This window comes from Pseudomonas sp. P4_C1 (assembly GCF_056402155.1).
This window is the reverse complement of record NZ_JBFUHY010000018.1, coordinates 1-56207: the sequence shown is the minus strand read 5'-3', so window position 1 is coordinate 56207 and position 56207 is coordinate 1. Positions and strand designations below refer to the sequence as shown.

Annotated in this window: 56 protein-coding genes (1 of these 56 running past the window's edge); 49 read left to right on the top strand and 7 right to left on the bottom strand. The window is 60.2% G+C overall.

The genetic code is table 11. The annotated features are described in order from the left end of the window. From kdsB to AC1DU9_RS13775, 7 genes are all read left to right on the top strand, one after another. Positions 1 to 98: the 3' end of a 3-deoxy-manno-octulosonate cytidylyltransferase gene (kdsB, locus tag AC1DU9_RS13805; RefSeq protein ID WP_477810319.1), read on the top strand. It extends 667 nt beyond the left edge of the window; 98 of the gene's 765 nt are visible here — the last part of the coding sequence; its start codon lies beyond the left edge, outside the window; it ends in the stop codon at positions 96 to 98. Beyond that, positions 98 to 562, top strand: a complete 465-nt coding sequence (locus AC1DU9_RS13800) for a low molecular weight protein-tyrosine-phosphatase (RefSeq protein ID WP_223459618.1) — start codon at positions 98 to 100, stop codon at positions 560 to 562. The genes kdsB and AC1DU9_RS13800 overlap by 1 nt, the downstream gene beginning before the upstream one ends. Next, the gene (murB, locus tag AC1DU9_RS13795; protein WP_223459616.1) at positions 559 to 1578 is read left to right on the top strand and encodes a UDP-N-acetylmuramate dehydrogenase; all 1020 of its coding nucleotides are present in this window, start codon (positions 559 to 561) and stop codon (positions 1576 to 1578) included. The genes AC1DU9_RS13800 and murB overlap by 4 nt, the downstream gene beginning before the upstream one ends. A 235-nt stretch (positions 1579 to 1813) precedes the next feature. Then, positions 1814 to 2284: a (2Fe-2S)-binding protein gene (locus tag AC1DU9_RS13790; protein WP_008046998.1), complete on the top strand. Its 471-nt coding sequence runs from the start codon at positions 1814 to 1816 to the stop codon at positions 2282 to 2284. Continuing rightward, positions 2281 to 4602: a xanthine dehydrogenase family protein molybdopterin-binding subunit gene (locus tag AC1DU9_RS13785; RefSeq protein WP_477810318.1), complete on the top strand. Its 2322-nt coding sequence runs from the start codon at positions 2281 to 2283 to the stop codon at positions 4600 to 4602. The genes AC1DU9_RS13790 and AC1DU9_RS13785 overlap by 4 nt, the downstream gene beginning before the upstream one ends. Beyond that, positions 4602 to 5585, top strand: a complete 984-nt coding sequence (locus AC1DU9_RS13780) for an XdhC family protein (RefSeq protein WP_477810317.1) — start codon at positions 4602 to 4604, stop codon at positions 5583 to 5585. The genes AC1DU9_RS13785 and AC1DU9_RS13780 overlap by 1 nt, the downstream gene beginning before the upstream one ends. Beyond that, positions 5582 to 6178, top strand: coding sequence for a nucleotidyltransferase family protein (locus AC1DU9_RS13775; RefSeq protein WP_477810316.1), 597 nt, complete (start codon positions 5582 to 5584; stop codon positions 6176 to 6178). Before AC1DU9_RS13780 ends, AC1DU9_RS13775 begins: the two co-directional genes overlap by 4 nt. 171 nt (positions 6179 to 6349) lie before the next feature. Here the strand turns inward: AC1DU9_RS13775 and rne are convergent, their stop codons facing one another. Next, a complete protein-coding gene (gene rne, locus AC1DU9_RS13770) occupies positions 6350 to 9574 on the bottom strand; it encodes a ribonuclease E (RefSeq protein ID WP_477810315.1) in 3225 nt (1074 codons plus the stop codon). Positions 9575 to 10276: 702 nt separating this feature from the next. Here rne and rluC point away from each other — a divergent pair. The 3 genes from rluC to AC1DU9_RS13755 are packed head-to-tail and all read left to right on the top strand — an operon-like array spanning position 10277 to position 12902. Beyond that, a complete protein-coding gene (gene rluC / locus AC1DU9_RS13765; protein ID WP_223459606.1) occupies positions 10277 to 11239 on the top strand; it encodes a 23S rRNA pseudouridine(955/2504/2580) synthase RluC in 963 nt (320 codons plus the stop codon). Further along, positions 11226 to 11888 (top strand): HAD-IA family hydrolase, encoded by a 663-nt coding sequence (locus tag AC1DU9_RS13760; RefSeq protein ID WP_223459604.1) that lies wholly within the window; start codon positions 11226 to 11228, stop codon positions 11886 to 11888. Before rluC ends, AC1DU9_RS13760 begins: the two co-directional genes overlap by 14 nt. Positions 11889 to 11912: 24 nt before the next feature. Further along, positions 11913 to 12902 carry a S49 family peptidase gene (locus AC1DU9_RS13755; protein WP_223459602.1) on the top strand — a complete coding sequence of 330 codons (990 nt, stop codon included), beginning with the start codon at positions 11913 to 11915 and terminating at the stop codon, positions 12900 to 12902. Between the two features lie 217 nt (positions 12903 to 13119). Here AC1DU9_RS13755 and AC1DU9_RS13750 read toward each other — a convergent pair whose 3' ends face one another. Beyond that, positions 13120 to 13698 (bottom strand): Maf family protein, encoded by a 579-nt coding sequence (locus tag AC1DU9_RS13750; RefSeq protein WP_223459599.1) that lies wholly within the window; start codon positions 13696 to 13698, stop codon positions 13120 to 13122. Positions 13699 to 13803: 105 nt separating this feature from the next. Here AC1DU9_RS13750 and AC1DU9_RS13745 point away from each other — a divergent pair, with 105 nt between their 5' ends. From AC1DU9_RS13745 to araH, 22 genes are all read left to right on the top strand, one after another. Further along, a complete protein-coding gene (locus AC1DU9_RS13745) occupies positions 13804 to 14331 on the top strand; it encodes a YceD family protein (protein WP_007942001.1) in 528 nt (175 codons plus the stop codon). 13 nt (positions 14332 to 14344) lie between these two features. Further along, a complete protein-coding gene (gene rpmF, locus AC1DU9_RS13740; protein ID WP_003179396.1) occupies positions 14345 to 14527 on the top strand; it encodes a 50S ribosomal protein L32 in 183 nt (60 codons plus the stop codon). Between the two features lie 4 nt (positions 14528 to 14531). Beyond that, positions 14532 to 15542, top strand: a complete 1011-nt coding sequence (gene plsX / locus AC1DU9_RS13735) for a phosphate acyltransferase PlsX (protein ID WP_223459597.1) — start codon at positions 14532 to 14534, stop codon at positions 15540 to 15542. A 124-nt stretch (positions 15543 to 15666) separates the two neighbouring features. Continuing rightward, a complete protein-coding gene (fabD, locus tag AC1DU9_RS13730) occupies positions 15667 to 16605 on the top strand; it encodes an ACP S-malonyltransferase (protein ID WP_046037471.1) in 939 nt (312 codons plus the stop codon). 16 nt (positions 16606 to 16621) lie between these two features. Beyond that, complete coding sequence (gene fabG / locus AC1DU9_RS13725; protein WP_007997043.1) at positions 16622 to 17362, top strand: 3-oxoacyl-ACP reductase FabG; 741 nt, start codon at positions 16622 to 16624, stop codon at positions 17360 to 17362. A gap of 197 nt (positions 17363 to 17559) precedes the next feature. Beyond that, on the top strand, positions 17560 to 17796 hold the full coding sequence (gene acpP, locus AC1DU9_RS13720; protein WP_003175607.1) for an acyl carrier protein: 237 nt from the start codon (positions 17560 to 17562) through the stop codon (positions 17794 to 17796). A gap of 108 nt (positions 17797 to 17904) precedes the next feature. After that, positions 17905 to 19149 (top strand): beta-ketoacyl-ACP synthase II, encoded by a 1245-nt coding sequence (gene fabF / locus AC1DU9_RS13715; RefSeq protein ID WP_223459595.1) that lies wholly within the window; start codon positions 17905 to 17907, stop codon positions 19147 to 19149. Continuing rightward, entirely contained in the window at positions 19149 to 19964 is an 816-nt protein-coding gene (gene pabC / locus AC1DU9_RS13710) for an aminodeoxychorismate lyase (RefSeq protein ID WP_223459593.1), read from the top strand. Before fabF ends, pabC begins: the two co-directional genes overlap by 1 nt. A gap of 3 nt (positions 19965 to 19967) precedes the next feature. After that, a complete protein-coding gene (gene mltG / locus AC1DU9_RS13705) occupies positions 19968 to 21200 on the top strand; it encodes an endolytic transglycosylase MltG (RefSeq protein WP_223459590.1) in 1233 nt (410 codons plus the stop codon). A 19-nt stretch (positions 21201 to 21219) separates the two neighbouring features. Then, complete coding sequence (gene tmk, locus AC1DU9_RS13700; protein WP_477810314.1) at positions 21220 to 21852, top strand: dTMP kinase; 633 nt, start codon at positions 21220 to 21222, stop codon at positions 21850 to 21852. Then, a complete protein-coding gene (locus AC1DU9_RS13695; protein ID WP_223459586.1) occupies positions 21845 to 22831 on the top strand; it encodes a DNA polymerase III subunit delta' in 987 nt (328 codons plus the stop codon). Before tmk ends, AC1DU9_RS13695 begins: the two co-directional genes overlap by 8 nt. Before the next feature lie 72 nt (positions 22832 to 22903). Next, entirely contained in the window at positions 22904 to 23692 is a 789-nt protein-coding gene (locus AC1DU9_RS13690) for a TatD family hydrolase (protein WP_477810313.1), read from the top strand. Positions 23693 to 24080: 388 nt separating this feature from the next. Next, positions 24081 to 24719: a TetR/AcrR family transcriptional regulator gene (locus AC1DU9_RS13685; protein ID WP_223459582.1), complete on the top strand. Its 639-nt coding sequence runs from the start codon at positions 24081 to 24083 to the stop codon at positions 24717 to 24719. Positions 24720 to 24856: 137 nt separating this feature from the next. After that, a complete protein-coding gene (locus AC1DU9_RS13680; protein ID WP_223459581.1) occupies positions 24857 to 25825 on the top strand; it encodes a GTP 3',8-cyclase MoaA in 969 nt (322 codons plus the stop codon). A 171-nt stretch (positions 25826 to 25996) separates the two neighbouring features. Beyond that, entirely contained in the window at positions 25997 to 26605 is a 609-nt protein-coding gene (locus AC1DU9_RS13675; protein WP_223459578.1) for a DUF4823 domain-containing protein, read from the top strand. Positions 26606 to 26621: 16 nt separating this feature from the next. Further along, positions 26622 to 27182, top strand: a complete 561-nt coding sequence (locus tag AC1DU9_RS13670) for a DUF1285 domain-containing protein (RefSeq protein WP_223459576.1) — start codon at positions 26622 to 26624, stop codon at positions 27180 to 27182. A 192-nt stretch (positions 27183 to 27374) separates the two neighbouring features. Then, positions 27375 to 28091, top strand: a complete 717-nt coding sequence (locus AC1DU9_RS13665) for a FadR/GntR family transcriptional regulator (protein ID WP_046037461.1) — start codon at positions 27375 to 27377, stop codon at positions 28089 to 28091. A 45-nt stretch (positions 28092 to 28136) separates the two neighbouring features. Beyond that, positions 28137 to 29012: an SMP-30/gluconolactonase/LRE family protein gene (locus AC1DU9_RS13660; protein WP_477810312.1), complete on the top strand. Its 876-nt coding sequence runs from the start codon at positions 28137 to 28139 to the stop codon at positions 29010 to 29012. Positions 29013 to 29285: 273 nt separating this feature from the next. After that, complete coding sequence (locus AC1DU9_RS13655; protein ID WP_223459572.1) at positions 29286 to 30104, top strand: SDR family oxidoreductase; 819 nt, start codon at positions 29286 to 29288, stop codon at positions 30102 to 30104. A gap of 142 nt (positions 30105 to 30246) precedes the next feature. Continuing rightward, positions 30247 to 31251, top strand: coding sequence for a substrate-binding domain-containing protein (locus AC1DU9_RS13650; RefSeq protein WP_477810311.1), 1005 nt, complete (start codon positions 30247 to 30249; stop codon positions 31249 to 31251). Positions 31252 to 31316: 65 nt separating this feature from the next. After that, positions 31317 to 32855, top strand: a complete 1539-nt coding sequence (araG, locus tag AC1DU9_RS13645) for an L-arabinose ABC transporter ATP-binding protein AraG (protein ID WP_477810310.1) — start codon at positions 31317 to 31319, stop codon at positions 32853 to 32855. A 12-nt stretch (positions 32856 to 32867) separates the two neighbouring features. Further along, positions 32868 to 33836, top strand: coding sequence for an L-arabinose ABC transporter permease AraH (gene araH / locus AC1DU9_RS13640; RefSeq protein ID WP_223459566.1), 969 nt, complete (start codon positions 32868 to 32870; stop codon positions 33834 to 33836). Positions 33837 to 34050: 214 nt separating this feature from the next. On the opposite strand, the gene AC1DU9_RS13635 is transcribed toward araH, so the two are convergent. Both AC1DU9_RS13635 and AC1DU9_RS13630 read right to left on the bottom strand, forming a co-directional pair. Then, a complete protein-coding gene (locus AC1DU9_RS13635; RefSeq protein WP_477810309.1) occupies positions 34051 to 34380 on the bottom strand; it encodes a hypothetical protein in 330 nt (109 codons plus the stop codon). Positions 34381 to 34461: 81 nt separating this feature from the next. Then, positions 34462 to 35667 (bottom strand): MFS transporter, encoded by a 1206-nt coding sequence (locus tag AC1DU9_RS13630; protein WP_223459562.1) that lies wholly within the window; start codon positions 35665 to 35667, stop codon positions 34462 to 34464. A 240-nt stretch (positions 35668 to 35907) separates the two neighbouring features. Between AC1DU9_RS13630 and AC1DU9_RS13625 the strand changes: the two genes are divergently transcribed. The 6 genes from AC1DU9_RS13625 (at position 35908) to AC1DU9_RS13600 (ending at position 41713) form a co-directional block, all read left to right on the top strand. Continuing rightward, on the top strand, positions 35908 to 36390 hold the full coding sequence (locus tag AC1DU9_RS13625; RefSeq protein ID WP_057400335.1) for a GNAT family N-acetyltransferase: 483 nt from the start codon (positions 35908 to 35910) through the stop codon (positions 36388 to 36390). Between the two features lie 147 nt (positions 36391 to 36537). Then, positions 36538 to 37530 (top strand): 2-dehydro-3-deoxygalactonokinase, encoded by a 993-nt coding sequence (locus AC1DU9_RS13620; protein WP_477810308.1) that lies wholly within the window; start codon positions 36538 to 36540, stop codon positions 37528 to 37530. A 19-nt stretch (positions 37531 to 37549) separates the two neighbouring features. Further along, positions 37550 to 38170: a 2-dehydro-3-deoxy-6-phosphogalactonate aldolase gene (locus tag AC1DU9_RS13615; protein ID WP_477810307.1), complete on the top strand. Its 621-nt coding sequence runs from the start codon at positions 37550 to 37552 to the stop codon at positions 38168 to 38170. A gap of 48 nt (positions 38171 to 38218) precedes the next feature. Then, a complete protein-coding gene (dgoD, locus tag AC1DU9_RS13610) occupies positions 38219 to 39367 on the top strand; it encodes a galactonate dehydratase (RefSeq protein ID WP_223459556.1) in 1149 nt (382 codons plus the stop codon). 171 nt (positions 39368 to 39538) lie between these two features. Continuing rightward, positions 39539 to 40849: an MFS transporter gene (locus AC1DU9_RS13605; protein WP_477810306.1), complete on the top strand. Its 1311-nt coding sequence runs from the start codon at positions 39539 to 39541 to the stop codon at positions 40847 to 40849. A 60-nt stretch (positions 40850 to 40909) separates the two neighbouring features. Next, positions 40910 to 41713 (top strand): IclR family transcriptional regulator, encoded by an 804-nt coding sequence (locus tag AC1DU9_RS13600; protein ID WP_223459552.1) that lies wholly within the window; start codon positions 40910 to 40912, stop codon positions 41711 to 41713. A gap of 11 nt (positions 41714 to 41724) precedes the next feature. On the opposite strand, the gene AC1DU9_RS13595 is transcribed toward AC1DU9_RS13600, so the two are convergent. Then, positions 41725 to 42777, bottom strand: a complete 1053-nt coding sequence (locus AC1DU9_RS13595) for an NAD(P)-dependent alcohol dehydrogenase (protein ID WP_457266336.1) — start codon at positions 42775 to 42777, stop codon at positions 41725 to 41727. Between the two features lie 203 nt (positions 42778 to 42980). Here AC1DU9_RS13595 and AC1DU9_RS13590 point away from each other — a divergent pair, with 203 nt between their 5' ends. Continuing rightward, positions 42981 to 43871 carry an AraC family transcriptional regulator gene (locus AC1DU9_RS13590; RefSeq protein ID WP_457266335.1) on the top strand — a complete coding sequence of 297 codons (891 nt, stop codon included), beginning with the start codon at positions 42981 to 42983 and terminating at the stop codon, positions 43869 to 43871. A gap of 182 nt (positions 43872 to 44053) precedes the next feature. On the opposite strand, the gene AC1DU9_RS13585 is transcribed toward AC1DU9_RS13590, so the two are convergent. Further along, positions 44054 to 45718, bottom strand: a complete 1665-nt coding sequence (locus AC1DU9_RS13585) for an electron transfer flavoprotein-ubiquinone oxidoreductase (RefSeq protein ID WP_223459546.1) — start codon at positions 45716 to 45718, stop codon at positions 44054 to 44056. A 547-nt stretch (positions 45719 to 46265) separates the two neighbouring features. Between AC1DU9_RS13585 and AC1DU9_RS13580 the strand changes: the two genes are divergently transcribed. The 10 genes from AC1DU9_RS13580 to AC1DU9_RS13535 all read left to right on the top strand — a co-directional run bounded on the left by AC1DU9_RS13580 (position 46266) and on the right by AC1DU9_RS13535 (position 55920). Continuing rightward, entirely contained in the window at positions 46266 to 47015 is a 750-nt protein-coding gene (locus AC1DU9_RS13580) for an electron transfer flavoprotein subunit beta/FixA family protein (protein ID WP_223459544.1), read from the top strand. Then, the gene (locus AC1DU9_RS13575; RefSeq protein WP_056727194.1) at positions 47016 to 47945 is read left to right on the top strand and encodes an electron transfer flavoprotein subunit alpha/FixB family protein; all 930 of its coding nucleotides are present in this window, start codon (positions 47016 to 47018) and stop codon (positions 47943 to 47945) included. Between the two features lie 197 nt (positions 47946 to 48142). Next, positions 48143 to 48991, top strand: a complete 849-nt coding sequence (locus tag AC1DU9_RS13570) for a substrate-binding periplasmic protein (RefSeq protein ID WP_223459542.1) — start codon at positions 48143 to 48145, stop codon at positions 48989 to 48991. Between the two features lie 9 nt (positions 48992 to 49000). Further along, positions 49001 to 49357, top strand: a complete 357-nt coding sequence (locus AC1DU9_RS13565; RefSeq protein ID WP_223459540.1) for a DUF4398 domain-containing protein — start codon at positions 49001 to 49003, stop codon at positions 49355 to 49357. Next, positions 49354 to 50166, top strand: a complete 813-nt coding sequence (locus AC1DU9_RS13560; protein WP_223459538.1) for an OmpA family protein — start codon at positions 49354 to 49356, stop codon at positions 50164 to 50166. The genes AC1DU9_RS13565 and AC1DU9_RS13560 overlap by 4 nt, the downstream gene beginning before the upstream one ends. 201 nt (positions 50167 to 50367) lie before the next feature. Further along, the gene (locus AC1DU9_RS13555) at positions 50368 to 51807 is read left to right on the top strand and encodes an aminotransferase-like domain-containing protein (RefSeq protein ID WP_008050371.1); all 1440 of its coding nucleotides are present in this window, start codon (positions 50368 to 50370) and stop codon (positions 51805 to 51807) included. A gap of 80 nt (positions 51808 to 51887) precedes the next feature. After that, the gene (locus tag AC1DU9_RS13550; protein WP_223459797.1) at positions 51888 to 52367 is read left to right on the top strand and encodes a translation initiation factor 2; all 480 of its coding nucleotides are present in this window, start codon (positions 51888 to 51890) and stop codon (positions 52365 to 52367) included. A gap of 166 nt (positions 52368 to 52533) precedes the next feature. Beyond that, a complete protein-coding gene (locus AC1DU9_RS13545; RefSeq protein ID WP_108215386.1) occupies positions 52534 to 52788 on the top strand; it encodes a YkgJ family cysteine cluster protein in 255 nt (84 codons plus the stop codon). Positions 52789 to 52884: 96 nt separating this feature from the next. After that, complete coding sequence (locus AC1DU9_RS13540; protein ID WP_223459536.1) at positions 52885 to 53490, top strand: START domain-containing protein; 606 nt, start codon at positions 52885 to 52887, stop codon at positions 53488 to 53490. 336 nt (positions 53491 to 53826) lie between these two features. After that, the gene (locus AC1DU9_RS13535; RefSeq protein ID WP_477810305.1) at positions 53827 to 55920 is read left to right on the top strand and encodes an LTA synthase family protein; all 2094 of its coding nucleotides are present in this window, start codon (positions 53827 to 53829) and stop codon (positions 55918 to 55920) included. Here AC1DU9_RS13535 and AC1DU9_RS13530 read toward each other — a convergent pair. Then, on the bottom strand, positions 55902 to 56207 hold a 306-nt coding region (locus AC1DU9_RS13530; RefSeq protein WP_477810304.1), incomplete at its 5' end, for a hypothetical protein. The two genes, AC1DU9_RS13535 and AC1DU9_RS13530, sit on opposite strands and share 19 nt — an antisense overlap.

The following is a 56207-nucleotide window of genomic DNA, read 5'->3' as shown; positions in this document are numbered from 1 at the left end:
GCGCGCGGATCCATGTGGCCGACGCACTGATCGCACCGCCAGCCGGTGTCGATACCGTTGAAGACCTCGAGCGCGTTCGTCGCCTGCTGGAGGCGTGATGCGGGTTCTGTTTGTCTGCCTGGGCAACATCTGCCGCTCTCCCACGGCCGAAGGCGTGCTGCGGCACAAATTGCGTGAAGCGGGTCTGGCTGATCGGGTCGAAGTCGCTTCCGCGGGCACCGGTGACTGGCATGTCGGCAAGGCGCCGGACCAGCGCAGTCAGGCCGCGGCGAAGCTGCGTGGATATGACTTGTCCACCCAGCGCGCCCGGCAAGTCAGCCGCGCCGATTTCGCCACCTACGACCTGATCCTGGCGATGGACAACAGCAACCTGCGCAATCTCGAGGCCTTGCAACCGGCCAAGGGCAAGGCCGAGCTGGACCTGTTCCTGCGCCGTTACCAGTCGCCAGTCGATGAAGTGCCGGACCCGTACTACGACGGTGAGCAAGGCTTCGAGCAGGTGCTTGACCTGATCGAGCACGCCAGTGATTTACTGGTGATCGAATTGAAGGGACGGTTATGAGTTTGCAGGTTCAATCGCAGGTTTCGCTCAAGCCGTTCAACAGCTTTGGCGTGGACGTTGAGGCTCGGCTGTTTGCCGAGGCCCATAGCGACGCCGATGTGCGTGAAGCCTTGGCCTATGGGCTGGAACACGAGGTTCCGGTGCTGGTGATCGGCGGTGGCAGCAACCTGTTGCTGACGGCGGATATCGACTCGCTGGTACTGCGCATGGCCACGCGCGGGATTCGCGTGCTGAGCGATGAGGGCGGCAAAGTGGTGATTGAGGCCGAGGCGGGCGAGCCCTGGCATCCCTTTGTGCAACACACACTGTCCCTGGGGTTGTCCGGCCTGGAAAACCTCAGCCTGATTCCCGGCACCGTCGGTGCGGCACCCATGCAAAACATTGGCGCTTATGGCGTCGAGATCAAGGACGTGTTCGCCGGCCTGACCGCCCTCGATCGCCAGACCGGCGAACTGCGCGACTTCACACTGCAAGAGTGCAACTTCGCTTACCGCGACAGCCTGTTCAAGCAGGAGCCGGGGCGTTGGTTGATCCTGCGTGTGCGTTTCACCCTCGACCGCGCGGCGCATCTGCACCTGGAATACGGACCGGTGCGTCAGCGCCTGACCGAACAAGGCATCGAGCATCCGACCGCCAGCGATGTCAGCCAGGCCATTTGCAGCATCCGCAATGAAAAACTCCCGGACCCGGCCGTGCTCGGCAATGCCGGCAGCTTCTTCAAGAACCCCTTGGTGTCGGCGGCGCTGGCTGCGCGGCTCAAGGGTGAGTACCCGGACCTGGTGGCCTATGCGCAACCCGACGGTCGAATGAAACTGGCCGCCGGCTGGTTGATCGAGCGGGCGGGGTGGAAGGGGTTCCGTGAGGCTGACGCTGGCGTGCATAAATTGCAGGCGCTGGTGCTGGTCAACTATGGCGGCGCGACGGGCCTGCAATTGCTGAACCTGGCGCAGCGCATCCAGAAAGACATTTTCGAGCGTTTCCATGTCGATCTGGAAATGGAGCCGAACCGGTATTAAGCTTCCAAGACGAATCAAAAGGCCCTGCACAATGTTTATTGTGCAGGGTTTTTTTGTTAATGCTCGGTTAACTTAGTCAGCTAACGATGCACACTCTTGCTCCACCAAAGGCCCGGTGCAGACGTCTGCGTCCGCATAAGAGAGCCCATTAGCCTGAGTTGATCTGCGTGCGACCCATCGAAATCCAGCGGCAGATTGCTCGACCCCATAACTCAAGAACTATGCGGGCGTGCCCATGATTACCCTGAAACTCAATGGTCAAGACCATCAACTCGACGTCACCGAGGACATGCCGCTGCTCTGGGCGATCCGCGACGTGGCCGGTTACAACGGCACCAAATTCGGCTGCGGCATGGGCCTGTGCGGGGCCTGCACCATTCATATCGAAGGGGCTCCGGCACGCAGTTGCATCACGCCCATCGGTTCAGTCGTCGGGCAGAATGTCAGCACCATCGACAACCTGCACGCCGACCCGATCGGCAAAGTCGTGCAGCAAGCCTGGCTCGACACGGCAGTCGCCCAATGTGGCTTCTGCCAGGGCGGGCAAATCATGTCGGCGACGGCGCTGCTCAAGACCAATCCGAACCCGAGCGACGAGCAGATCGAAGAAGCCATGGTGGGCAACATCTGCCGTTGCGGCACCTACAACCGTATCAAGACCGCGATCCGCCAGGCTTCCACTCACCTGAAGGAGGCCAAGGCATGAGCCGGTTACCGAATGATATTGCCCTGAGCAACCTCAGTCGCCGTGGTTTTCTCAAAGGCGTGGGGGTGACCGGTGCGTTGGTGGTCGCCGCGAGTTGGGGTTGGCAGGACGCGTTTGCCGAAGAGAAAGAGAAGAAGTTCGGCGCCGACGGCATGCCCCACGGCTGGGTCGACGATCCGAAAGTTTATGTGAGCATCGCCGCCGATGGCACGGTGACCGTGATCTGCAACCGCTCGGAGATGGGCCAGGGTGTGCGCACCAGCTTGACCATGGTGGTGGCCGATGAGCTGGAAGCCGACTGGGCGATGGTCAAGGTGCAGCAGGCCCCCGGCGATGAAGTGCGTTTCGGCAACCAGGACACCGACGGCTCGCGCAGCATGCGTCACTGGTACGAGCCGATGCGTCGCTGCGGTGCCGCTGCGCGGACCATGCTCGAACAGGCTGCGGCTGCACAATGGAAAGTGCCGGTTGGTGAATGCCATGCGCAATTGCACAAGGTTGTCCATGAGCCTTCTGGCCGCGAAATCGGATTTGGCGCCCTGGCCTCCGCCGCAGGCGCCTTGCCGGTTCCGGCCCGCGACAGCCTGAAACTCAAGCAACCCGAGCAATTCCGTTACATCGGCAAGGAAGGCACCAAGGCCATCGACGGTGAAGACATCGTCAACGGTCGTGCGGTGTACGGCGCCGACGTGCATTTCGACGGCATGCTGTACGCGACCATTGCGCGGCCCACGGTGTATGGCGGCAAAATCAAAAGCTTTGATGGCAGCGCGGCGATGAAGGTCCCCGGCGTGGTCAAGGTGGTGCAGATCGAAAGCCGTCCGTTGCCTTCGGAATTTCAACCGCTCGGCGGGATCGCCGTGGTGGCGAGCAATACCTGGGCGGCGATCAAGGGCCGCGAGGCGCTGATAATCGAGTGGGACGACGGCCCCAATGCCAGCTACGACTCGATCGCCTATCGCAAGGAACTTGAAGCTGCCTCGCTCAAGCCCGGCAAGGTGGTGCGCAATACCGGCAACATCGACAAGGCCATGGCCAGCGCCGACAGCACCCTGGAAGCCTCCTACTATTTGCCGCATCTGTCACAGTCGCCGATGGAACCGATGGTCGCCATTGCGCGGTTCACGGACGGTGCCTGTGAAGCCTGGGGGCCAAGCCAGGCGCCGCAGGTCACCCGGGAGCGGATCGGTGAACGCCTGGGCCTGCCGTTCGACAAGGTCACGTTCAATGTGACCTTGCTGGGTGGCGGGTTCGGGCGCAAGTCCAAGCCTGACTTCATCATCGAAGCCGCCATCCTCGCCAAGGAATTCCCCGGCAAAGCGGTGCGGGTGCAATGGACCCGCGAAGACGACATCCATTGTTCCTACTTCCACACCGTTTCGGCCGAATACCTCAAGGCCAGCCTGAACAAGGATGGCCTGCCGTCCGGCTGGTTGCACCGTACGGTGGCGCCAAGCATCACTGCGTTGTTTGCACCGGGCATGAACCATGAGGCGGCGTTCGAACTGGGCATGGGATTCACCAACATGGCGTATGCGATCCCCAACATTCGCCTGGAGAACCCCGAAGCAACGGTGCACACCCGCGTCGGCTGGTATCGCTCGGTATCGAACATTCCCCATGGCTTCGCGATCCAGAGTTTTATCGATGAGCTGGCGCACAAGGCCGGGCAGGATCCGCTGAAGTACCAGATCAGATTGCTCGGTCCGGACCGTCAGATCGATCCGCGCACCTTGAGTGAAGAGTGGAACTACGGCGAATCCCCCGAGCGTTATCCGATCGACACCGCGCGCCTGCGCACGGTACTGGAGACCGCCGCCAAGGCCGCCGGTTGGGGGCGCGAGTTGCCCAAGGGTCGCGGTCTGGGACTGGCGGTGCATTACAGCTTCGTGACGTATGTGGCGGCGGTGATCGAAGTGGAGGTGAAAGACGACGGTACGCTGGTGGTGCACAAGGCCGACATCGCCGTCGATTGTGGGCCACAGATCAATCCCGAGCGCATTCGCGCGCAGTTCGAAGGCGCCTGCGTCATGGGCCTGGGTAATGCGGTGCTGGGGGAAATCAGCTTCAAGGATGGCAAGGTCCAGCAGGATAACTTCCATATGTACGAAGTGGCACGCATGTCCCTGGCGCCAAAAGAAGTGGCGGTGCATCTGGTGACGCCGCCGGGCGACGTGCCATTGGGCGGTGTCGGTGAGCCAGGCGTGCCACCGATTGCGCCGGCACTGTGCAATGCGATCTTTGCTGCCACCGGCAAACGCATCCGCAACCTGCCGGTTCGTTATCAGCTGTCGGGCTGGCAGAAGGCTGGCGCCTGATGGACAGCGCCGATCTGAACGTCCTGCGCAGCGTGTTGCAATGGCACCGTGCCGGTCAGCGGGTGGTGTTGTACAGCGTGGTCGAAACCTGGGGCACCGCGCCCCGGGCACCTGGTGCCATGTTGGCCTTGCGTGAAGACGGCATGGTGATCGGTTCGGTCTCGGGCGGGTGTGTCGAAGATGACTTGATCGCCAGGCTGCACGACGGGCGCCTTGCGCTCGACGGGCCGCCGGTGCAATTGATCACCTACGGCGTGACCCGCGAGGAAGCCGCACGTTTTGGCTTGCCCTGCGGTGGCACCTTGCGCTTGACCGAGGAGCGTATCGACGATGGGGCTTGGGTCGAGCAATTGCTCGCCCGTTGCGAGGCCCATGACATCGTTGCCCGTGAACTGAACCTGGCCACCGGCAAAGTGCTTTTGCAGCCGGCCAGTAAAGCTGACGTGTTGACGTTCGACGGACAGACCTTGCGGGCGATCTATGGCCCGCGCTGGCGCTTGCTGCTGATCGGCGCGGGGCAACTGTCACGCTATGTCGCTGAAATGGCCAGGCTGCTGGATTTCGAGGTGCTGATTTGCGATCCGCGTAGCGAGTTCGTCTACGGCTGGGAGGAGCAGCACGGACGATTCGTTTCGGGCATGCCGGATGAGGCGGTATTGAACATCCAGACCGATGAACGCACGGCCATCGTGGCCTTGACCCATGATCCGCGTCTGGACGACATGGCGCTGCTCACGGCCCTGGATTCCATGGCATTTTACGTCGGGGCGCTAGGGTCGCGGGTCAACAGTCAGAAGCGCCGGGAAAACCTGGCTCAACTGGGTTTGTCGCAACCGGCGATTGACCGCTTGCATGGTCCGATCGGTTTGCACATTGGCAGTCATAATCCAGCGGAAATTGCCTTGTCGCTCATGGCGGAAATCGTGGCGGTCAAAAACGGCGTCGAACTGAAGCAGAAGAAAGTCTTGCAGGAGAGGGTATGAGCGAGTCCATTGGCGTCATCGTGCTGGCGGCGGGGCAGGGCAGCCGGTTTCGTCAGGCGGCGGGCGCCGAAAAGGATAAATTGCTGGCCGATTGCACCGGTCGTGATGGTGCGGTTCGATCAGTCATCGAGCACACCTTGGTCAACCTGCCGGTCGCTCTGGACAAGCGCGTACTGGTGACCACTGCTGACCGCCCGCAAGTGATTCGCATGGCTCAGGCCTATGGTTGTGCGATTGTGCTCATCGAATCGACGGGAATGGGCGACAGCATTGCCGCCGGGGTCGCTGCCTGCAAGCAACTCGATGGCTGGTTGATGGTGCTGGGGGATATGCCGTTCATCCTGCCGTCCAGTATCGAGCAAGTGGTGGCAGGTATTGGCGGCGACAGTATCAGCGTGCCTGTGCAGAGCGGTGAGTACGGGCATCCGGTCGGGTTCGGACGGGACTTCGCAGCGGGGTTGATGGAGTTATCGGGGGATCGTGGCGCCAAACCGCTGTTTGCCCAGGGGCGGGTGGTTGAAGTGACCGTGGATGATCCTGGTGTGTTGTGGGATGTGGATGTGCCTGAAACACTAACCTTCAGACCAACATAGATCCTTGTGGGAGCGAGCTTGCTCGCGATAGCGGTAGATCAGCTAGCACCAATGTGAATGTCATACCGCTATCGCGAGCACGCTCGCTCCCACAGTGGATTGGGGGATGATCAGAGATAAAAAAAGCCCCGCCTGGGATCACCAGGCGGGGCTTTTCAGTGGCCGATGGAATCAGACGAGAGGTTTAGGCTCGTGCTCTTTTTCCTGGGCTTGCTCGTGTTGCTCTACCGCTTCCTGAACGGAGCGCGGCGCTTCGTGGATCACCGACTCAACCGGCTCGGCAGCCACTTCAGCGGCCGGGGCAGGCGATGCCTCAACCACTTCAGCTGCAACCGGAGCCGCAGCGCCAGCCACTTCAGCTTCCTTCTGCAGACGCTCGGCTTCACGCTTGCGACGACGCACTTCACGCGGGTCGTTAGGCGCACGGCCACTTGGCGTCAGGGCGCTGACAGGCGCGGCCTCGACTACCGGAGCTGTTGCTTCGGCAACGACCGGCGCTTCAACGACTGGCGCTTCAACCACCGGCGCTGGAGCAGGTTCCGCAGTGGCAACCACCGGCTCGGAAACCATGGCTTCAACCGCTTGGGTTTCAACGGCAGGTGCAACGGTTTCAGCGACGGCTGGCTCGGCAACCCAGTTGAACGCCGTTTGCTCTTCACGCACTTCGCGAACGGTTTCAGTCACGGTTTCGACGACAGCTTCTGCAACCACGGCAGGTGCTTCAATCACTGGGGTTGGCTCGGCAGCCGCTTCAACGGCAGGCTGTGCCTCAGGCGCTGATGCCACTTCGATTTCCGGTGACGCAGTGAATTCGACCGGGGTGGTCGCTTCAACGACTGGTGCTTCAACCGGAGCTGCTTCCAGGGTCGCGGCAGTGGCGCGTTCGGCTTGCACATTGGCTTGCGCTTCAGCCGGAGCGCTGATCACGCTGCTGGCGACGGCTGCGGTAACAGCCAGGCCGGCGGCCAGATCGGCAACGCTTGGTGCTTCGGCGTTTTCGCCGGACTCGGACTCGTCCGAACCTTCGATCACGTTGCCGTTGGCGTCACGCTGACGCTCGCGACGGTTGCTGCGACGACGCTGGCCACGGGAGCGGCGACGTGGACGATCGCCCTCGGCGCTTTCCTGACCATCTTCCTGCAGTTGCTCTTCGTTGGTGGTCAGTTCTTCTTCGGCTTCGGCTGCGGCAGCTTGTTCAGCACGTGGCTGACGCTCTTCACGCGGTGGGCGTGGCGCGCGTTCTTCACGTGGCTGGCGAGCTGGACGCTCTTCTGCGGTAGCAGCGGCGGCCGGAGCAGCCGGAGCGGCCGGAGCGGCATCCAGAGGCTCGCGCAGTTCACGAACGCGTTCTTCGCGCTCGCCACGTGGCTTGCGATCTTCACGGGGAGCGCGCGGTGCGCGTTCTTCACGAGGCGCGCGTGGTGCGCGTTCTTCGCGGGCAACTGCCGGAGTTTCTTCACGGGACTCGCGAGGCTCGCGAACTTCCCGTGGCTGACGTTCTTCACGCGGCTCACGTGGTGCGCGTTCTTCACGCGGTGCACGTTCTTCGCGGGGCTTGCGGTCTTCATCGCGGCGAACGTTGCGGTTGCGACTTTGCTGGCGACCGTTGCGACGCTCTTCGTTGCGGGCCGGACGCTCGGCGGCAGGCTTTTCAACCACAACCGGCGCGACAGGCTCTTCCTTGGTGGCGAACAGGCTGACCAACGACTTCACCAGGCCTTTGAACAGGCTTGGCTCTGGCACGGCGACCGGCGCAGGGGCCGGCGCGGCCACTTCGGTCGGAACCGGAGCGTTGGCGCGGGCCGGGGCCGTCTTGACCGCTGCTTCCTGGCGAACCAGGGTGCGGGTCGCAGCGGCTGGCTGGACTTCTTCCACTTCGGCAGCGGCAGCGGCGATTTCGTAGCTGGACTGGTTGGTGGCCGCTTCCGGGCTGTCATCACGCAGGCGCTGCACTTCGAAGTGCGGCGTCTCGAGGTGATCGTTCGGCAGGATGACGATGCGGGCGCGGGTGCGCAGTTCGATCTTGGTGATCGAGTTGCGTTTTTCGTTGAGCAGGAACGCAGCCACCGGGATCGGCACTTGTGCACGAACTTCGGCGGTACGGTCTTTCAGGGCTTCTTCTTCGATCAGGCGCAGAATCGCCAGGGACAGCGATTCAACGTCACGGATGATGCCGGTGCCGTTGCAACGCGGGCAGACGATGCCGCTGCTTTCGCCCAGGGACGGACGCAGGCGCTGACGGGACATTTCCAGCAGGCCGAAGCGCGAGATACGACCGACTTGCACGCGGGCACGGTCGGCTTCCAGGCATTCGCGGACTTTCTCTTCCACGGCGCGCTGGTTCTTGGCAGGGGTCATGTCGATGAAGTCGATGACGATCAGGCCGCCGATGTCGCGCAGGCGCAACTGACGGGCGATTTCTTCGGCCGCTTCAAGGTTGGTTTGCAGGGCGGTTTCTTCGATGTCGCTGCCTTTGGTGGCGCGCGCCGAGTTGATGTCGATGGACACCAGGGCTTCGGTCGGGTCGATGACGATGGAACCGCCGGAAGGCAGTTCGACGACGCGCTGGAAAGCGGTTTCGATCTGGCTTTCGATCTGGAAGCGGTTGAACAGCGGAACGCTGTCTTCATACAGCTTGATCTTGCTGGCGTACTGCGGCATCACCTGGCGGATGAAGGTCAGGGCTTCGTCCTGGGCTTCGACGCTGTCGATCAGCACTTCGCCGATGTCCTGGCGCAGGTAGTCGCGGATCGCGCGGATGATCACGTTGCTTTCCTGGTAGATCAGGAACGGCGCGGCGCGGTCCAGCGAAGCTTCCTTGATGGCGGTCCAGAGTTGCAGCAGGTAGTCGAGGTCCCACTGCATTTCTTCGCTGCTGCGGCCCAGGCCGGCAGTGCGCACGATCAGGCCCATGTCGGCCGGGGCAACCAGGCCATTCAGGGCTTCACGCAGTTCGTTGCGCTCTTCGCCTTCGATGCGACGGGAAATACCGCCGGCACGCGGGTTGTTCGGCATCAGTACCAGGTAACGACCGGCCAGGCTGATGAAGGTGGTCAGGGCGGCGCCCTTGTTGCCACGTTCTTCTTTTTCGACCTGAACGATGACTTCCTGGCCTTCGCTCAGGACGTCCTTGATGTTGACGCGACCTTCGGGGGCTTTCTTGAAGTATTCGCGGGAGATTTCTTTGAGGGGCAGGAAGCCGTGGCGCTCAGAGCCGAAATCGACAAAGGCAGCCTCGAGGCTTGGTTCGATGCGAGTAATCCGGCCTTTATAGATGTTGGCCTTCTTCTGCTCGCGTGCACCGGATTCGATGTCCAGGTCATAGAGGCGCTGGCCATCTACCAGTGCAACACGCAACTCTTCGGGTTGAGTTGCGTTAATCAGCATTCTTTTCATGTAGTACCGTCGGTTTCCGGGCTGCCGGAAACGGCGTTCGGCACACACGACTTCTCACGGTCGGTGTCAGGTGCGTCGGGAGTGGTTGGCCATTTCCCGTGTCCAGCGAAGTCCGGCCAATGTGGGCCTTCATCGCGACGTACGCGTCCTGCTTGCTGTGGCTACTTAAGCACTCAGTCAGGAGGAGGAATCAACCAGCGGCTGTGGACGAGATGAAGCGTCTTGAGAAAGCCTGTTGCTACACAGTCCGGCGGTTGTGCATCTCCACCCTACACGTATCCCTGATAATTCGGGTGCTGCCGCGCGCAGAATCCGCAGCGGGTTGGCATTTACCGTGAGCTCCGAAAGGGGAGGTCACGCATCATGGCTAATTTAGGCGTTGTTTCCGATGCCTTCGCTCGGGGTCATTCGCAGCTGACTGCACTTTGTGAACTGGCCGTGAATATGGCTCGCAAAACGAGTGGAATACTCTGCTTTGTGGCGTGATTCAGGCCTCATGTCACCTGCGCTCGTTACACCTGCAAACTCCACCGTTACGTAGCGAAAGCCCCGTAGGACGGCCTCGCGTCCTGGTGAATTGCGTTGGTCAGGGCCGGTTTTTGACCGTTGGTCCGCTGTCCAGGCCGCTTTTGGCGACGTTCGCGACTATAGCAGCAATGATTAAGTGCTTCAATTCCATAAAAAATTGTTATCATCCGCGGCATGACGACGACTACCCTCCCGACTCCAGGCGTACAACTGCTTGAGGTCTCGCCGGAATATGCCGGCCAACGCATTGATAATTTCCTTCTCGCCCGACTCAAAGGCGTGCCCAAGACCTTGATTTACCGCATTTTGCGTAAGGGCGAAGTGCGCGTGAACAAAGGTCGGATCAAGCCCGAGTACAAGCTGCAGGCGGGCGATATCGTGCGCGTGCCGCCGGTTCGCGTGCCTGAGCGCGACGAGCCGGTGCCGCTGGCACAAGGCCTGCTGCAGCGACTCGAAGCCTCGATTGTCTTCGAAGACAAGGCGCTGATCGTGATCAACAAGCCTTGCGGCATCGCCGTTCATGGCGGCAGCGGCTTGAATTACGGAGTAATCGAAGCCTTTCGTCAGTTGCGTCCCGATTGCAAGGAACTCGAACTGGTTCATCGTCTCGACCGTGACACCTCCGGCCTGCTGATGATCGCCAAGAAGCGCAGCATGCTGCGTCACTTGCACACGGCCTTGCGCGGTGATGGCGTCGATAAGCGCTATATGGCGCTGGTTCGCGGTAACTGGGCGTCCTCGATCAAGCAGGTTCGAGCGTCGCTCGGCAAGAGCAATCTGCGCTCCGGTGAGCGCATGGTCGAGGTCGACGAGGAGGAGGGCAAGGAGTCTGTGACCGTGTTCAAGGTCCTGCGTCGCTTTGGCGACTTTGCCACTCTGATTGAAGCCAAGCCGATCACCGGTCGCACTCACCAGATCCGCGTCCACACGTTGCACGCCGGGCACTGCATTGCCGGCGACACCAAGTACGGCGATGACGATTTCAGTAAGGAAATTCGTGATCTGGGCGGCAAGCGTCTGTTCCTGCACGCCTACATGCTGACCGTACCACTTCCCGATGGCGGTGAGCTGAAGCTGCAAGCGCCGGTCGACGAGATGTGGGCCAAAACCGTGGAGCGATTGAGTGCGCCCATCTGATTACAAGCTGCTGATCTTCGATTGGGACGGCACGCTGGCCGATTCCATTGGGCGGATTGTCGAGGCGATGCACGTTGCCTCGCAGCGTTCCGGGTTTGAGTTGCGCGATGATTTTGCCGTCAAGGGCATTATCGGTCTGGGCTTGCCGGAAGCGATCCGCACGCTGTATCCCGAGATTGGTGACGGCGAGTTGATCGCGTTCCGTGAGCACTATGCTGAACATTACATTGCGTCGGAAGCTGTGCCTTCGCCGCTGTTCGAGGGCGTGGTCGAGTCGCTCGAGGCATTTCGTGTCGAGGGTTATCATCTGGCTGTGGCGACCGGCAAGGCCCGTCGCGGGCTGGATCGGGTGTTGAAGTCCCATGGTTGGGAGAATTATTTCGATATCACCCGCGCTGCCGACGAGACCGCCAGCAAGCCCCATCCGCTTATGCTCGAGCAGATTCTCGCTCATTGCGAGGTTCGCCCGGAGCAGGCGTTGATGGTTGGTGATTCATCCTTTGACTTGCAGATGGCGCGCAACGCCGGCATGGGTTCGGTGGCTGTCAGCTATGGCGCTCAATCGATCGATGCGTTGAAGTTGTATGAGCCGCGGCTGGCCATCGATCGTTTTTCAGAATTGCATGCCTGGCTGAGTCAGCGGGCTTAACCGGTTGTTTTTGGGGTGGATGGCATGGCCGACGAATGGAAGGCGCCCGCCAAGGCGAGCGCAGAGAGCGGTGACGAGAAAAGCTGGAAGTTGCTGGAGAAGACGCTGCTGGCCGGCGTGCAGGAGCAGCGCCGGTCCCGTCGCTGGGGAATATTCTTCAAGCTGCTGACTTTTGTGTATCTGATTGGCGCAATGATTCTGTTTTCGCCGCTGATGGATATGGAAAAAGCCGCCACCCGCAGTGCTCATTACACGGCGCTGATCGATGTGACGGGCATGATTGCCGACAAGGAGCCGGCCAGCGCAGACAATATCGTTGGCAGCCTGCGTGCGGCTTTCGAGGACGAGAAGGTCAAGGGCGTCATCCTGCGCATCAACAGCCCGGGTGGCAGTCCGGTGCAGTCGGGCTATGTCTATGACGAGATCCGTCGTCTGCGCGGCCTGCATCCGGACACCAGGCTGTATGCGGTCATTTCCGATCTCGGGGCTTCCGGTGCTTACTACATCGCCAGCGCGGCAGATCAGATCTACGCCGACAAGGCCAGCCTGGTCGGCTCCATCGGTGTGACGGCGGCCGGTTATGGTTTTGTCGGCACCATGGAGAAGCTGGGCGTCGAGCGGCGCACCTACACCGCTGGCGCACACAAGTCGTTCCTCGATCCGTTCCTGCCGCAAAAGCCGGAAGAAACCGCCTTCTGGCAAGGCGTGCTCGATACGACCCACAAACAGTTCATCAGCAGCGTCAAGCAGGGGCGCGGCGATCGCCTGAAGGACAAGGATCATCCGGAGCTGTTCTCCGGTCTGGTCTGGTCCGGCGAGCAGGCGCTGCCGCTGGGGTTGATCGATGGGCTGGGTAATGCCAGTTCGGTTGCGCGGGATGTGATCGGCGAGAAAGAGCTGGTGGACTTCACTGTGCAGGAGTCGCCGTTCGATCGCTTCTCGAAAAAGCTCGGTGCCAGCGTGGCTGAGCATTTGGCGATGTGGATGGGCTTTAACGGTCCGTCGTTGCGCTGATACTGCGGTGACATGAAAAACCGGCCTGCGAGGCTAATGCCAGTCAGTTGAGTGTTTGAGCGCCGCAAACCTTGTGGGAGCGAGCTTGCTCGCGATGACGGTTGGACAGTCACACAAGGGGTGCCTGGCAGTCCGCCATCGCGAGCAAGCTCGCTCCCACAGGTTTCGTGTGTTAGCTGATCGGCATTAGCTTGCGAGGCCGATTTTTTATTGGGGGTCAGGGGATTTGCACGCCTTCGGCCAGCAACATGTCGATCAGGCGAATCAGTGGCAGGCCGATCAGGCTGGTGGCGTCAGGCCCCTCGGTGCTGCGAAACAGGCTGACCCCCAGGCCTTCGGCCTTGAAGCTGCCTGCGCAGTCGTAGGGTTGCTCGGCGTGCAGGTAGCGTTCGATGCGGGTCGTATCGAGTGTGCGCATGTGTACGGTGAACGGCACGCAATCGACCTGGCAGTGTCCGGTCTGGCTGTTGAGCAGGGCCAGGCCGGTCAGGAACGTCACGCGGGCACCGCTGGCGGCCAGTAGTTGCTCGCGGGCTTTTTCGAACGTGTGGGGCTTGCCGATAATCCGCTCTCCCAGTACGGCGACCTGGTCGGATCCGATTATCAGATGAGCGGTATGGCTGTCGGCCAGGGCGCGCGCTTTCTCTTCGGCGAGGCGCTTGACCAGTTCGATGGCGGATTCGCCAGGGCGATGGCTTTCGTCGATATCCGGCGAGCTGCACGTGAAAGGCAACTGCAAACGGGCCAGCAATTCCCGGCGATAGACCGAGCCAGAAGCGAGTAATAAAGGCAGCATGCGCATCTCCAGAAGGCAGGTGCGGATTCTAGCGAGGCTTCCAAGTGACGGACAGGGCTGAATTTCCTTTGACATGGGCGGGTGCATCCCTATAATGCTGCGCCTATGTTGAATGACCCGATTCCACCTCACGTTGACCCGCGCAAATTGGCTGATCGTGGCACCACCCTTCAAGGTGAAATGCTGCTGGCCGATTTGGAGAGACTCTGCGACCCGCTTTCCGACAATGTCGGTACGGTGCAGGCTAAATTCGTTTTTGAACGAGATGAACGTAAATCTGTGGTTATCCACAGCTTTATCGACACTGAAGTCAAAATGGTTTGCCAGCGTTGTCTTGAGCTGGTCACCCTGCCGATCCATAGCGAATGCAGTTACGCCGTGGTGAAGGAGGGTGCGAATACCCAGTCGTTGCCGAAAGGTTATGACGTGCTGGAACTGGGCGAAGATCCTTTGGATCTGCAGTCACTGATCGAGGAGGAGCTTCTGCTCGCCTTGCCCATTGTGCCTGCTCATCATCCGGAAGAATGCCAGCAGCCGGCGGGAGCAGATGAGCCCGAACCGAGCGAGGACGAGGTAACGCGGTCCAACCCGTTCAGTGTATTGGCGCAGTTAAAGCGTGACCCAAACGTTTAGGAGTTAATCAATTATGGCTGTTCAGCAGAACAAAAAATCCCGCTCTGCCCGTGACATGCGCCGTTCGCACGACGCTCTCGAGGCTAGCACCCTGTCTGTAGAAAAAACCACCGGTGAAGTTCACCTGCGTCACCACGTATCGCCAGAAGGCGTATACCGTGGTCGTAAAGTGATCGACAAGGGCGCTGACGAGTAATCACTTGTCCGCTCAAGTCATCGCGATTGACGCAATGGGCGGGGACTTCGGTCCCCGCAGCATTGTTCAGGCCAGCCTTGCTTGCCTGTCTGCTACACCCTCGCTGCACCTGACCCTCGTCGGTCAACCCTCCCTACTTGAAGAATTGATCGCTGGCCATTCGGCTGTGGATCGCGCGCGCCTGTCGATTGCCCCTGCGAGCGAAGTCATTACCATGGACGAAAAACCCACCCAGGCCTTGCGTGGCAAACCTGACTCGTCGATGCGTGTAGCCCTGGAATTGTTGCGCGACGGCAAAGTCCAGGCCTGTGTCAGTGCCGGCAATACCGGGGCGTTGATGGCGTTGTCGCGGTTCGTGCTCAAGACCTTGCCGGGTATTGATCGTCCGGCCATGGTGGCGGCGATTCCGACACAGAAGGGTTACTGCCAATTACTCGACCTGGGTGCCAACGTCGATTGCAGTGCCGAGCATCTGCTGCAGTTTGCGGTGATGGGCTCGGTTGCTGCGCAAACGCTGGGCATAGCGCGTCCACGGGTGGCGTTGCTGAATATCGGCACCGAAGACATCAAGGGCAACCAGCAGGTCAAGCTGGCCGCCACTTTGTTACAGGCCGCTCGCGGCATCAATTACATCGGTTTCGTCGAAGGTGATGGTTTGTACCGCGGCGAAGCGGATGTGGTGGTGTGTGACGGTTTTGTCGGCAACATCCTGCTCAAATCCAGCGAAGGCCTGGCGACCATGATTGCCGGGCGCATCGAGGCGTTGTTCAGGAAGAACGTGGCCTCTCGCGTGGTCGGCGCGCTGGCGCTGCCCTTGATGAAACGTCTGCAGGCCGATCTGGCACCTGCCCGGCATAACGGCGCGAGCTTTCTCGGATTGCAGGGGATCGTGGTGAAGAGCCACGGTTCTGCCGGAGTGCAGGGTTTTCAAAGCGCCATTCAGCGCGCACTGATCGAAATTCAGGAAAACCTGCCTGAACGCATTCACGGTCGTCTGGAGAATTTATTGCTTTAGGCGTTTTCGTCGGACAATGCTTAAATGTGACCGGTTGGTTCGATGGGCCATCCAACTGTCAGTTTCTTGCGCCCCCAAGCGGGACGCCAATTCTCCGACGACAAGATCATTAGGGGCTTGTTACATGTCTGCTTCCCTCGCATTCGTCTTTCCAGGACAGGGTTCGCAGTCCCTCGGCATGCTGGCCGAGCTGGGCGCGCAACATCCGGTTGTTCTCGAAACATTCAAAGAAGCTTCCGATGCACTGGGTTACGACCTGTGGGCACTGACCCAGCAAGGGCCGGAAGAGCAACTCAATCAAACTGATAAAACCCAACCGGCCATTCTGACCGCCTCGATCGCCCTGTGGCGTCTATGGCTGGCGGAAGGTGGTGCGCGTCCGGCTTATGTCGCCGGTCACAGCCTGGGTGAATACAGCGCGCTGGTCGCGGCAGGCAGTCTGAGCCTGGGCGATGCAGTGAAGCTCGTCGAGCGTCGTGGCCAGCTGATGCAGGAAGCCGTGCCGGCCGGACAAGGCGGTATGGCTGCCATCCTGGGCCTGGACGATGCCGACGTACTGGCGGCCTGTGCCGAAGCGGCGCAAGGCGAGGTGGTCAGCGCGGTGAATTTCAACTCGCCGGGCCAGGTGGTCATCGCCGGTGCCAAGGCTGCCGTCGAGCGCGCCATCGAAGGCTGCAAGGCGCGTGGCGCCAAGCGCGCCATGCCGTTGCCGGTCAGCGTGCCGTCCCATTGCGAGCTGATGCGTCCGGCTGCCGAGCGTTTCGCCGAATCGATCGCCGCGATCGACTGGCAGGCACCACAGATCCCTGTGGTGCAGAACGTCAGTGCCCAGGTGTCGGCCGATCTGGAAACCCTCAAGCGCGATCTGCTCGAACAGCTGTACAAGCCAGTACGCTGGGTCGAATCCGTACAGGCGCTGGCAGCCAAGGGCGCGACCAATCTGGTCGAGTGCGGCCCGGGCAAAGTGCTGGCGGGTCTGAACAAGCGTTGCGCCGAAGGCGTGTCGACATCCAACCTCAATACCCCAGACGCTTTCGCTGCCGCCCGTGCAGCGTTGGCCTGAATCAGGAGAAGCTTGCATGAGTCTGCAAGGTAAAGTTGCACTGGTCACCGGTGCGAGCCGTGGCATCGGCCAGGCTATCGCCCTGGAACTGGGTCGTCAGGGCGCCATCGTTGTGGGTACCGCGACCTCCGCGTCGGGTGCCGAGCGCATTGCCGCGACCCTGAAGGAAAACGGTATTCAGGGCACTGGCCTGGAACTCAACGTCACCAGCGACGAGTCCGTGGCGGCTGTTCTGGCGAGCATCCAGGAGCAGTTCGGTGCGCCGGCGATCCTGGTCAACAATGCCGGTATCACCCGCGATAACCTGATGATGCGCATGAAAGACGACGAGTGGCACGACGTTGTCGATACCAATCTGAACAGTCTGTTCCGCCTGTCCAAGGGCGTTTTGCGCGGCATGACCAAAGCCCGTTGGGGCCGAATTATCAGTATTGGTTCGGTTGTGGGTGCCATGGGCAACGCAGGCCAAGTAAACTACGCTGCCGCCAAGGCTGGTCTGGAAGGTTTCAGCCGTGCTCTGGCGCGTGAAGTCGGTTCGCGTTCGATTACGGTAAACTCGGTGGCCCCAGGGTTCATCGATACCGATATGACCCGTGAATTGCCCGAAGCGCAGCGTGAAGCCTTGCAGACGCAGATTCCGCTGGGTCGTCTGGGGCAAGCTCAAGAGATCGCGTCCGTGGTCGCTTTTCTTGCGTCGGACGGTGCGGCTTACGTTACCGGAGCTACAATCCCGGTGAACGGCGGGATGTACATGTAATTCAAATGTGACGGATTGCTTCAAAAAAATGTCATACGAGCTGTCTAAAATCCGTTATAAAGCTGCAATCAATTTTATCGGCATAGGGTCACCGGGTTTGAGGAGTGAAGCTTTCAGTTGAAAAGCTGAAAAGTCTTTCTATACACTTACCCACTGGCCAGCTGCCTGAATTTGTCCATTAGGAGTGAAAACAAGGTATGAGCACCATCGAAGAGCGCGTCAAGAAAATCGTTGCTGAGCAACTGGGCGTTAAAGAAGAAGAAGTGGTCAACACTGCTTCCTTCGTAGAAGACCTGGGTGCCGACTCCCTTGACACCGTTGAGCTGGTGATGGCTCTGGAAGAGGAATTCGAGACCGAAATCCCTGACGAAGAAGCCGAGAAGATCACTACCGTACAAGCTGCAATCGACTACGTTACTAGCCACCAGGCGTAATAGTTTGTAATCGTTGCTCGCTGTCATGGAAAAACCGCACTGCTATCACGGCGTGCGGTTTTTTCTTTAGGCCTGATGCAAAGTCGTCATTTGAAAAAGGAGAGTGCTGTGTCGCGTAGACGCGTCGTAGTCACCGGTATGGGTATGTTGTCGCCACTGGGCACGGATGTGCCGAGCAGCTGGCAGGGCATTCTGGCTGGCCGCAGTGGCATTGGTCTGATCGAACACGCCGACCTTTCTGCCTATTCCACCCGTTTTGGCGGCTCGGTAAAGGGCTTCAATGTCGAGGAATACCTGTCGGTCAAGGAAGCCCGCAAGCTCGACCTGTTCATTCAATACGGTCTGGCCGCAGGTTTTCAGGCGGTACGCAACGCCGGCCTGGAAGTCACCGACGCCAACCGTGAGCGCATCGGCGTGGCCATGGGTTCGGGTATTGGCGGTCTGACCAATATCGAAGAAACTGCCCGTACGCTGCACGAGACTGGCCCACGACGGATCTCTCCGTTCTTCGTACCAGGCTCGATCATCAATATGATTTCCGGTTTCCTGTCGATCCATCTGGGGGCACAGGGACCTAACTACGCCATCGCCACGGCCTGTACCACTGGTACCCACTGCATTGGCATGGCCGCCCGCAACATCATGTACGACGAAGCCGACGTGATGATTGCCGGTGGTGCCGAGATGGCGGCCTGCGGTCTGGGCATGGGCGGCTTCGGTGCCTCCCGCGCGCTGTCGACCCGCAATGACGAGCCGACCCGCGCCAGCCGTCCATGGGACAAGGGGCGTGATGGCTTTGTATTGTCCAACGGTGCCGGTGCGCTGGTTCTGGAAGAGCTGGAACACGCCAAGGCCCGTGGCGCGACCATCTACGCCGAGCTGATCGGTTTCGGCACCAGCGGCGATGCTTACCACATGACTTCGCCGCCCGCCGATGGTGCCGGTGCTGCTCGTTGCATCACCAATGCGCTGCGCGATGCCAAAATCAATGGCGATCAAGTGCAGTACATCAACGCCCACGGCACTTCGACTCCCGCAGGCGACCTGGCCGAAGTCAATGCGATCAAGTCGGTGTTCGGCGATCACGCCTACAAGCTGGCCGTCAGTTCCACCAAGTCCATGACCGGCCACCTGCTGGGTGCGGCGGGCGCGGTCGAGGCGATTTTCAGCGTGCTGGCGATCAACAGCCAGGTAGCGCCGCCGACCATCAACCTCGATGAGCCGGACGAAGGTTGCGACCTCGATTTCGTGCCGCACACGGCGCGTAATATGGATATCGATGTGGTCGTTTCCAACTCCTTCGGTTTTGGCGGCACCAACGGCTCGCTGGTGTTCCGCCGGTTCGCAGGCTGATGGACAGCTGGGTCGACGGTCAGCCGGCTGACGCTTTGTCGCTGAAGGATCGCGGCCTGGCTTATGGCGACGGTCTGTTCGAGACCATCGCCGTGCGTAACGGGCAGCCCGTATTGCTGGACCGGCATCTGTCGCGTCTGGCGGACGGCTGTTCGCGTCTGGCGCTTGCCGCCGATCAGGCGTTGATCCGCAGCGAACTGCTGGCCTACGCCGGGGCACTGGGTGACGGGGTGCTCAAGCTCATCCTCACTCGTGGCGATGGTCTGCGCGGTTATGCCCCGGATCCTTCGGCTCAGGCCCGACGCATTCTGCAAGGCAATCCACCCGCGGCTTACCCTGCCGTGCATGGCGAGCAGGGTGTTCGTCTGTTTCCTTGCACCACGCGATTGTCCAGACAGCCATTACTGGCTGGCCTCAAGCACCTGAACCGTCTTGAACAAGTCCTCGCCCGTGCCGAATGGCAGGACACCGAGCATGCCGAAGGCTTGATGCTCGATCAGGCCGGGCGCGTGATTGAAGGCGTGTTCAGCAATTTGTTCCTGGTGCGTGATGGTGTACTCGTCACCGCCGACCTCAAGCGCTGCGGCGTGGCCGGCGTGATGCGTGGCGAAATATTGTTTCAGGCCAGGTCGCTGGGAATCCCCACGCAAATCACCGACATTCCCCTCGAACAACTGCAATGGGCTGACGAAGTATTTATCTGCAACAGCGTGTATGGCGTTTGGCCGGTGCGCGCCTGTGCTGCTCTTCACTGGCCGGTTGGGCCGCTCACACGTAAACTCCAAACCATTGCCCGTGCGCTACTGGATGCTTGATACGTGAGACGTAAATTCTTGCTGCTGCTGGAAACCGGACTGGTTCTGGCGGGGCTGCTGTTGGGTGCTTCAGCCTGGAAAATTCATTCGGCGCTGGTACAGCCGCTGAACGTTGCCCAGGAACAATTGCTGGATGTGCCCAAGGGCACGACGCCGACCCGCACCTTCTACCGACTCGAAGCCAATGGCGTCATCAAGGACGCATTCTGGCTGCGGGTATATTGGCGCTTCAACCTCGCCAGGCAACCCCTGCACAGCGGTGAATACCGCATGAAGCCGGGCATGACCGTCGAAGGCCTGATCGACCTGTGGAAACGCGGGGAAATGGTTCAGTACAGCCTGACCCTGGTCGAAGGCTGGAATTTCCGTCAGGTCCGCGCAGCGCTGGCCAAAGAAGAGAAGCTCGACCATAGCCTCGACGGTTTGAGCGACAGCCAGGTCATGGACAAGCTCGGTCATAGCGGGATTTTCCCGGAAGGGCGCTTCTTCCCTGACACTTATCGCTACGTGCGCGGCATGACCGATATCGAACTGCTGAAAACCGCTTACGAGCGCCTCGACGAAGTGCTCTCCAAGGAGTGGGAACAGCGCTCTTCCGACGTGCCGTACACCGAACCCTACCAGGCGCTGATCATGGCCTCGCTGGTGGAGAAGGAAACCGGGGTACCGCAGGAGCGCGGGCAAATTGCCGGCGTGTTCGTACGACGCATGGCGATGGGCATGCTGCTGCAGACCGATCCGACGGTGATCTACGGCCTTGGCGACCGCTACAGCGGCAAGCTGACCCGGGCTCATCTCAAGGAAGCGACGCCCTATAACACCTACATGAATGCGGGCCTGCCGCCTACGCCTATTTCGATGGTCGGTCGCGAAGCCATCCATGCGGCACTCAATCCGGTGGAGGGCAACAGCCTATACTTCGTGGCGCGTGGTGATGGCACTCACGTGTTCTCCGACGACCTGGACGCTCACAACAATGCTGTGAAGGAGTTCCAGCTCAAGCGTCGCGCCGATTACCGCTCCAGCCCGGCGCCTGCCTCCACGCCCGAGACGCCGCCCACCGAGGCTGAGCAAACCGGTACGCAGGAGGCCAGGTCTTCGCAAGAGTTGACTCCGATCCCGGCCGCTTCACCGAACACGGCTCCCGAGGCGTTGCCGCAGGTGCCGGCGCAAGATCCTGCGCCAGCCCCTGAAGTGCCGGAACTCGATGCCAACGCACCGAAAAGCCCGCAATGACTCTGACTAAGGACTGCCTGTGACTGGCTTGTTTATTACGCTGGAAGGCCCGGAAGGCGCCGGCAAGAGCACCAACCGTGAATACCTGGCCGAGCGCCTGCGCGCCGCCGGCATCGAGGTGGTGCTGACCCGCGAGCCGGGTGGCACGCCGCTGGCCGAGCGCATCCGTGAAGTGCTGCTGGCCCCGGTCGACGAAGTCATGAACCCGGATACCGAGTTGCTGTTGGTGTTCGCGGCGCGTGCCCAGCACCTGGCCGAAGTGATTCGCCCGGCGCTGGCCCGTGGTGCCGTGGTCTTGTGTGATCGTTTCACCGATTCGACATACGCCTACCAGGGCGGCGGCCGAGGCTTGTCGCTGGAGCGCATCGCGACCCTTGAAACCTTCGTCCAGGGCGATCTGCGTCCGCACCTGACGCTGATTTTCGATCTGCCTGTCGAGGTGGGTCTGGCCCGCGCCAGTGCTCGCGGTCGTCTGGATCGCTTCGAACGCGAAGGCCAGGCCTTTTTCGATGCCGTACGCAAAGCCTTCCTCAAGCGGGCCGAGGCAGATCCGGCGCGTTATGTGCTGGTCGATGCTGCCCAGCCGCTGGCACAGGTTCAGCAATCACTGGATGCCTTGCTGCCGCGCCTGTTGGAGTTGAGCCGTGGCTGAGGCCTATCCGTGGCAGGAAACCCTCTGGCAGCACCTGGCCGGTCGCGCCCAGCATGCGCATGCTTACCTGCTGCATGGCCCCGTCGGGATCGGCAAGCGGGCACTGGCCGAGCGCCTGATGGCCAGCTTGCTGTGCCAGCGCCCGAACGCGCTGCAAGCCTGCGGTGAATGCAAATCCTGTCTGCTGCTCAAGGCTGGCAGCCACCCGGATAACTACATCCTGGAACCGGAAGAGGCCGACAAGGCGATCAAGGTCGATCAGGTTCGCGATCTGGTCGGTTTCGTGGTGCAGACTGCGCAGTTGGGCGGGCGCAAGGTGGTGTTGATCGAGCCGGCCGAGTCGATGAACATCAATGCCGCCAACGCCTTGCTCAAAAGCCTTGAAGAACCGTCCGGCGATACTGTTTTGTTGCTGGTCAGCCATCAGCCGAGCCGTTTGTTGCCAACCATCAAGAGTCGCTGCGTGCAGCAGGCCTGTCCGCTGCCGGGCGAGGCCATGAGCTTGAAGTGGCTGGCCCAGGCGTTGCCGGAGTGCTCCGAAGAAGAGCGCGTCGAACTGCTGACCCTGGCCGCCGGTTCGCCGCTGGCGGCAGTCAATCTCCAGGCCCAGGGCGTGCGTGAGCAACGCATGCAAGTGGTGGAAGGGGTAAAAAAACTCCTCAAGCAACAGCAGTCGCCGACGCAACTGGCCGAAGAGTGGAAAAACATTCCGATGTTGCGCCTGTTCGATTGGTTCTGCGATTGGTCGAGCCTGATCCTGCGCTATCAGTTGACCCAGGACGAAGCCGGCCTGGGCCTGACCGACATGCGCAAGGTCGTGCAGTACCTGGCGCAGAAAAGCGCCCAGGGCAAAGTCCTCGATATCCAGGACTGGATCCTCGCCCAAAGGCAGAAAGTCTTGAGCAAGGCCAACCTCAATCCGGCCTTGCTGCTGGAGGCATTGCTGGTGCAATGGGCGTCGTTGCCTGGCCAAAGATGACTGTTCGCGCCTAGACTCCGAATATCAGAACATCCGCCCGTCCCACCCATTCGATACAAGTTGCAGCCCTTTATGCTCGTAGATTCCCATTGTCACCTTGATCGCCTCGACCTGGCCACCCACGACGGCTCCCTGGATGCCGCCCTTGATGCGGCCCGACAGCGCGGGGTAGGGCACTTTCTGTGTATCGGTGTCAGCGCGGACAACGCGGCCGACGTCAAGGCCCTGGCCGAACGTTATGACGACGTCGACTGCTCGGTGGGCGTGCACCCTCTGGATGTGCAGCCGGATGCCGCGCCGGCGCTGGACTGGCTGTTGCAGGAGCTCAATCACCCGCGGGTGGTCGCCATTGGCGAAACCGGCCTGGACTATCACTACGAGCCGGAAGCTGCAGAGTTGCAGCAGGAATCGTTCCGCCTGCACCTGCAGGCCGCGCAGCAGACCGGCAAACCGGTGATCATCCATACCCGTGGGGCCCGTACCGATACCCTGGACTTGTTGCGTGAAGCGGCGCTGCCCCAGGCGGGCGTATTGCATTGCTTTACCGAAGACTGGGAGATGGCGAAGGCTGCGCTGGACATGGGCTACTACATTTCCCTGTCCGGGATTGTCACTTTCCGCAATGCTGACGCATTGCGCGATGTGGCCAGCAAGGTGCCGGCCGACCGATTGCTGGTGGAAACCGACTCGCCGTACCTGGCGCCGATACCCTATCGCGGCAAGCCAAACCTGCCGCAGTACGTGCGTGAAGTCGCGGAATTTCTGGCAATGTTGCGTGGTGAGCCCTACGAGCGGTTTGCCGAGCAGACCACTGAGAACTTCAAGCGGTTGTTTCCGTTGGCGCATGTGAAATCAGTTTAGGGTTCGAAGCCGCTTTCGCGAGCAGGCTCGCTCCCACAAGGTTAAATCGCAGGCAAAAAAAAACCCGGGTTCTGGGGGGTGAATCCGGGTTAAGACCATTAGGAGTAAAACAATGGCACGCGGTCCGTTGGTACCAATATCGGCGTGACACTTGGGGGAGATGCCCCGCCGACAGTTCAAGTATTGATCAGGATTGCGCCTAGTCCAGTTTGGTGGCCCGGGTTTTTAAACAAATTTGGAATACGTGCGCTTCGGAAGAGTTCTCATCAACCCGCAAACGTACGCGGAATGACCAGAAAGCGCAGATATGGTCGGATGATCCGTGCATTTTTACGTAAGTTAGGCATAATACGCGGCTTCGAATTTTGACCCCGACAGACCTTTTCTTATGCATAAAGAACCTCGTAAGGTCCGTGAATTTCGTCGCCGCGAGCAGGAAATTCTCGATACCGCGCTCAAGCTGTTCCTCGAACAAGGTGAAGACAGTGTCACCGTCGAGATGATTGCTGATGCCGTCGGTATCGGCAAAGGCACGATCTACAAGCACTTCAAGTCCAAGGCGGAAATCTATCTGCGCCTGATGCTCGACTACGAGCGCGATTTGAACACACTGCTGCATTCGGCCGATGTCGACAAGGACAAGGAAGCCCTGTCCCGGGCGTACTTCGAATTCCGCATGCGCGATCCACAACGCTATCGCCTGTTCGACCGCCTCGAAGAGAAAGTAGTCAAGGGCAACCAGGTGCCGGAGATGATCGAGGAACTGCACAAGATCCGTGCCTCGAATTTCGAACGCCTGACCCTGCTGATCAAAGGCCGGATCAGCGAAGGCAAGCTGGAAGACGTGCCGCCTTACTTCCATTACTGCGCGTCCTGGGCGCTGGTGCACGGTGCCGTCGCGCTGTATCACTCGCCGTTCTGGAGCAATGTGCTGGAAGATCAGGAAGGTTTCTTCCAGTTCCTGATGGACATCGGCGTGCGCATGGGTAACAAGCGCAAGCGCGACACCGACACTTCCGGCAGCTGAGCCATTCAGTTGCCTTATTGCGCCATGATTTCGCTACTTGGCGCAGTGCCGCAGGAATATACTCAGGTAGAGGACTTGCTAAAACTTAATTTCTAAGTCAAGTTTTGGCGGCCCGATATTCTTCCGCCGGAGTGACCATGATCGTTGACCGTCAAGGCAGGCGTTTTCGCAACTTGCGAATCAGTCTGACCTCAGCCTGCAATTACGCTTGTACCTACTGTGTGCCCAATGGCAAGCGGCTGGTGGCTGCGCAGGATGAGTTGTCGGCCGAAGCCATGGCGCGCGGTGTGGCTTATCTGATTGAAGCTGCGGGGATCGAGCGTCTGCGCATTACCGGCGGCGAGCCGCTGGTCAGCCCGAAACTCGAGGCGTTCATGACGGCGGTCGGGAAGATGGGCCTGGAAGACATCAGCCTGACCACCAATGGCCAGTTGCTGGCGAAGAAACTGCCGCTGCTGGTGAACGCCGGCATTCGGCGCCTCAACGTTTCCCTCGATACCCTCGACGCCAGCGCGTTCCGTGCCATTGCCCGGGGCGGCGACCTGGCTACCGTGCTCAACGGCATGAACGAGGCCAGTGCGGCCGGCATGAAGATCAAGGTCAACATGGTGCCGCTGCGCGGGCAGAACCTCGATCAAGTGATGCCGCTGCTCGACTACTGTCTGGAGCGTGGTTATGAACTGCGCTTCATCGAGCTGATGCGCATGGGCCATCTGGCCAGCGATTCCAATGCTTTTCTGCAACAGTTCGTCAGCCTCAAGCAGTTGCTGAGCCTGATCGGCGAGCGCTATGAATACCTGCAGGCCGATGCCCCGGTCGATGCGACGGCCGTTCGCTATGAAATTCCGGGGCAAGGCTATTTCGGCGTGATCGCCAACGAGAGCGTGCCTTTCTGCCGGACCTGTTCACGCTTGCGTTTATCCTCCACCGGGTGGCTGCATGGCTGCCTGTCGTCGAGCAATCGCCATTACATCGGCGACCTGCTGGACAAGCCGCGCCATCAAGCACTGCCGGCCTTGCAGCGACTCCTGGTGAAAGCCTTGGGCGACAAGCAGGAAGTGGCGTTCTCTGGTGGTGCGACTGTCATGAAGATTATCGGCGGCTGAACCGGCCTCATCGCGGGCAAGCCACGCTCCCACAAGGTTTTGCGTAAACCCTGTGGGAGCGTGGCTTGCCCGCGATTGCGATTGATCAGGCGACGATCAACTTGAGCTGGCGCAAAAGCTGCATCCTACGGCCATTCGCCGGTTTTCCGACACCGGCCTCTGGAGGATAGGATGCGTAGCCTGGTTTTGCTGCTGGCCGTTTTGGCACTTGGTGGCTGCATGAACGTCAGCGATATGGCCGAAGGGACTCGTTACCATATGAGCGATGCGGGGTTACTCGATCACAGCGACAGCCGTCGCGTAAACAATCTGCGCATTCAACCGGACTCGTTCGTCTATATCGCCCAAGGCGCTTTCATGCCCCCAAGCAGCGACGTTTACCCACGGCCCAACGTGATTGCCGAAGTCGCGTTCGATGGCTTCGTCGAATACTTCCCGATGGTCCGCCGTGCCCGTACGCCCGAAGGCCTCGACCAGGCCATGGGCGAAGCCCGTGCCGCCGGCGCGCACTATTTGCTCTACACCCGGTTTGCCCGGTCTGACGACCGTATCGGCAACTCGGACGAGTGGCTGGATCAGGAAGCCCTGGATCGTCTCGGCATCGACAGCGGTATGATTCAGATCATGTTGATCGAGACCAGCACCCAGTATTTGATTGATACTGCAACCATCAAGAGTCGTGGCGGTTTACTGACGTTCCACGATAAAAAACCCGAAGACCTGATGGGCCCGCCGCTGGAACAATACGCGCGCAGCCTGCTGGGGCTCAGCGACCAGTAATTTCAAGGAGAACGCCATGAGTGGCCCGCAAAAAGCCAACGACCTGCTGGGGCAAATCCCCAAGACCAAAGGCTTGCCGCCGGTGCACCTGTGGAACCCCGATTTCTGCGGCGACATCGACATGCGCATCGCCCGGGACGGCATCTGGTATTACCTGGGCACGCCGATCGGGCGCAAGCCGATGGTCAAGCTGTTCTCCACCATCATTCGCCGCGACGGCGATGATTATTTCCTGATCACGCCGGTGGAAAAGGTCGGCATCAAGGTCGACGATGCACCGTTCGTGGCGATTGCGGTGGACGTGGAAGGCGAGGGCGAGGCGCAGGTGTTGCGCTTTACCACCAACGTCGATGAAACCACCGAGGCCGGTGCCGGGCATCCGATGCGCGTGGTCATCGACCCGGTAACGCAAGAGCCAGCCCCTTACGTGCATGTGCGCAGCAATCTTGAAGCCTTGATCCATCGCAACGTGTTCTATCAATTGGTGGAACTGGCGGTGAGCCGCGAGATCGACGGCCAGCGCTGGCTCGGTGTATGGAGTGGCGGCGAGTTCTTCCCCATCGGTCTCGAACCCTGACACATAACAACACTGTGGGAGCGAGCTTGCTCGCGATGAGGGCATAACATTCAACATCCATGTTGCCTGTTACTCCGTCATCGCGAGCAAGCTCGCTCCCACAGTGGTTCTGTGGATTCAGTAAATTCAAATTGACATCCAATCGTATGATGATTAGCGTGAGCTCCCATCACGTACGGCTTTGAGGTGTCCATGTCCAGCAGCTTTCATGCTTCGACCGTTGACTGGCTGGGATGCTGGCTCGCCACGGGGCAGGTCAAGCCCGGTGAGTCACTCAAGGTCGAAGCCGACCTCGGCGAACAACTCGGCGTGAGCCGCACGGTCATCCGCGAAGCGATCAAAACCCTGGTTGCCAAAGGCATGCTCGAAGTCGGCCCGAAAGTCGGCACGCGGGTGTTGCCGGTGCGGCGCTGGAACCTCTTCGATCCACAAGTCGTCGGCTGGTTGTCGCGCAGCGGCTTGCCGGAAAACTTTGTCGACGATCTGCTCGACCTGCGCCGTACCATCGAACCGATGGCCGTGCGCTGGGCCTGCGAGCGCGCAACCGGCGAACAGGTGAACGCGATCCTGCTGGCCTGCAACGCGCTGGAACGGGCGGTGGACAGCGGCATCGATTACAACCGTGCCGACCAGCTCTTCCACGAGTGCATCCTCGCTGCCAGCCACAATCAATTCATCGAACAAATGGTTCCCGCCCTCGGCGCGTTGCTTGCGGTGGCCTTTGAAGTGTCCGCCGCCGACCCGGATGAACTGCGTCGCACCTTGCCGATTCACCGGGACCTGGCTGAGGCAATCGCGGCCCGAGATACCGCCCGGGGTGTCTGGGCCTGCATGACCCTGATCGATAACGCGGACCTGGCGATCAAGCGTTACTACCCGCAAGTCATGGCCGATAAAAAGGCCAGCTGACAACGAAAGTCCCCACATAAAAACAAGAACAAAGCAGGAGGTTTCATGACGTTGACGGCGGTTACCGGGCATCGGGCGAAACTGGGCGAAGGCCCGTTCTGGGATGCGCCGACCCAGGCGCTGTATTGGGTGGATATCGCGGGCAAACAGGCACTGCGGTTGATCGGCGCCAATGTGCAGATCTGGCAGATGCCGGAGCATGTGTCGGCCTTCATCCCCTGTGAAAGCGGCGATGCGCTGGTGACATTGAGTAGCGGTGTGTATCGCCTTGATCTCGACTCACCCGGCCTGGAACCGCGCCTGACGTTGCTCTGTGTGGCCGATCCGCAACCGGGCAATCGCCCCAACGAAGCCCGTTGCGACGCTCAAGGCCGACTCTGGCTCGGAACCATGCAAAACAATATCGGAGAACACGGCGAAGACCTGCCCATCGTCCGTCGTTCCGGTGGACTGTTCCGCATCGATCGCGCCGGGCGGGTCGTGCCGCTGCTGCGTAACCTGGGCATTCCCAATACGCTGTTGTGGAGCGATGACGCCACCAGCGTGTATTTCGGCGACAGCCTCGACGGCACCTTGTATCGACATTTCATCCGTACCGACGGCGCCCTCGATGCGCCGCAGGTCTGGTTTGGTCCGCATAGGCGTGGCGGCCCGGACGGTTCGGCGATGGATGCCGAAGGTTTTATCTGGAATGCCCGTTGGGATGGCAGCTGCCTGCTCAGGTTGAGCCCCGACGGCAAAGTCGATCGGATCATCGAGCTGCCGGTCAGTCGTCCCACCAGCTGCGTGTTCGGCGGTACAGACCTGAAAACCCTGTACATCACCAGCGCGGCAAGTCCACTAGGCCATCCTTTGGACGGGGCTGTGTTGTCGATCCCGGTAGATGTGCCCGGGAAGTATTGCACGCGTTTTTCTGGATAAATCCCAAAATATGGGATGTAAATATATATATTGAGATTTTCCATTGGCCGGGTTTATAGTCGGCCTCACGAGTTACATGCACTCACACTTAAAAAAACAAAACAGGTGAAGTGATGCAGCGAAGTTTCCCCGTGCTCCCTTGCGGAGCCAGTGTCTCAGAGCGTTTCCGAGCTGAAACGTTTTCGCGTTCTACTGTTTCCTACTCAACGCCTTTTGACCGGACATCGACAGATGCCCGGTTTTCGTCGTGTTCTCGAACAGGAGTCTTGATCCATGGCTGAACCACTGTCATTGCCACCAGTACCCGAACCGCCCAAGGGCGAACGCCTGAAAAACAAGGTCGTATTGCTGACCGGTGCCGCCCAGGGCATTGGCGAAGCGATTGTGGCGACCTTCGCATCCCAGCAGGCCAGGTTGATCATCAGCGACATTCAGGCCGAGAAAGTCGAGAAAGTTGCGGCGCACTGGCGGGACAAAGGCGCCGATGTGGTGGCGATCAAGGCTGACGTTTCTCATCAACAGGACCTGCATGCGATGGCCAGGTTGGCAGTCGAACGACACGGCCGGATTGACGTGCTGGTCAACTGCGCCGGGGTCAACGTATTCCGTGACCCGCTGGAAATGACCGAGGAAGACTGGCGTCGCTGCTTTGCCATCGACCTCGATGGCGCCTGGTACGGTTGCAAGGCGGTGCTGCCGCAGATGATCGAGCAGGGCATCGGCAGCATCATCAACATTGCCTCCACCCATTCCTCCCACATCATTCCGGGCTGCTTTCCGTACCCGGTGGCCAAGCATGGCCTGCTCGGCCTGACCCGCGCACTGGGCATCGAATATGCGGCCAAGGGCATCCGCGTCAATGCCATCGCGCCGGGTTACATCGAAACCCAGATCAATATCGATTACTGGAACGGTTTCGCCGACCCCCACGCCGAACGCCAGCGCGCGTTTGACCTGCACCCGCCGCGTCGCATCGGTCAGCCGATCGAAGTGGCAATGACCGCCGTGTTCCTGGCCAGCGATGAAGCGCCGTTCATCAATGCTTCGTGCATCACTATCGATGGCGGGCGCTCGGTGATGTACCACGACTGAGTCATCGGGCTTTCAGGCGACTTGCTACGCCTGAAATCCAATCATCATACGATATGACTATTGGTAGTGCGGTTTTACCGCCCATTGGTTTACAAATAACGCTTTCAAAGAACGCTCAAGAACAATAACAAGGAGTCAGCTTATGAATCGTCGTCATGCTATCCGTTCCCTGTGCTGTGCCGCGTTGGCGGTCTCGGCGGTCAGCCTGAGCAGCACGCTGCTGGCGGCCGAGCAAGTGAAGATCGGTTTCCTGGTCAAGCAAGCGGAAGAACCCTGGTTCCAGACTGAATGGGCCTTTGCCGAAAAGGCCGGGAAAGAGAAGGGCTTCACCCTGATCAAGATCGCCGTGCCGGACGGTGAGAAAACCCTTTCCGCCATCGACAGCCTCGCGGCCAACGGCGCCAAAGGCTTTGTGATCTGCCCGCCTGACGTGTCCCTGGGACCTGCGATCATGGCCAAGGCCAAACTCAACGGGCTGAAAGTGATTGCCGTCGATGACCGTTTCGTCGATGCCAGCGGCAAGTTCATGGAGGATGTGCCGTACCTCGGCATGGCCGCGTTCGAAGTCGGCCAGAAGCAGGGCAACGCCATGGCCACCGAGGCGAAGAAGCGCGGCTGGGACTGGAAAGACACCTATGCGGTGATCAACACCTACAACGAACTCGACACCGGCAGGAAGCGCACCGACGGCTCGGTCAAGGCACTCGAAGACGCCGGTATGCCGAAAGACCACATCCTGTTCGCGGCCCTCAAGACCCTCGACGTGCCGGGCAGCATGGACGCCACCAACTCCGCCCTGGTGAAACTGCCGGGTGCGGCGAAGAACCTGATCATCGGCGGCATGAACGACAACACCGTGCTCGGCGGCGTGCGCGCCACCGAGAGCGCGGGTTTCGCTGCGGCCAACGTGATCGGCATCGGTATCAACGGTACCGACGCCATCGGCGAGCTGAAGAAACCCGACAGCGGCTTCTACGGCTCGATGCTGCCAAGCCCGCACATCGAGGGCTACAACACCGCGAGCATGATGTACGAGTGGGTTACCACCGGCACTGAACCGGCGAAATTCACCGCCATGGACGACGTGACGCTGATCACCCGCGACAACTTCAAGCAGGAACTGGAAAAGATCGGCCTGTGGAACTGACGGCCGTTTGATTTCAGCGGCGGCCTCGGCGACGGGGCTGCCTGACCGGTTTGAAGAGGTGGGTTATGCACGCGCAAACAAATACACAACAACACAGCGGCAGCTTGCGCTTCAACGGGATCGGCAAGACCTTTCCCGGGGTGAAGGCGCTGGACAACATCAGTTTCGTCGCCCATCCGGGGCAGGTTCATGCCTTGATGGGCGAGAACGGTGCCGGCAAGTCGACGCTGCTGAAAATCCTCGGCGGGGCCTATACGCCCAGCAGCGGTGCCTTGCAGATCGGCGAGCGGGCGATGGACTTCAAGTCCACCGCCGACAGCATCGGCAGTGGCGTCGCGGTGATCCACCAGGAGCTGCATCTGGTGCCGGAAATGACCGTGGCGGAGAACCTGTTTCTGGGGCATCTGCCGGCCAGTTTCGGCCTGATCAACCGCGGTGCCCTGCGCCAGCAGGCACTGGCCTGTCTCAAGGGCCTGGCCGATGAAATCGACCCGCAAGAGAAAGTCGGGCGCCTGTCCCTCGGCCAGCGGCAATTGGTGGAAATCGCCAAGGCGTTGTCCCGTGGCGCCCACGTGATTGCCTTCGACGAACCCACCAGCAGCCTTTCGGCGCGGGAGATCGAGCGCTTGATGGCGATCATCGGCCGGCTGCGGGACGAGGGCAAAGTGGTGCTCTACGTGTCCCATCGCATGGAAGAGGTGTTTCGCATTTGTGATGCTGTGACGGTGTTCAAGGACGGGCGATACGTGCGCACGTTCGAGGACATGGGCCAGTTGACCCACGATCAACTGGTCACCTGCATGGTCGGTCGTGACATTCAGGACATCTACGATTACCGCCCCCGTCAGCGTGGCGCGGTGGCGCTCAAGGTCGACGGTTTGCTTGGGCCGGGGTTGCGTGAGCCGGTGAGTTTCGAGGTGCACAAGGGCGAAATCCTCGGGCTGTTCGGGCTGGTCGGTGCCGGTCGCACCGAGCTGTTGCGCCTTCTCAGCGGCCTGGCGCGCAACAGCGCCGGACACCTGAAGCTTCGTGGCCATGAGCTGAAGCTGCGTTCACCCCGGGACGCGATTGCCGCCGGGATCCTGTTGTGCCCCGAGGACCGCAAGAAGGAAGGCATCCTGCCGCTGGCCAGCGTCGCCGAGAACATCAACATCAGCGCACGCGGCGCCCATGCCACCTTCGGCTGCTTGTTGCGCGGCCTGTGGGAGAAGGACAACGCCGACCAGCAGATCAAGGCGCTCAAGGTGAAAACGCCCCATGCCGGGCAGCAGATCAAGTTTCTTTCCGGCGGTAATCAGCAGAAGGCCATTCTCGGCCGCTGGCTATCGATGCCGATGAAAGTGTTGCTGCTTGACGAACCCACCCGCGGCATCGACATCGGTGCCAAGGCCGAGATCTACCAGATCATCCATAACCTGGCGGCCGAGGGGATCGCGGTGATTGTGGTGTCCAGCGACTTGATGGAAGTCATGGGCATTTCCGACCGCATCCTGGTGCTGTGCGAAGGCGCCCTGCGTGGCGAGCTGAGCCGCGAACAGGCCAACGAATCCAACCTGCTGCAACTGGCTTTGCCGCGCCAACGCGCCGACGGCGTGGCGAACTGAGAGGTGACTATGATGACAACCCAAGACAACACCCTGCCAACCACCCGCAAACCGCTGGACCTGCGGCGCTTCCTCGATGACTGGGTGATGCTGCTGGCGGCCGTCGGCATCTTTGTCGCCTGCACTTTGCTGATCGACAACTTCCTTTCACCGCTGAACATGCGTGGCCTGGGCCTGGCGATTTCCACCACCGGGATCGCGGCGTGCACCATGTTGTATTGCCTGGCGTCCGGGCATTTCGACTTGTCGGTGGGCTCGGTGATTGCCTGCGCCGGGGTGGTCGCGGCGGTGGTGATGCGCGACACCGACAGCGTGTTTCTCGGAGTCTGTGCGGCGCTGGTGATGGGGCTGATCGTCGGGCTGATCAACGGCATCGTGATTGCCAAGCTGCGGGTCAACGCGTTGATCACCACGCTGGCGACCATGCAGATCGTGCGCGGCCTGGCCTACATCTTCGCCAATGGCAAAGCGGTGGGGGTGTCCCAGGAGTCGTTCTTCGTCTTCGGTAACGGCCAGTTGTTCGGCGTGCCGGTACCGATCCTGATCACCATCGTCTGTTTCCTGTTCTTCGGCTGGCTGCTGAACTACACCACCTACGGGCGCAACACCATGGCCATCGGCGGCAACCAGGAAGCGGCGCTGCTGGCCGGTGTGAATGTCGACCGGACCAAGATCATCATCTTTGCCGTGCATGGCGTGATCGGTGCCTTGGCCGGGGTAATCCTGGCGTCGCGCATGACCTCCGGCCAACCGATGATCGGCCAGGGTTTCGAGCTGACGGTGATCTCGGCCTGCGTGTTGGGCGGGGTTTCGTTGAGTGGCGGGATCGGCATGATCCGGCACGTGATTGCCGGGGTACTGATTCTGGCGATTATCGAGAATGCGATGAACCTGAAGAACATCGATACGTTTTATCAGTATGTGATTCGGGGTTCGATTCTGCTTCTGGCCGTCGTGATTGACCGCCTGAAACAGCGCTGACACCCATTACACCTGTGGGAGCGAGCTTGCTCGCGATGGCGGAGTGTCAGCCAGCATTTATGTTGGATGTGCCGGCCTCATCGCGAGCAAGCCCGCTCCCACAGTGATTTGTGTCGTGCACAAATATTGTCAGTGCCCTAATCCCTGTGGGAGCGGGCTTGCCCGCGAAGAGGCCCTGATATTCTCCGCCTGAGTTGCTGTCCCCAAACAGCAACTATTGGCTGTCGGCGCCCTCATCACCCGAGTCACCGCTGGTGGTCGAGCCAAGTCCACCACTGTTGGGTGTTTTGCTGCCTGGCAAACTCATACCACCCTGACGTCCCGCATCTTTGCCTTGAGCCCGCGGGTCGGTGCCGGTGTAGGGCGGCAGGTTTTTGTCGATCGTCGTGCCATCGGTGTTCATGCCTGGAGCACTCTGGATCGCCGGTGCCCTGGGCTTTTCCACCGGGTTGGTCGGGCCGGTGCTCGAGCCGATGGTCCCGGCGAACGCGGCAGAAGACAGCAGGGCGGCGAGGGCGAGGGCGATCAACCTGGACAGGATCATGGTGTTGTCTCCAACGGGTAGAGTCCTTACCTGATTAGTCCGCTCTCGATCCGGATGGGTGCATTGTTAGCGACGAACGGCTCAGGCCTGTTCCAATGTCCTGACCGCTGTGGCTCTACGCCAGATCAAACGGCCCAGGGTGATCAGCCAGTTGAGCGCAGCCACCGCCAGCACCGTGAGCAACAACGTGGTCATGCCTTGTTCGACGATGATTTTTCCGGCCAGCAAAGGAAAGCCGAATACGCCGATGAAGTACGACAGGCTGAACAGCAACAAGGATTGCGCGGTGGTACCGTTCGGCGCTTCATTGGCGGCCAGGCCGTTGATCACCGAGTAGGTCAGGCCGTAACCGATCCCGAGCATCACTGCCGCGAGCACGTAGCTGAAGCTGCTGTCGACTACAAAACCGAACATCACGATCGATGCCAGCATCAGCCCCGAAAGCAGGCACGATGCACGCAATGGATCGCGCTTGACCACGAAACCGGCAACCAGCATGCGGCCGCTGATCGCCGCGCTCATGAAGCCGAGGAAGAACAGCGAATAGTCGAGCGAACGCGCCACCGCATAACTGGTTTGAAAACTCGACAGACCGCCGAACACGCAGCCTCCCAGACCGACCATGATGATCGGGAAAACGGCTCTGGACGACAGCACCTGACCTGCTGCGCGCCAGGAAATCCGCGACACGCTGGTCGATGGCATATGGGCCTGTTTCAATTGCCGGTCCAGTCGCCAGAACAGCAGTACACCGATCAGGCTGGCCAGTGCCGCCAGATAAAACGCCGCAGTCACCGGATAACCGAGGGCGCTCGCCGCGCGGCCGAGCAACGGGCCACTACCAATCCCGGTCATCATGCTGCCCGACAGCAGGGCGAAGTATTTGGCGCGCTGTGCAGGTGTCACCAGGCTTGCCACGATGATCGGACCGAGGGTGTAGAACACGCCCCAGCCCAGTCCCAGCAGCAGGCCGAAAAACAACAGCAGATGGCCAAAGCCCGGGGTCAGGGCGAAGCCCAGGCTGGCCGCTACCAGCAAAACACCGAACAGCGCCACCGATCGGGCGGCACCGAGCGAATCGGACAAATGACCGGAAACAATCACCGCCGCAAAAGTGCTGAGCATCGCCGCTGAAATCACACTGCCGGCGTCGTGCTCGTTGCCACCGCGAGAACCGATCAGCAACGACAGCAAAAACGTCGAACCGTAGGACAGCGACAACAGGTAACTGGCGAGGCAAAACAGGCCGAACAACTTGCTTGAGACAGGAGGTGTTGCGGTAGACATGGCGCGGTTCCTTGGCCGGATAAATGAGCAGCGCGGCTATCTAATCACGCAGTGCCCGAATGTTAGGTCCGAGGTTATCGATGCCAGGGTTAGTGTTGGCCGGAGTAAAGCTTCCAGACACTTTGTGGCGGATCAGCTTTTGTGGCGAGGGAGCTTGCTCCCTCGCCACAGGCAAGCCCCCTCGCCACAAGTACCGCGCCGACTTAGTATGGCGTTTTCCACTTTTGACAAGGCACGTCCATGACGATCGAAATCCGCCCGGCGACCCCCAGTGACGCACCGCAAATCCTTGCGTTCATCACTGAACTGGCCGACTACGAGCGTGCCCGCCATGAAGTCATCGCCAGTGTTGCCGACATCGAACGCAGCCTGTTCAGCGAAGGCGCCACCGCCCATGGCCTGATCTGCCTGCGCGACGGTGCACCCATCGGTTTCGCGGTGTTCTTCTTCAGCTATTCCACCTGGCTTGGCAGCAATTGCCTGTACCTCGAAGATCTCTATATCACCCCGCAACAGCGCGGCGGAGGCGCGGGCAAGACCCTGCTGCGGCATCTGGCGAAAATCGCCTGCGCCAACGACTGCGGCCGTTTCGAGTGGAGCGTGCTGGAGTGGAATACCCCGGCCATCGAATTCTACAAATCCTTGGGGGCGCAGCCGCAAGAGGAGTGGGTTCGCTATCGGATGGACGGGGCGGTGCTGCGGGATTTCGCTGCGGGTAACTGATCGCTTTTAAAAGATCGCAGCCTTCGGTCTGCGATCTTTTTTTGTATTGTCTCACAATATGGGATTGATATTTATATATTGAGATTTATCCCGGCACAGGTTTATAGTCCTGCTCACTCACTGCCAAAAACCAAAACAGGTGAAGCGATGCAGGCGCAATTGATCGCGCTCGACTGGGGGACAACCTCATTACGTGCTTACAAACTGGCTGAAGGTGGCTTGGTCCTCGAACAGCGTTCGCTGTCGTCGGGGATCATGCAGCTGCCGAAAGCGCCGCGAATCATTGGCGGCCGGGAATGCGCCGACGGCTTTGAACTGGCCTTCGATGAGGCTTGCGGCGACTGGCTCGACGCCCAGCCGGATTTGCCGGTGATTGCCTGCGGCATGGTCGGCAGCGCCCAGGGCTGGCGCGAAGCGGCCTATCGCGATACACCGGCGAACGTCGCCACTCTCGGTACTTCTCTGCAAACCGTGCGCAGCCTGCGCGGGGGCGATGTGCACATCGTGCCCGGCGTTATCGAGCGTTCGCGTTTGCCGAACGTGATGCGCGGCGAAGAAACCCAGGTGCTCGGTGTGCTGCAAAACCTGACGGGTGAGGTGGGCGCTGACCTGCTGATCGGCCTGCCGGGCAGCCATTCGAAATGGGTTGAAGTGGCCGATGGCTGCATCGTGCATTTCGATACCTTCATGACCGGCGAAGTGTTCGCCGTGCTCAGCGAGCACAGCATTCTCGGACGCACCCAACAGCGTGGTGGGTCGTTCGATGGCGATGCGTTTGATCGCGGTGTGCAGGTCGCGTTGTCGGCGGACGGTGAAACCGGTCCGCTGTCGACGATGTTCAGCGCCCGCAGTCTCGGGCTGACCGGCGAATTGAGTGCCACCGCCCAGGCGGACTACCTGTCCGGCCTGTTGATCGGCCACGAGTTGGCGGCCCTGGCCAATGTCCAGCGGCGTCGGCGCAACAGCGTGCATCTGCCGTCGATCATCCTCATCGGTACTACCCGACTCTGTGCCCGCTACAGTCGCGCGCTCGATGCCTGCGGTTTTGCCCGGGTAACCCTGGCCGAACAGGCCACCGAACGCGGATTGTGGCAACTGGCGCTCGCCGCCGGCCTGGTCACGTCCACCGCATCCCGTTAAACCTGCCTGGAGGTCTGACATGCTCAAACAAGCGCTGGCGCAAAACGGCCTGATCGCGATCCTGCGCGGCCTGTGTCCACAGGAAGCCGCCGCCATTGGCGAAGTCCTGTATGCCGCCGGATTTCGCGTCATCGAAGTGCCGCTCAATTCCCCTGAGCCGTACGAAAGTATCCGCATCCTGCGCAGTACCTTGCCCGCCGATTGCCTGATCGGCGCCGGTACGGTGTTGACGCCGGAGCAGGTCGAGCAAGTGAAAGCCGCGGGCGGCCAGGTGATCGTCATGCCCCACAGCGATCCGAAGGTCTTGCGCGCGGCGAAAGCGGCGGGGCTTTACCTGTCGCCGGGTGTCGCTACACCGACCGAAGCGTTCGCGGCACTGGCTGAAGGGGCGGATGTGCTGAAGATGTTCCCGGCCGAGCAGATGGGCCCGGCAGTCGTCAAAGCCTGGCTCGCGGTGTTGCCGGCCGGAACCATTCTTGTGCCGGTCGGCGGCATCACGCCGGACAACATGCAGGTGTTTATCGACGCGGGCGTCAAAGGCTTCGGCCTCGGCTCCGGTCTGTTCAAGCCGGGCATGACGGCAGGACAAGTGGCGGCCAATGCCAAGGCCTATGTCGCTGCGTGGAAGGCCCTTCGATAAGACTTTTTGGGCGCTGCGAGCGCTGCATCTAACAAGAGAGACAAACAGATGAAAATCACCAAACTGACCACCTTCATCGTTCCGCCACGCTGGTGCTTCCTCAAGGTCGAAACCGACGAGGGCGTCACCGGTTGGGGCGAGCCCGTGGTCGAAGGTCGCGCCCACACCGTTGCCGCTGCCGTTGAAGAATTGTCCGACTACCTGATCGGCAAAGACCCGCGCAACATCGAGGACATCTGGACTGTGCTCTATCGCGGCGGCTTCTACCGTGGCGGTGCGATCCACATGAGCGCCCTGGCCGGTATCGACCAGGCCTTGTGGGACATCAAGGGCAAGGCGCTGGGCGTGTCGGTCAGCGACCTGTTGGGCGGTCAGGTACGGGACAAGATTCGTGTGTATTCGTGGATCGGCGGCGACCGTCCGGCAGATACCGCACGGGCGGCGAAAGAAGCGGTCGAGCGTGGTTTCACCGCGGTGAAAATGAACGGTACCGAGGAACTGCAATTCCTCGACACCTTCGACAAAGTCGATCAGGCCCTGGCCAACGTCGCTGCCGTGCGCGATGCCGTCGGCCCGAACGTCGGCATAGGCGTCGACTTCCATGGCCGGGTGCACAAGCCCATGGCCAAGGTGCTGATGAAGGAGCTTGATGCGTACAAGCTGATGTTCATCGAAGAACCGGTGCTCAGCGAAAACTACGAGGCGCTCAAAGAGCTCGCGCCGCTGACCAGTACGCCGATCGCTTTGGGTGAGCGGCTGTTCTCGCGCTGGGATTTCAAGCGCGTGCTCAGCGAAGGCTACGTCGACATCATCCAGCCGGATGCGTCCCACGCCGGTGGCATCACCGAAACCCGCAAGATCGCCAACATGGCCGAAGCCTATGACGTGGCGCTGGCGCTGCATTGCCCGCTGGGCCCGATTGCCCTGGCAGCCTGCCTGCAACTGGACGCGGCTTGCTACAACGCGTTCATTCAGGAGCAGAGCCTGGGCATCCATTACAACGAAAGCAACGACCTGCTCGACTACGTCAAAGACCCACGGGTGTTCGACTACGACCAAGGCTTCGTGAAGATCCCGAACGGCCCGGGCCTGGGCATCGAGATCAACGAGGAATACGTGATCGAACGCGCCGCCATCGGGCACCGCTGGCGCAACCCGATCTGGCGCCATGCCGATGGCAGTTTTGCCGAGTGGTGAGTGATCTCTGATCCACCACAAATCCCTTGTAGGAGCGAGCCTGCTCGCGATGGTGTGTCAGTCGCCATCAATGGTGAATGACACACCGCTATCGCGAGCAGGCTCACTCCTGCAAGGGGTCTGCGTCAGCCTTTAGAACGACCTCAATAACCATAAGAAGAGGCACCCCTCATGCAACCGCAAACCCTCACCGGGCAGGCGTCGTTGGTGACGCCCAGCCGCAAGCGTTTTTTCATCATGGTGCTGTTGTTCATCACGGTGGTGATCAACTACCTGGACCGCAGTAACCTGTCGATTGCCGCCCCGGCGCTGACCAGTGACCTAGGCATCGACCCGATCCACGTCGGCCTGATCTTCTCTGCCTTCGGCTGGACCTACGCCGCCATGCAAATCCCCGGTGGCTGGCTGGTGGATCGCGTGCCGCCACGGATTCTGTACAGCGTCGCCTTGCTCCTGTGGTCGGTGGCCACAGTGATGCTCGGCTTCGCCGGCAGCTTCATCGCGCTGTTCGTGTTGCGCATGGCCGTCGGTGCCCTGGAAGCGCCGGCCTATCCGATCAACAGCCGCGTGGTCACCACCTGGTTCCCCGAGCGCGAGCGCGCCACGGCCATCGGTTTCTACACCTCCGGGCAATTCGTCGGCCTGGCCTTCCTGACGCCGGTACTGGCGTGGCTTCAGCACGAATTCGGCTGGCACATGGTGTTCGTCACCACCGGCGTGGTGGGCATTGTGTGGGCGGTGATCTGGTACGCGGTGTATCGCGAGCCGCGGGATTTCAAAGGCGCCAATGACGCAGAGATTGATCTGATCCGCGAGGGCGGCGGGTTGGTGGATATCCAGGCCGAACAGGCCAAGGTCAAAGCCAAATTCAGCTGGACCGACCTGGGCATCGTCCTGACCAAGCGCAAACTCTGGGGCATCTACCTTGGGCAGTTCTGCCTCAACTCGACGCTGTGGTTCTTCCTGACCTGGTTCCCGACCTACCTGGTGAAATACCGCGGCATGGACTTCATCAAGTCCGGTCTGTTGGCGTCGCTGCCGTTTCTCGCCGCGTTTATCGGCGTGCTGTGTTCCGGGTTCTTCTCGGACTTCTTGATCCGTCGCGGTTACACGGTGGGTTTCGCCCGCAAATTGCCAATTATCAGCGGTTTGCTGATCTCCACCTCGATCATCGGCGCCAACTTTGTCGAGTCGACGCCGCTGGTGATTGCCTTTCTGGCACTGGCGTTCTTCGGCAACGGCCTGGCTTCGATCACCTGGTCGCTGGTGTCGACGCTCGCCCCGGCGCGCCTGCTCGGGCTGACCGGCGGGGTGTTCAACTTCATCGGCAACTTGTCGGCGATTGCCACGCCTATCGTGATCGGCTTTCTCGCCACGGGTGATTCCTTTGCTCCGGCGATCACCTACATCTCGGTGCTGGCGTTGATCGGCGCACTGTCCTACATCCTGCTGGTGGGCAAGGTCGAGCGTATCAAGTTGTAGTCGTGGCACGCGGGCGACCATAATGCCGCCCGTTCACTTGCTCAACGGTAAAGGCTGGATATGCAGGAAGATGCCCCAAAAATCGCCAAGGACGCCGCGCCGACCGGCACCCAGACCCTGCTTCGCGGTCTGGGTGTGGTCCAGGCCGTGGCCAGTGGCGCCCGCGATCTCAAGGAAATCGCCCGGCTGATCGGCACCACGCGCAGCACCACCCATCGCCTGGCCAGTTGCCTGGTGGACGAGCGTTATCTGCGGGTGGTGCCGCAAGTCGGTTATCTGCTGGGGCCGAAACTGATTGAACTGGGGTTCCAGGCCCGTGAAGAGTTGCCGCTGGTGACCCTGGCCGGGCCGTATCTGGACGAGTTGTCGGCATTGACCGGCGACACCATTCACCTGGCGATTCGTGAAGGCGACGAAGTGTTGTACCTACACAAGAATCCGGGGCGCAATGGCCCGGAAATGCGTTCGCGGGTCGGTCATCGCATGCCGTTGGCGCGCACCGGGATCGGCAAGGCGCTGATGCTCGATGATTCACCGCAAGAGTGGCAGCGCCTGTACGAAGTCAGTCTGCCGGTGGGTGGGAAAAATCAATTCTGGCCGCAGCACCCGGAGCAATCCTGGGAGCAGTTTCAGCAGCGCATGGTCGAGTACGTGGCCGGCGGTTACGCCTTCGATCTGGAAGATAACGAACCGTCGATCCGTTGCGTGGCTGCGCCGGTCCGCGATGCCAGCAAACGCATCGTCGCCGGCATCAGCATCGCCAGTACCGTGCCGTACATGCCGCTGGAAAAAATGGCCGAGCTGATTCCCCTGATCAAAGGGGTCACGGCCCGGCTGTCGGCGGAGCTTGGTTTGAAGGTTTAAGCCTTGAAGGTTTAGAGCTTCAATGTCGCCATGTCGATGACGAAGCGGTACTTCACGTCACCGGCAATCATGCGGGCGTAAGCCTCGTTGATCTGGCGGATGTCGAGCATTTCGATGTCGCAGGTGATGTTGTGTTCGGCGCAGAAATCCAGCACTTCCTGGGTTTCGGCGATGCCGCCGATCAGCGAGCCGGCCAATACCCGGCGGCCCAAGACCAGTTTGGCCGCATGCACTGGCGGCTCTACGGGTTCGATCAACCCCACCAGAATATGCACACCGTCGAAACGCAGGGTGTCGAGGTAGGGGTTGAGGTCGTGCTGCACCGGAATGGTGTCGAGCAGGAAGTCGAAGTGACCGGCGGCAGCCTGCATCTGCGCGTCATCGGTGGACACGATCACATGGTCCGCGCCCTGGCGGCGAGCCTCTTCGGCCTTGCTTGCCGAACGGGTGAACAGCGTCACTTCGGCGCCCATGGCCTTGGCGAACTTGATGCCCATGTGGCCCAGGCCGCCCATGCCGAGAATCCCGACCTTGTCACCGGCCTTCACGCCGTAGTGCTTGAGCGGTGAGTAGGTGGTGATGCCGGCGCACAGGATCGGCGCGGCGCTGGCCAGGGCCAGTTTTTCCGGGATGCGCACCACGAAATGCTCGCTGACCACGATGCTGTCGGAGTAACCACCCATGGTGTTGCTGCCATCCACGCGGTCCGGGGTGGCGTAGGTCATGGTCGGGCCTTCGAGGCAGTATTGCTCCAGGTCGGCCTGGCAAGCTTCGCAATGGCGGCACGAATCGACCATGCAGCCAACACCGACCAGATCGCCGACTTTGTGTTGGGTGACATTCGCACCGACGGCGGTCACTTTGCCTACGATTTCGTGACCAGGCATCAGCGGGTAAACAGCAATGCCCCACTCGTTGCGGGCCTGATGGATGTCGGAATGGCAGACGCCGCAGTAGAGAATCTCGATGGCAACGTCGTCAGGCCTTGGGCTGCGACGTTCGAATTTCACGGGGGCGAGGGGAGTGGTGGCCGACTGGGCGGCGTATCCGATGGCGGTGTACATGGTGAACCTCGCAAAAGCGCTGACGGGTGAGGTGGCGCATTCTGGGCGCCGAACCCGGTAGCGACCATGGCGATTCCTCCGGGTGTCATGCCTATTCCTCCGGCATGCGGGTGTGGGCCGTCGCATTGGCCAGCGGATCTGCGATGATGCTTTCGTCCCTTTTTCCGTGACTTTTTTTGTGACTTTTTTTGTGAAGAGCCCCGATGCTGCTGACCCGTCATCTTGATGCCAATGCCAGCCTGGTTTCGCTGATCGAGCCGCTGTCCACTCGTAACGGTTTCGTCCCGACCGCGTTGCCGGGCGTGCAGGTTCTGCGGGCCAGTTGCGATGTAGCCCGTGGGCCGCAGATCTACGAGCCGAGCCTGGTGATCATCGCCCAGGGCAGCAAACTGGCGTACCTGGGGCCGCGCACCCTTGAATACGGGGCGGGGCACTATCTGATTCAGGCGCTGCCGGTGCCATTCGAGTGTGAAACCTTTGCCGCGCCGGACGGGCCGATGCTGGGCGTTTCTGTCGCGATCGACCGGGTGATGCTGGGCGAACTGGTGTTGGCGATGGGCCTGGCGCCAGGGCGGCATATTCCGGCGCAAACACCTGAGTCCATGACCTCGGCAGTGCTCGATGATGCGATGCGCGGTTGTGTCGAGCGGCTGTTGCGTTGCCTGCACGATCCGCTGGAGTGCCAGGTCATGGGGCAAGCGCGCTTGCGCGAGTTGCTGTTCGTCGCGTTACGTGGTCCACAAGCCGATGTATTGCGGGCGTTGGTTGAGCAGCAAGGGCAATTTGCCCGGATCGCGGCATCCCTCAGTCATCTGCATGCGCATTTTGCCGAACCGCTGAACGTCGAGACCCTGGCCAGTTGCGCGAACATGAGTGCGTCGACCTTTCACGAGCATTTCAAGCGCAGCACCTTGTTGTCGCCGGTGCAGTATCTGAAGCGATTGCGTCTGCTCAAGGCGCAGCAGTTGTTGCTGGGCGAGGGGCTGGGCGTGGCGCAGGTGGCGCATCGGGTGGGGTATCAGAGCACGTCGCAGTTCAGTCGCGAGTACAAGCGCTACTTCGAGCGTAATCCGGGTGATGAGCGCGCAGCCTGATCCACCGATAAACCCTGTAGGAGCGAGCCTGCTCGCGATGAGGGAGTGTCAGCCGCCGTCAATGTTTTCTGATGTACCGCTATCGCGAGCAGGCTCGCTCCTACAGTGGTTTTGTGGTGTGGCTCAAATCGCAGGCAACAAAAAGGCCCCCATTTCGGGAGCCTTGATGTTCGCGGTTCGGCTTACATGTTCGGGTAAGTCGGGCCGCCAGAGCCTTCCGGCGTCACCCAGGTGATGTTCTGTGCAGGATCCTTGATGTCACAGGTCTTGCAGTGAACGCAGTTCTGGGCGTTGATCTGGAAGCGCTTCTCGCCGTCTTCCTTGGTGATCACTTCGTACACGCCGGCCGGGCAGTAACGCTGTGCCGGCTCATCGTACAGCGGCAGGTTCTTGCTGATCGGGATGCTCGGGTCGGCCAGCTTGAGATGGCACGGCTGCTCTTCTTCGTGGTTGGTACCGGAGATGAACACCGAGCTCAGTTTGTCGAAGCTGATCTTGCCGTCCGGTTTCGGGTAGTCGATCTTCTTGCAGTCGGCCGCGAGCTTCAGGCAAGCGTAATCCGGCTTGGTGTCGTGCAGGGTGAACGGCAGTTTGCCGCCGAAGATGTTCTGATCGAGCCAGTTGAAACCGGCACCGATGATCGGGCCGAACTTGTGCATCGCCGGGCCGAAATTGCGGCTGGCGAACAGTTCGTCATAGAGCCAGCTCTGCTTGAAGGCGTCGACGTAAGTGGTCAGCTCTTCGGTGCCGTCTTTTTCAGCGAACAGTGCCTCGGCCACGGATTCAGCTGCGAGCATGCCGGACTTCATCGCGGTGTGGCTGCCTTTGATCTTGGCCACGTTCATGGTGCCCAGATCGCAACCGATCAGTGCACCGCCCTTGAAGACCATTTTCGGCAGCGAGTTGATGCCACCCTTGGCCAATGCACGCGCGCCGTAGCTGATGCGCTTGCCGCCTTCCAGGTATTGCTTGAGCACCGGGTGATGCTTGAGGCGCTGGAACTCATCGAACGGCGACAGGAAGGTGTTGCTGTAGGAAAGATCGACGATCAGGCCGACCACCACCTGGTTGTTTTCCAGGTGGTAGAGGAACGAGCCGCCGGTGTTCTCGGTGCTCATGATGTCCAGCGGCCAACCGGCAGTGTGGACCACCAGGCCTGGCTGGTGCTTGGCCGGGTCGATTTCCCAGATTTCCTTCAGGCCAATGCCGTAATGCTGGGCATCGGCTTCGCTGTCGAGGTTGAAGCGCTTGATCAGCTGCTTGCCGATATGGCCGCGGCAACCTTCGGCGAACAGCGTGTACTTGGCGCGCAGCTCCATGCCCGGGGTGTACAGGCCTTCTTTCGGATTGCCTTCGCGGTCAACGCCCAGGTCGCCGGTGATGATCCCGCGAACCACGCCGTTCTCGTCGAACAGCGCTTCCTGGGCGGCGAAGCCCGGGTAGATTTCCACGCCCAGGTTCTCGGCCTGCTGGGCCAGCCAGCGGCACAGGTTGCCCAGGGAGATGATGTAGTTGCCTTCGTTGTGCATGGTCTTGGGCACAAAGAAGTCTGGAATTTTCTGCGCGCTGTCGGCGTTTTTCAGAACGAAGATGTCATCGCGGGTGACTGGCGTATTCAGCGGCGCGCCGAGTTCTTTCCAGTTCGGGAACAGTTCGTTCAGGGCCCGTGGTTCGAACACGGCACCGGACAGAATGTGAGCACCGACTTCGGAGCCTTTTTCGACCACGCAGACGCTGATTTCCTTACCGGCTTCGGCGGCCTTCTGCTTCAAGCGGCAGGCGGCGGAAAGACCAGCGGGGCCGGCACCGACGATGACCACGTCGAATTCCATGTATTCGCGTTCCACAGGCTATCTCCTACTCAAGGCTCAACAGTTTTTTTTCTAATTTGGAAGTCGGGTGTCGCATCCGTGAATCCCTGCGCAGCGCCGGGAGAGGACAATCGATTAACCACCTTTCTCTTTGGTGGCGCATTATATCTACACCACTCTCAGCGTCCAATACAAACGTTTGTTTGAAATGGCTCAAAGCCAGAGAAATCAAAGTCACCCGGCTTATGAACGGCCATTTTGGCGTATTGACCGGAATAGGTGTTCCGGTCAAGATACGGGCGGTTTTGCGCTCGCCGTAGGCTGACTGTTGGTTTCAAGAGCACCTCTAAAGACAGGGCGATGGCAGTAGAGAGTGATGCGCTGCGCGGGGTTGATGCGCAGTTTACACGCCGCGATGTTGAATGACTCATCAGTCACCACTGACGGACGGTCATCCAGATCATGAGCGATGGTCACTTGACAGCTTTGCCGGCGTTTTTGGAGGTGCCCTTGCGCCCGATGAGCATCAACCGCCAGGTTCGCCTAGGCGACTTTCTTTTCACCGGAGAGTAACGAGGAATCCATGAAGGTTCTTGTAGCTGTCAAACGCGTTGTGGATTACAACGTCAAGGTTCGCGTCAAGGCGGACAATTCCGGCGTCGATCTTGCCAACGTCAAGATGTCGATGAACCCGTTCTGCGAGATCGCCGTGGAAGAAGCCGTACGCCTGAAAGAGAAGGGTGTTGCGACTGAAATCGTCGTCGTCTCCGTAGGCCCGTCCACCGCTCAAGAGCAACTGCGCACCGCGCTGGCTCTGGGTGCCGACCGTGCCATCCTCGTCGAGTCCGCCGAAGACCTGACTTCCCTGGCCGTTGCCAAGCTGCTGAAGGCCGTTGTCGACAAGGAACAGCCTCAGCTGGTGATCCTTGGCAAACAGGCCATCGACAGCGACAACAACCAGACTGGCCAGATGCTCGCTGCATTGAGCGGCTACGGTCAGGGCACGTTCGCTTCGAAAGTCGAAATCAACGGCGACAGCGTAGCCGTGACCCGTGAAATCGACGGCGGCGCGCAGACGGTTTCCCTGAAACTGCCGGCCATCGTCACCACCGACCTGCGTTTGAACGAGCCGCGTTATGCGTCTCTGCCAAACATCATGAAAGCCAAGAAGAAGCCTCTCGAAGTGCTGACTCCGGACGCTTTGGGCGTTTCCACCGCCTCCACCAACAAGACCCTGAAAGTCGAAGCGCCTGCTGCACGCAGCGCGGGTATCAAGGTCAAGTCGGTGGCTGAACTGGTCGAGAAACTGAAAAACGAAGCGAAGGTAATCTAAATGACTATCTTGGTTATTGCTGAACACGACAACAAAGTGCTGGCCCCGGCCACGCTGAACACCGTTGCTGCCGCTGCCAAAATCGGTGGCGACATCCACGTTCTGGTTGCAGGCCAGGGCGCTGGCGCCGTGGCTGAAGCCGCTGCGAAAGTGGCTGGCGTGGCTAAAGTGCTGGTAGCCGATAACGCTGCCTACGCGCACCAGCTGCCGGAAAACGTTGCTCCGCTGGTAGCTGAGCTGGGCAAGGGCTACAGCCACATCCTGGCTGCCGCTACTTCCAACGGCAAAAACATCCTGCCGCGCGTTGCCGCTGCACTGGACGTTGACCAGATCTCCGAGATCATCTCGGTAGAAAGCGCCGACACCTTCAAGCGTCCGATCTACGCCGGTAACGCCATCGCTACCGTTCAATCGAACGCTGCGGTCAAGGTGATCACCGTGCGTGCCACCGGTTTCGATCCGGTTGCAGCTGAAGGTGGCTCCGCTGCCGTTGAAGCTGTTGCTGCTGCCCACGACGCTGGCATCTCCAGCTTCGTTGGCGAAGAACTGGCCAAGTCCGATCGTCCGGAACTGACCGCTGCCAAGATCGTCGTTTCCGGCGGCCGTGGCATGCAGAACGGTGACAACTTCAAACACCTGTACGCCCTGGCCGACAAGCTGGGCGCTGCCGTCGGAGCATCGCGCGCCGCGGTCGATGCAGGTTTCGTACCCAACGACATGCAGGTCGGTCAGACCGGCAAGATCGTTGCGCCACAGCTGTACATCGCCGTCGGTATCTCCGGCGCGATCCAGCACCTGGCCGGCATGAAAGACTCCAAAGTGATCGTTGCGATCAACAAGGACGAAGAAGCGCCGATCTTCCAGGTGGCCGATTACGGCCTGGTGGCAGACCTGTTCGAAGCCATCCCTGAGTTGGAGAAGCTGGTCTAATCCGGCTGCTTCACTTATAAAGAGCCCGGCCTTTTGGTCGGGCTTTTTTTTGGCTTTGTCCCCTGTAGGAGCGAGCCTGCGCGCGGTGGACGTTAACGATGACGCGGGGATCCTGGATACAAGCGGTGCATTTGAAACCATCGCGAGCAGGCTCGCTCCTACAGGGATATAAACGATCTCAACGGGAGTGTGTTGCCATGGATTTGCGTCGTGTATGTGGCTGGTCATTACTACTGGGTTTGACGACATTTCCAGCACTGTCCAATGCTGCCGGCAAATGCGAACGCCTGGTGGTCACCGGCAGCCCGGACGCACCGCCGTACCTGTGGCAAGACCCGCAGAATCCCAAATACCTGATCGGTGCCAGCGCCGATTTGCTGCAGCAAGTGGCGGGGGAGTTGGGGCTCAAGGTCGAACTGCTTTATGCCGGCAAACGTGCCCAGGCCCTGGACGAAGTGCGCAGCGGGCGCATGGACATGCTGGCGGACGCGACGTTGACCGTCAGTGAGCTGGAATCCCTGGATTACATCCATCCACCCGTGCTGGAAAACGACTATCTGGTCTGGACACGCAAGGACTCGACGCTGATCTATAACGAAGCACAAGATCTGCACGGCCATTCCGGTGCCGTGTCGGAAAAGGCCCGATTGACCGCGCAATTCAGCACGTTTGCCGGACAGCAGCTAACCCTCACGCGCACGTCCAGCCTGACCCAGGCCTTTCAGAAACTATTGTTGGGCGAGGTCGAGTTTGTACTGGCAGGACGTTACTCGGGCATGGCGACCGCACAGACACTGGGCATGGCCAGTGATCTGGTCGCGCGCTCGCAACCGGTCGACAAGCCAGGCCTGTACCTGGCGATTTCCCATGACTCGGCGTGCAACGATCCGTGGTTGCGCGGACAGTTGGCCAAAAAGATGACAGAATTGCCCGCGTCCGGACTGACGGAGGCCGTGCTGATACGCAATATCGAGCGATGGAAGGCACAACGCTCACAACCACAGCCAATCCCCCCGCAACAACCCGTCAGTACCCCAAAACAGTAAGGATTTTCAGTGAGTATTCGACCTCTTTTCGCTGCCGTGGCCTTTGCCGCCCTGGCGGGTTGTGCAACCGATCCTGCGCCGAATGAACAGATTCGCCTGACCGAACAGGCGCTCGAACAGGCCAAGGCCGTGGGCGCCACCGCCGACGATGTGCCGGAAATGAAACTGGCCGAAGACAAGTTCAATCGCGCCAAGGGCAACATGACCGATCAATCCTTCAAAAACGCACGCATGCGGGCCGAACAGGCCGAACTCGATGCGCGCCTGGCTGAAGCCAAGGTGTTGACGGCCAAGAGCGAGGAACAGTTGAACGTGCTTAACACCCGCATCGCCCGCCTGCAAAAGCAACTGGGAGATGCCGAATGAGCCTCAAGAGCAAAGCCCTCGGCGGTTTGATCCTGGCAGGCTGTGCGAGCCTCTTTGGTTGCGCCAGCCAGCACAGCGAGACTGCATTGCAGCAGGCCGGCGCCGACTTTCAGAAGGTCAAGGAAGACTCCAATGTGCTGCGAATCGCCCCCAAGGACGTGATTCGCGCCGGTGAGTCCCTGGCCCGTGCCGATCGCCTGTCCAGTTATTGGGGCAGCGGTTCGGACGTGGTGCATTACGCCTACCTGAGCCAACGCTATAGCGCCATTGCCCGGGAACACACCAATCAGGCGCTCAATGAAGAGCAAGCGGCGAAGCTTGAACTGGAGCGGCAGCGCCTGCAACTGGCACTGCGTGAATCCAAACTGTTCAGCGTGCAGCAGCAAGGCAAATGGCTCGAGGAGCAGATCCTGGCATTGACGACCAGCCAGACCGACCGCGGTCTGGTGATGACCTTGGGCGACATGCTGTTCGACACCGGCGAAGCAGAATTGAAACCGTCGGCCAATCGTGTGGTGTTGAAGATCGTGCAGTTCCTGCAACTCAACCCCAAGCGTGTGGTGCGGATCGAAGGTTATACGGACAGTACCGGGGGCAAGCAGGAAAACCTCAAGCTGTCCCGCGACCGCGCACAATCGGTGGCTGACGTGCTGATGGACCTGGGCATCGACGACAAGCGCATCCAGGTCGAGGGTTATGGCGACGAGTATCCGGTGGACGCGAATGCGTCGGAACGGGGCCGTGCGCAGAACCGTCGGGTGGAAATTGTGTTTTCCGACGAAAAGGGCCAGCTCGGCGCTGCCCGCTAAGGGTTGCGTCGCTGGAAAACCCGGCCTGCCATGCAGCGCCGGGTTTTTTTATGTCCGCCGATTACTGCAAAAAACAGTACAGATTTTGCTGACACTGCACTGTACGGTCGACTATTGTGGCAACTGTCCCCGTACACTTCTAAACTGTTCCGGTATTGTTTCACACAAGAATAAAATGCCCGTGAAATCGAGTGCTGCGTCATGACCAATCTTTTGCTCTATCAACGTATTGCTCAACAACTGGCCGAAGACATCCGCCGTGGGGTCTATCAGCCGGGAGAGCGCGTGCCTTCGGTGCGCAAGATGAGCTCGCAGCTCAATGTCAGCCATGCGACGGTGTTGCAGGCATATGCCAATCTCGAGGATCAGGGGCTGATCCGCGCCCGGCCGCAGTCGGGTTACTACGTGCACCAGACGCCGGCACTCACCGCACCGACGCCGGACATCGCCCGGGTCGAGCGCCCCGGCCTGGTCACCCGCAGCAGCATCATTCAGCAAGTCCTGGTCGAGTCCCGTCGTGAAGGTGTCTTCCCGCTGGGCGCTGCGGTGCCGAGTGTCGACTATTTGCCGGTGCGGGCACTGCATCAGCAATTGGCCAAGGTCACCCGTTTCCATAGCCCGCGGGCCTTCAGCTACATGTTCAGCCCTGGTTTCGAGCCGTTGCGCCGTCAGGTGGCGATCCGCATGCGCGATGCCGGCGTGGTGGTCGATCCGTCGGAAGTGGTGATCACTCACGGCTGCGTCGATGCGCTGCAGATGTCTTTGCGCGTGCTGACCCGTCCGGGCGATCTGATTGCAGCCGAGTCGCCGACCTATTACGGGTTGCTGCAACTGGCCGATCTGTTGGGCCTCAAGGTCATCGAGATCCCCAGCGATCCGGCCACGGGCATGAGCCTGGAAGCCCTGCAACTGGCGGCCAACCAATGGTCGATCAAGGCGTTGGTGCTGACCACGCGACTGAGCAATCCATTGGGCGGCACCATGCCGGAGGAGCGGCAGAAACAATTGCTGCGCCTGGCGTCGGACTTCGATATCCAGATTGTCGAAGACGATATCTACGGCGAGCTGATGTTCGAACAGGGGCGCACCAAGTCCCTCAAGGCCTACGATCGGCTGGACCGGGTGATCTATTGCTCAAGCTTCTCTAAAACCCTGTCGCCTGGCGTGCGGATCGGCTGGATGATTGCCGGCAAGTATCAGCAGGAAATCCAGCGCTTGCAGACCTTCAGCACGCATTCCGCGTGCAGCGTGACCCAGATGGGCATCGCCGCTTACCTGGAAAATGGCGGGTACGACCGGCATTTGCGCTTCATCCGTCAGGAATACCGGAAAAACCTCAGTGCCTTCCAGCTGGCTGTGCAGCAGTATTTTCCGGAAGGCACGCAGATGACCCGGCCTACCGGCGGCTTCATTCTGTGGGTCAGTCTGCCGGGGCGGGTTAACACGCAAGAATTGCACGTGCGGGCATTGCAGCAGGGCATCAGTATCGCGCCGGGACTGATCTTCAGTAATACCGAGCAATTCAATCACTGCATCCGCCTCAATTGCGGCATCCCGTGGAACCGTGAAGCCGAGCGCGCATTGATGACCCTGGGCATGCTGGCCACGCAACTCTGCCAGGAGATGGCAGGCGGTTTGTAACAGGCTGCTACCGCGCTTGTCTTGTGGGCTGCAACAGGCGAGCATATGCGCCTCTGCCGCTTGCACCCACCGTGGGATACATGAAACCGATTTTTCCTGCCGCCTGGCTATTGCTCTGTCTGTTTGCGAGTATTCAGCCGGCATCCGCCGTCGCCGCTACCGAGCAGGAACAGGCTACCGGCAGTTTCCACGTCGCACCGATAAAAACCGAACCTGCAAAAAAAACTTCGACAGTCCAAAAAACGGCGACGCCCGCGAAAAAGCGTCCACCCATCGCCTCCAAATCGAAATCGGCCAGCGAGGTGGTAAAGACCGAACTTCCATCCGCCAAGCTGGACCTGAGTTTGCCCAAGGATATGGTCCAGGAACTGAAGCCGGCAGGAACGGTACCGTTGACCAGACGTGAACCGTTATTGCCCGAGATGTTCGGTGACAAAAGCGGCAGCAGCCAGTTCCAGCTCAACGGCCGCCTGATCACCAATGAAATGCAGCTGCAGTTGCGCAATGAAGAGCGTCGCGAGGTCGAAGGCGCGGCACTGGACTTCGAGTTCAAGCAGTAATCCTGTCCGGATCCGCGAGCCGCAGACCAGACGCTTTGTCGGAGACTGGTCGGTCATGCCCGTTTGCATTGAAAAACCCGCTCGCAGGTAATTTAAAACAACTGTTTTAGCAGGTACTCTGTGCCCCGTCCTTTTACACATTGCCCGTCGCGAGGAGCTTGTCGTCATGAAATGCCGTGAGGGCTGTGGCGCTTGTTGCATTGCCCCTTCCATCAGTTCACCGATTCCCGGAATGCCCAACGGCAAAGCCGCAGGGGAGCGTTGCCTGCAACTTTCCTCCGATAACCTGTGCAATATTTTCGGCCAGCCGGAACGGCCGGCGGTGTGTTCTGCTTTCGAGGCCGACCCCGAAGTGTGCGGAAGCAGCAGCGAAGAAGCGATCCGGTTGATTGGCTGGTGGGAGCAAATGACGGCGGCGTGATGTGTGGGCTTGCACCTGTGATCACCTCCGAAAAACCTGAAGGTGATCGCAGGTGCAAGCTCAACGTACGGAACTTCAACAATAAGGAATAAGACTATGGGTTCGCTGCATCGTATTGCTGTGCTGTGTGGTTTGACGGTTGTGCTGGCTACTTCGACGGCCCGGGCCGAAGACTGGAAAGTCAAAAAAGACGAAGACGGCATCAAGATCTCCCTGAGTGAAGTGGCCGGCTCCGACTACAAGGCCTACCAGGGCGTCACGCTGATGAAAACCACCATAGCCAAGTTGCGCGCGTTGCAGGAAGACGTGTCCGGAGCCTGCGCCTGGATTCACGAATGCAAAACCCAGAAGTTGCTCAAGCACGAAGGTGACCAGAGCTGGACCTACACTCAGTTCAACACCCCGTGGCCGGTTACTCCGCGTGATTCGGTGCTGCACGTCACTACCCTCGAAGGAGCCGATGGCAGCCTGACCCGCAAGCTCGAAGGCGTACCGAAGTACATTCCTGAAGAAAAAGGCTTCGTCCGGGTCGCCAAGGTCGCCGGTTTCTGGAAGTTCGTGCCCAAGGGCGACCAGGTCGAAGTGACCTATCAGGTGCACACCGAGCCCGGCGGCAGCGTGCCGTCGCTGGTGGCCAACAAGTTTGTGGTGGATGCCCCGTTCAATACCTTGAAAGCCCTCAAGGAACGCGCCGAGAAGTAACGCTGTCGTTCTTTCAAGGTGACTTCGTAGCGCCCCGACCGGTTCGGGGCGTTTGCGTTTTTGACGGACGCGGGCGCTTTAATTTGTTTCCGGATATGCGTTGCACGAAATTTTCACCCCGTCTCCAAGACAATTCGCCGGCTCTCCCGCAGCACGCTGCGTATTCCTGAATGCAGGATGAAACAGTCGGGATGAGGGTAGTAATCAATGGCAATGCAGCCGTTGATCGTGCAACATTTGCGCACCGCGCAAACCCCAGGCCTTGTACGGGCCGAAAAGAGGGCAAGGCGCAGCTGTATTTTTGAAACTTTAACTTCCAATGGGTCCTAAAACGACATGGCAATCCCGGACGCCCTGAATCAGCAGCGAGCTTCTAGTCGCCTGCTGCAACCGACCGTCAAATCGCATCTGGCCTACACGCTGTTGTGTGCCCTGGTCATGATGGTCATGTTCAGCCTGCTGCGCGTCGCGCTGCTGGTTTACAACCGCTCGATGATCCTCGACACACCGGCCTCGACCTTCCTTGAGGCATTCGCCAACGGTCTGCGTTTCGACTTGCGTCTGGTGATCTATCTCAGCATTCCGTTGCTGCTGGCATTGTTCAGCGCCCGGGCCATGGCGGCACGCGGGCTGTTCCGTCTGTGGCTGACGATCGTCTCCAGCATTGCGCTGTTCCTGGGCCTGATGGAGATGGACTTCTACCGTGAGTTCCACCAGCGTCTCAACGGCCTGGTCTTCCAGTACGTCAAGGAAGATCCGAAAACCGTGATGAGCATGCTCTGGTACGGTTTCCCGGTGGTCCGTTACCTGTTGGCATGGGCCGTGGGCACCTGGATCCTGAGCCTGGCATTCAAGGGCGCCGACCGTGCGACCCGTCCCCGTGGCCCGTTCAGTGGCGGCAGCATCGGCACGCGCCAGGTTGCGCCTTGGTACGCGCGTATCGCGGTATTCGTGGTGTGCCTGCTGGTTTGCGTGGTCGCCGCGCGTGGCACTCTGCGTCAAGGCCCGCCATTGCGCTGGGGTGACGTCTACACTACCAACTCGAACTTCGCCAACCAGTTGGGCCTCAATGGCACCCTGCAACTGGTTGCCGCAGCGAAAAGCCGGATGTCCGAAGAACGCGACAACATCTGGAAGGCCACCCTGCCTCAAGGGCAAGCCCAGCAAGTCGTGCGTGACATGCTGGTGCTGCCCGACGAGAAACTGGTAGACGCCGACATGGCCGCCGTACGTCGTGACTACACGCCGCCGACCGACAAGACCCTGCCGATCAAGAACGTCGTCGTGATCCTGATGGAAAGCATGGCCGGTCACTCGGTGGGGGCTTTGGGCGGGCCGGGCAACATCACGCCGTACCTCGACAAGCTGTCGAAGGAAGGCCTGCTGTTCGACCGCTTCTTCTCCAACGGTACTCATACCCACCAGGGCATGTTCGCCACCATGGGTTGCTTCCCGAACCTGCCGGGTTTCGAATACCTGATGCAGACCCCGGAAGGCAGCCACAAGCTGTCTGGCCTGCCGCAGTTGCTCAGTGCCCGTCACTATGACGACGTGTATGTCTACAACGGTGATTTCGCCTGGGATAACCAGTCGGGCTTCTTCAGCAACCAGGGCATGACCAACTTCATCGGCCGTAACGACTTCGTTAACCCGGTGTTCTCCGACCCGACATGGGGCGTGTCCGACCAGGATATGTTCGATCGCAGCCTGCAAGAGCTCAAGGCGCGGGAAAACGGCAAACCGTTCTATGCCTTGCTGCAAACCCTGTCCAACCACACGCCTTACGCCTTGCCGACGCCATTGCCGGTCGAGCGGGTGACCAATCGCGGCAGCCTGAACGAGCACTTGACCGCCATGCGTTACGCGGACTGGGCGCTGGGCCAGTTCTTTGAAAAGGCCCGCAAGGAGCCGTACTTCAAGGAAACCCTGTTCGTCATCGTCGGTGACCACGGTTTCGGCAACGAACAGCAAATCACTGAAATGGACCTGGGCCGCTTCAACGTGCCGATGTTGATGATCGCGCCGGGCATCCAGGAAAAGTTCGGTCAGCGTGACCACACCGTGGGCACCCAGATCGACGTCGTGCCGACCATCATGGGCCGCCTGGGCGGCGAAACTCGCCAGCAATGCTGGGGCCGCGACCTGCTCAACCTGCCTGAAGGCGATAAGGGTTTTGGTGTGATCAAACCTTCGGGTAACGAGCAGACCACGGCCATCCTCAGCGACGACCGGATCCTTGTACTGCCGAAGGAAAAGGACATGGCGCCAAAGTTGTATCAGTACGAAATGGGCGCTACGCCGCATGCCGAGATCATTGCGGATGCACCGGGTACCGCTGAGTTGAAGCTCAAGCTCGAAGCGTTCCTGCAAACCGCGACCAAGAGTCTGCTGGACAACACTGCCGGTGTAGTTCACGGCACGCCGCAGTAAGTTGTGACGCGACAGAAAAGAGGCTCTTTTAGAGCCTCTTTTTTTGTGCGCCCAGCATGGGCGCAATCTTGCGGGTGAAAGTCCCGTCGTAAGCTGACCACAGCGAACGAAGTGAAGCGCAACTGCATGAGGGCGACCGAGTGTGGGGAGGAAGCGTGAATCGAAACCGCGAGCCGATGGACAAGAACCGGATATAAGGCGAAGCCGATCAGGGCGAGCGAGCAAAAGATCGCGAAGCTCTTGTGGTCAAGGATCAGGCTGCGTAAATCCGGCGGTTGTGCGGGGAA

What these genes read in the sequence shown, in the direction of transcription:
- AC1DU9_RS13800 (WP_223459618.1), top strand. Translation starts at nt 98, where the DNA reads ATGCGGGTTCTGTTTGTCTGCCTGGGCAACATCTGCCGCTCTCCCACG.
- murB (WP_223459616.1), top strand. Translation starts at nt 559, where the DNA reads ATGAGTTTGCAGGTTCAATCGCAGGTTTCGCTCAAGCCGTTCAACAGC.
- AC1DU9_RS13790 (WP_008046998.1), top strand. Translation starts at nt 1,814, where the DNA reads ATGATTACCCTGAAACTCAATGGTCAAGACCATCAACTCGACGTCACC.
- AC1DU9_RS13785 (WP_477810318.1), top strand. Translation starts at nt 2,281, where the DNA reads ATGAGCCGGTTACCGAATGATATTGCCCTGAGCAACCTCAGTCGCCGT.
- AC1DU9_RS13780 (WP_477810317.1), top strand. Translation starts at nt 4,602, where the DNA reads ATGGACAGCGCCGATCTGAACGTCCTGCGCAGCGTGTTGCAATGGCAC.
- AC1DU9_RS13775 (WP_477810316.1), top strand. Translation starts at nt 5,582, where the DNA reads ATGAGCGAGTCCATTGGCGTCATCGTGCTGGCGGCGGGGCAGGGCAGC.
- rne (WP_477810315.1), bottom strand. Translation starts at nt 9,574, where the DNA reads ATGAAAAGAATGCTGATTAACGCAACTCAACCCGAAGAGTTGCGTGTT.
- rluC (WP_223459606.1), top strand. Translation starts at nt 10,277, where the DNA reads ATGACGACGACTACCCTCCCGACTCCAGGCGTACAACTGCTTGAGGTC.
- AC1DU9_RS13755 (WP_223459602.1), top strand. Translation starts at nt 11,913, where the DNA reads ATGGCCGACGAATGGAAGGCGCCCGCCAAGGCGAGCGCAGAGAGCGGT.
- AC1DU9_RS13750 (WP_223459599.1), bottom strand. Translation starts at nt 13,698, where the DNA reads ATGCTGCCTTTATTACTCGCTTCTGGCTCGGTCTATCGCCGGGAATTG.
- AC1DU9_RS13745 (WP_007942001.1), top strand. Translation starts at nt 13,804, where the DNA reads ATGTTGAATGACCCGATTCCACCTCACGTTGACCCGCGCAAATTGGCT.
- rpmF (WP_003179396.1), top strand. Translation starts at nt 14,345, where the DNA reads ATGGCTGTTCAGCAGAACAAAAAATCCCGCTCTGCCCGTGACATGCGC.
- fabD (WP_046037471.1), top strand. Translation starts at nt 15,667, where the DNA reads ATGTCTGCTTCCCTCGCATTCGTCTTTCCAGGACAGGGTTCGCAGTCC.
- fabG (WP_007997043.1), top strand. Translation starts at nt 16,622, where the DNA reads ATGAGTCTGCAAGGTAAAGTTGCACTGGTCACCGGTGCGAGCCGTGGC.
- acpP (WP_003175607.1), top strand. Translation starts at nt 17,560, where the DNA reads ATGAGCACCATCGAAGAGCGCGTCAAGAAAATCGTTGCTGAGCAACTG.
- pabC (WP_223459593.1), top strand. Translation starts at nt 19,149, where the DNA reads ATGGACAGCTGGGTCGACGGTCAGCCGGCTGACGCTTTGTCGCTGAAG.
- AC1DU9_RS13690 (WP_477810313.1), top strand. Translation starts at nt 22,904, where the DNA reads ATGCTCGTAGATTCCCATTGTCACCTTGATCGCCTCGACCTGGCCACC.
- AC1DU9_RS13685 (WP_223459582.1), top strand. Translation starts at nt 24,081, where the DNA reads ATGCATAAAGAACCTCGTAAGGTCCGTGAATTTCGTCGCCGCGAGCAG.
- AC1DU9_RS13680 (WP_223459581.1), top strand. Translation starts at nt 24,857, where the DNA reads ATGATCGTTGACCGTCAAGGCAGGCGTTTTCGCAACTTGCGAATCAGT.
- AC1DU9_RS13675 (WP_223459578.1), top strand. Translation starts at nt 25,997, where the DNA reads ATGCGTAGCCTGGTTTTGCTGCTGGCCGTTTTGGCACTTGGTGGCTGC.
- AC1DU9_RS13670 (WP_223459576.1), top strand. Translation starts at nt 26,622, where the DNA reads ATGAGTGGCCCGCAAAAAGCCAACGACCTGCTGGGGCAAATCCCCAAG.
- AC1DU9_RS13665 (WP_046037461.1), top strand. Translation starts at nt 27,375, where the DNA reads ATGTCCAGCAGCTTTCATGCTTCGACCGTTGACTGGCTGGGATGCTGG.
- AC1DU9_RS13660 (WP_477810312.1), top strand. Translation starts at nt 28,137, where the DNA reads ATGACGTTGACGGCGGTTACCGGGCATCGGGCGAAACTGGGCGAAGGC.
- AC1DU9_RS13655 (WP_223459572.1), top strand. Translation starts at nt 29,286, where the DNA reads ATGGCTGAACCACTGTCATTGCCACCAGTACCCGAACCGCCCAAGGGC.
- AC1DU9_RS13650 (WP_477810311.1), top strand. Translation starts at nt 30,247, where the DNA reads ATGAATCGTCGTCATGCTATCCGTTCCCTGTGCTGTGCCGCGTTGGCG.
- araG (WP_477810310.1), top strand. Translation starts at nt 31,317, where the DNA reads ATGCACGCGCAAACAAATACACAACAACACAGCGGCAGCTTGCGCTTC.
- araH (WP_223459566.1), top strand. Translation starts at nt 32,868, where the DNA reads ATGACAACCCAAGACAACACCCTGCCAACCACCCGCAAACCGCTGGAC.
- AC1DU9_RS13635 (WP_477810309.1), bottom strand. Translation starts at nt 34,380, where the DNA reads ATGATCCTGTCCAGGTTGATCGCCCTCGCCCTCGCCGCCCTGCTGTCT.
- AC1DU9_RS13630 (WP_223459562.1), bottom strand. Translation starts at nt 35,667, where the DNA reads ATGTCTACCGCAACACCTCCTGTCTCAAGCAAGTTGTTCGGCCTGTTT.
- AC1DU9_RS13625 (WP_057400335.1), top strand. Translation starts at nt 35,908, where the DNA reads ATGACGATCGAAATCCGCCCGGCGACCCCCAGTGACGCACCGCAAATC.
- AC1DU9_RS13620 (WP_477810308.1), top strand. Translation starts at nt 36,538, where the DNA reads ATGCAGGCGCAATTGATCGCGCTCGACTGGGGGACAACCTCATTACGT.
- AC1DU9_RS13615 (WP_477810307.1), top strand. Translation starts at nt 37,550, where the DNA reads ATGCTCAAACAAGCGCTGGCGCAAAACGGCCTGATCGCGATCCTGCGC.
- dgoD (WP_223459556.1), top strand. Translation starts at nt 38,219, where the DNA reads ATGAAAATCACCAAACTGACCACCTTCATCGTTCCGCCACGCTGGTGC.
- AC1DU9_RS13605 (WP_477810306.1), top strand. Translation starts at nt 39,539, where the DNA reads ATGCAACCGCAAACCCTCACCGGGCAGGCGTCGTTGGTGACGCCCAGC.
- AC1DU9_RS13600 (WP_223459552.1), top strand. Translation starts at nt 40,910, where the DNA reads ATGCAGGAAGATGCCCCAAAAATCGCCAAGGACGCCGCGCCGACCGGC.
- AC1DU9_RS13595 (WP_457266336.1), bottom strand. Translation starts at nt 42,777, where the DNA reads ATGTACACCGCCATCGGATACGCCGCCCAGTCGGCCACCACTCCCCTC.
- AC1DU9_RS13590 (WP_457266335.1), top strand. Translation starts at nt 42,981, where the DNA reads ATGCTGCTGACCCGTCATCTTGATGCCAATGCCAGCCTGGTTTCGCTG.
- AC1DU9_RS13580 (WP_223459544.1), top strand. Translation starts at nt 46,266, where the DNA reads ATGAAGGTTCTTGTAGCTGTCAAACGCGTTGTGGATTACAACGTCAAG.
- AC1DU9_RS13575 (WP_056727194.1), top strand. Translation starts at nt 47,016, where the DNA reads ATGACTATCTTGGTTATTGCTGAACACGACAACAAAGTGCTGGCCCCG.
- AC1DU9_RS13570 (WP_223459542.1), top strand. Translation starts at nt 48,143, where the DNA reads ATGGATTTGCGTCGTGTATGTGGCTGGTCATTACTACTGGGTTTGACG.
- AC1DU9_RS13560 (WP_223459538.1), top strand. Translation starts at nt 49,354, where the DNA reads ATGAGCCTCAAGAGCAAAGCCCTCGGCGGTTTGATCCTGGCAGGCTGT.
- AC1DU9_RS13555 (WP_008050371.1), top strand. Translation starts at nt 50,368, where the DNA reads ATGACCAATCTTTTGCTCTATCAACGTATTGCTCAACAACTGGCCGAA.
- AC1DU9_RS13550 (WP_223459797.1), top strand. Translation starts at nt 51,888, where the DNA reads ATGAAACCGATTTTTCCTGCCGCCTGGCTATTGCTCTGTCTGTTTGCG.
- AC1DU9_RS13545 (WP_108215386.1), top strand. Translation starts at nt 52,534, where the DNA reads ATGAAATGCCGTGAGGGCTGTGGCGCTTGTTGCATTGCCCCTTCCATC.
- AC1DU9_RS13540 (WP_223459536.1), top strand. Translation starts at nt 52,885, where the DNA reads ATGGGTTCGCTGCATCGTATTGCTGTGCTGTGTGGTTTGACGGTTGTG.
- AC1DU9_RS13535 (WP_477810305.1), top strand. Translation starts at nt 53,827, where the DNA reads ATGGCAATCCCGGACGCCCTGAATCAGCAGCGAGCTTCTAGTCGCCTG.